Here is a 47417-nt window from a genome sequence, read left to right on the forward strand (position 1 = left end):
GAAGTTTTATCTCCTCCGGAGTCAGCTCCTCTTTCTTACGCTTTTTTTGTTCGATCCCCTCCAGTTCCTCATATTCTTCGTTGGTAAAACCCTGCTTGTTCAAGTCAATATCGCCAGACTTCTGCATCGCCTTGGTGCTGCCGATGATCTTTTTCAAATTGTTGAACTCGGTCAGGTCCCCTCCATCGAGCTTCATGAGTAAGTCGTTGTTGTAGAGATAACCGTCTTCAAAACCGTTACGAACCACACGCTCAACGTAGACTCTCTTCAACTGCTCCAGCATCTGATTGGCATTATAGGGACGCATCTGCGTCCCGTCAACCGAAATAACCGGACAGAAGTTCAGAAATTCCCCCATGATCCGATGACCGTCTTCACCTGTCTTACCCGCCTTCGCAGAAACTTTCGCTGTTTCAGCAATAACTTTCAAGGTTCGGTCAGGAGCAAAATCAAAGACAAAACATTCTGTCTTCATCCGACCATTGATTGTGGCAGGAGTCTGGACTCGGAAAATTGTCTGCATGTAATTGGCAGCAGAAGTATTGAATGAACCAGCCAGCATAAACACTGCTGTCCACGCCGGAACGGAAACCCCGGTGGTCAGTCTGCCGCAGGACAGGGTAATCGTATAGGTTTCATCCGGGTCTTCTCCAATCGCCTTATGAACCATCTGAAGCGCATCTTCGCTTTTGACATCTTCATCGCCATCACCTGCGACATTGACGATCTCAAACTGACTGAAAACCGGATGCTGCTGCAACATGGTACTCAGCGCACGCGCAGATTTCACTCCGGGAATCATCCAGAGAGAATGACGGAAGTTTCTGCGATATTCTTCCGTTGAATATGGGTAGTTGCTGCTTTCATCCGTTTTACAAATCAGATCGAGAAACGATCTGACATCTTGCTGGTGAATAAAGACTCCGTTTTCATCAACTCTGAAGAACTCGTGGAAGTTAAAAGCCAACTCTTCGTCCTGGTATTTACCAAGCATCTTCCCGAGGTCAAAGGTAAAGATATTCAAATGAGGCAGGGAAGCGTAGGGGTTTGGGTCACCTTTATGAAGGATGTCCCAGTCCCGTTTGGCCTTTTGCTCCATGACATAATCCCACGTGTAAATAGCATCACCGGTATGTTCATCAAGCAGATTAAAAGGCGTCCCGGAGAGTTGCAATATCTTAGTATTATCTTTTTCCAGTTCTTTAAGAACGCTCTTACCGAGTTCCGTCTGCGTTCCCTCATGAGCCTCGTCTATAATGACCAGATCCCAGTTGACACCGAAAATCTCATCATTTTTATCAAACTTCCCTCCGACCAGTTCCGACCCTCTCAAATCCTGTAGTGATGCAAAATAAACGTAATGGCCGGCCCTTTGTTGTACCAGACGTTCTACATAGTCAAAGGTATTACCCTTGTTTTTTGAACCATAGAAAAAGTCATCGCGATCATAAAAGATCTTCTTGAAATCGTCAAACCAGCCATCGTTTACCACTGGACGGTGGGTTAAAATCAATGTCCGGACAAAGTTCATGTCCTTAACTACCTGAAGTGCAGATAAGGTTTTCCCGAAACGCATTTTAGCGTTCCAGAGCATCCGGTTGCTTTTCTTGAACTGCTTCTCAGTCTTTGCGATCGCTTCCTTCTGTTCCGGTCGGAACACAATCGGAGATTGTCCTTGAGTTATTTCAGATGCGTTAAGGGATCTGCGTCCCTGCTTGACTGCGGTAATGGCTTTCTTCACCGTTTCCAAATCGGTGATATACCACTCATCTGCTTTTGCTTCGGTGTTGAAGACCTTCTTCTTTATACCGGAACGTTCTAAAACCTCATGTACATCATGGTCCAAAAACGCTTTAATTCTCTTCTCAGAGAAATATAATGTCGATTCTGTATAGAGAAGATCGTAGGCGATCCCGGCTGTCTGGGTGTATTCATTGATACGTTTCTTGGCAGCCTGATTCAGAATATTGCTGTTGGGAGCCGGTTGCAGGGAGGAGGCCTCCTCATAGTTGACCGAGGCCTTGCCTATTTTCAGACACCCTTCGTGAGCGGGATCATTAATACGCATCACATAAATCAGGGTTGGTTCAAAAGAGGATACGTACTTCATGATCGCCTACCTCCTGTAAGACTTATATATTCAATCTTTTTCCCTGCGGACCAATCTTTAATCAGAGAATAAACTCCATTATGTCGTGTGTTATTACCGCTGATACAACCAGGACACTGTGTGATCGTTGTTTCACCAAATAGGTTGATTGATTCTTCATCATGGCAGCTGCCGGGTACAACACCTTTCAACCCATCCATCTGCCAGATGTTCCATGAGACAATATAAGCAATATACCTGATGGATTTCTCCTGGGGCATCCTGCTGAACTTCAAATAATAGTTTTCAAGGAACGTATAAAGCATGGCCTCTCGTGCCAACAGCAAACTGTCTCCCTGCCATTCATAACCGTAGATGCTTTTATAAGCAGCCTGCGCGGCCTTAAGCCATTCACCAGATTGATCAACATTTTCATTTATCACCCGCAACTTGCGGTCGAGCAGACCAATTCTGCTCTCAACTGGAATAAACTCTCCTGTGGTAGTATCGTATCGGCTGGTAATATAAGGAGCTTCACCACAGGTGATTTCCATTCGATTGGCACGGACATAATCTTTCCAGGTCTTGCCTTCGGGAAATGTTATTCTGGTCTTAACTGTTTCCCATGTTTCACCATGTTCAATATTAAACACATTTTCCCGGTTGAACCAGGCTGTATCAATCAGATTGTTTTGAACGTTGCAAATCCATGATGGGGTAAACACTTCTGCCATATCTCGGATACGCGACAACTGTAACTCTTTGTCCTTTTTGACCCGGGGACGAATCACCTGACCGTATTCCCCCGTAATCAAAGACGGTATAATTGGAGCATAATAATTATATGCTTCACCTAGTTCTGCATAGTTGTCAGTTGCCCAAAATATATTTTCTCCTGTAGTATGGTCGCGTAATAATGTTGCCAATACCTCAGGATATTTTTCTCGAAGGTCGTTTTCTGAAATATCAACGATCCTCGTTCTTAGTTGATGTTTTTGTAAGGTCATATTCCTCTCTGACTATCGTCATAATTGCCCTGGATAAAATAGCATAAACGCTTGCTAAGTCAAGAAGTTTCCTCTTAAATTGAACTGCCGAAGTTTAACGAAAGAGTTCTTTTGGCCGTTGGGGCTTGGGAAGAAGGACGGCAAAGCATATACTGCTCTTCTCTAGTTCCCGTCGGCGAGTTCGGAGGGCTGCTGCTGGCGGCGGAATCTGGCCGGGGATTTCTGCTGCAGCCGGCGGAACACCCGGCTGAAATAATAACGGTCCGCAAAGCCGGTCAATTCCGCGATCTCCTCGATGCTCTTCGTGGTGTAGAGCAGGTACCGGCAGGCCGCTTCAATGCGGATTCTTCGGCTGAACTGCTGCGGACTTTCTCCCGTGTCTCGCAGAAAATGGCGCAGAAATGTCCTCAGATCCACTCCACATGCCCGGGCCAGCTCCGGATTCGAACGGGGCGTGGAGAGGTCGCGGCGGATCAGGGTCATCGCCTGCCGGGTCATCGGGCTGCGGCGCGTCTGTTCGGTCATCACCTCCCGCGGCAGCTGCAGCAGCGCTTCGCCGAGAATCGCTCCGGCCGCGGTCTCCCGGCGGAACCGGTTCTTTTCGCCGCTCTTTTCCAGCGCTTCCCACTCCCGCCAGAGCTGTTTCCAGTGCGGGCGGATGGGGGTGGTCAGAATGCCGCAGTCCGCCGGAAAGTGATTGTCCGGCACGCTGAAGTGGATGTAAAACTGCTCAAACGGTTCGCACGCAAAGGTCGAGAAGCGAAAGTAGCCCGGAATGATGTACACCTGATCGCTCTTCAGCTCCAGCTCCGCTCCGCCAACCCGCAGCCAGCCGCCCGGGGTGACGTTCCAGTAACAGCGCCAGAACGGCGTGTTGAGGTTGTCCTGGAGCCACGGGTAGATCTTTTTCTGGTGTCCGGTCAGGTGGATGATCGGGTAGGAACTTGAATCGTATTCCATAGAAAATTCGTCTCGATTGTCGCAAATAGACACATGATTTGTTTTAATATCCATATTTTTTTCCTTTTTGTCAAGTATATTCCTCAAGAAAAACAAGAGGAAGGGGGGATGTATGTCGTTTTCCGATACAAGAAAGTGGAATGCATTCTGGATCGGCTCCGGCGAGACGCTCCATGACTGGCGGGGCGAGGTGCTTCCGGCGCCGTATTTCCGGCAGGAGTTCGATTTCCGGGGCGGTAAGGAGTGCCGGCTCTATCTCTGCGGACTCGGTTATCACGAGCTCCGGCTCAACGGAAAGAAGGTCGGGGACTGCGAACTTGCCCCCGCGCCGACCAACTACGATGCGCACGCAGGATATCTGGTCTACGACGTTTCCTCCTTGCTCAAACCCGGCCGCAACGCCGTCGGTGTGGTTCTCGGCAACGGTCTCTACAACTGCCACACTGCCGAGGCGTGGCACTTTGACAAGGCGACCTGGCGCGACTACCCCAAACTGCTGCTGGAGCTGGTCGTCGACGGCGAAACCATCCTCTCCAGCGACGACTGCTGGCGGGTGAGCTCCTCGGGGCCGGTCACATACGACGGACTTCGCAACGGGGAGCATTACGACGCCCGGCTGGAGTTCCCCGGCTGGGATGCCCCCGGCTTTGACGATTCGGCCTGGCGCAGAGCGGCGATCGTTCCCGGGCCCGGCGGCCTGCTCTTCGAACAGACCGCGCCGCCCTGCCGGGTCTGTGAACTCTTCCCGATGCGCCGCCTCGAGTGCGGCACCTGGGACGCCGGGCAGAACATCGCCGGACGCGCCGAACTGGTCGTCCGGGGGACGCGCGGGAGTACGGTGAAGATCCAGTACGGCGACGTGCTCAACCCCGACGGTTCGCTTTATTGGGATGACATCGCCCGTTTCGTCCAGAGCGGCGACTTCCAGACCGAACGCTACACCTTGAAAGGGGAAGGGGTGGAGAGCTGGCATTCCCGCTTCACCTATCACGGATTCCGCTATGCCGTCGTGGAAATTTCCGGCGAGGCGGAGATTCTCTCGCTCACCGCGCAGGCGATCCACAGCGACCTGCGCGAAATCGGCGGATTCACCTGTTCCCATCCGGATATGAACGCGCTGGAACACTGCACGCGCTGGTCGTTCCTCAACAACTTCGTCGGGATCCCGACCGACTGCCCGCACCGGGAGAAGAACGGCTGGACCAACGACACCCAGCTCGCCTCCGACACCGGGCTCTTCCACTTCGATCTGGCCGAATCCTACCGCGAGTGGCTCGGTACCCTGCGCGACTGCCAGCGCCCGAACGGGCAGCTGCCCGGCATCGCCCCCACCTCCGGCTGGGGGTACAACTGGGGGAGCGGAACGATGTTCGACACCATTCTCATGGGGATTCCGCGCCGCGTCTACCTCTACCGCGGCGACAGTTCGCTCATGCGCGAGAACTACGACGCCTTCAAGCGCAACGTCGAATTTTCCGCAAGCATGGCGAAGGGGGGAATCCTGAAGTTCGGGCTGGGCGACTGGTGCCACTACGATCCCTCCCGCGCGGTGGCGCCGGAGCTGGTGACCACCGGCTGGTACTATTATGACCTCTGCATCCTCGCCGATGCGGCGGAGCTCTTCGGATTCCGCGAGGATGCCGCCCGTTACCGGGAGCGTGCCGCCGGCGTGGCGGAGGCGTTCCGCCGCGCCTTCTCCAACAGGAACGGCTCCTATGCGAACGACGAAAAGACGGCGCTGGCCGTCGCCGTCGGGATGGGGCTCTGTTCGGGCGAGGAGGCGGAGAAAACCGCCGCTCTGCTGAACCGGAAGATGGAGGAGGCGCATTACATCGCCGACTTCGGGATCGTCGGTGCGAAATTTGTCCCGCGGGTGCTGGCCGAACACGGATATGCCGAGTCGGCCTTCCGGATCTTTACGCAGGATCAGTTCCCCGGCTGGTGCCGTTGGGTGCGGAACGGTGAGACCACGCTGCTGGAGGATTTCGCGGGCAATTTCTCGCACTGCCACATCATGTACGGCGATCTCTCCGCCTGGATGATGCAGTATGCCGCCGGGCTGGAGCCGGATTGGAACCGCCCCGGATTCCGCGAAGTGGTGTTGAAGCCATGCGCCATTTCCTCGCTGAACTCGATGTCCGCCTGGTACGACAGCGTCTACGGACGCATTTCGATCGAGTGGGAGCGCACGCGGGAGGGAGTCGTTTATTCCGCCCGGATTCCCGACGGCGTTCCCGGTATTCTGCAACTGCCCGGAGAGAACGGGATCAGCTTTACCAATGCAATTCAAACCGTATGGAAAGGAGAGGCTCGATGAACAGAACCGAACGGATGTATGAGGATGCCTGCGCGATTTACGCCGAACACGGCGTCGATGTGGAAGAGGCGGTGCGCCGGATGAACGCCTGCGTGATCGGAATTCACGCCTGGCAGGGCGACGATGTCACCGGATTTGAAAACACCGGTCACGCGCTGACCGGCGGCTGTCAGGTGACCGGAAACTATCCGGGGCGGGCCCGGACGGCGGAGGAGTTGCGGCAGGATCTGGATGAGGCGTTCACGATGATTCCCGGCCCGTTCAAGGTGGTGCTGCAGGGGCACGAGGTGGACTGTGTGACGCCGGGGTGCGACCGGGACTCCTTCACGGTGGAGAATTTCTCCGGCTGGCGCGACTGGGCGGTTGAGCGGAAGATCGGGCTGGACATTGCGCCGGCGTTCTATTCGCACCCGAAGCTGGATATGGGGCTGTCGCTCTCCCACCCGGATCCGGAGATCCGCGCCTTCTGGATCCGGCACGGACAGGCGTGCCGCAGGATCGGCGAGGCGTTCGCCCGGGCGACCGGCGTGCGTTCGGTCTGCAACTTCTGGGCTCCGGACGGCTTCAAGGACACCCCGGCGGACCGGCTCGCTCCGCGCCGTCGCCTGATGGAGAGTCTCGATGCGATCTTCGCCGATCCGGTCGATGAAGCGCTGGTGCTCGACGCGGTGGAGTCGAAGCTTTTCGGCATCGGCACCGAGAGTTGCACCGTCGGTTCGCACGACTTCTACCTCACCTACGCGGCGCGGCACAACAAGGCGATCTGCCTGGATATGGGCCACTTTCACCCGACCGAGTCGATCGCCGACAAACTCTCGGCGATTCTGGTGCAGCAGGGGCGGATTCTGCTGCACGTCAGCCGCGGCGTCCGCTGGGACAGTGACCATGTGATCGTGCTGAACGACGACCTCCTTTCGCTCGGCCGCGAGATCGCCGCCTGCGGCACCGACCGGATTGAGATCGGGCTGGATTACTTCGACGCCACCATCAACCGGGTCGGAGCGTGGGTGATCGGGGCGCACAACATGCGCAAGGCGCTGCTGCGCGGCTTTCTGGAGCCGACGGCGGAGATTTGCGCCGCGGAATCCCGGCGCGACCTCACCGCCCGGCTGGCGCTTCAGGAGGAGGCGAAGAGCCTGCCGTGGGGTGCGGTCTGGGCGCACTGCCTCGAAGAGTGGGGCATTCCGGCCGTCGGCGGGGTGCTCGACCGGATTTCGGATTACGAAAAGAAGGTGCAGTTCCGCCGCGGCTGACCGCCGAAATTCCGCCTGCTTCCGTCGGCTCGTGCTGCCGGAAGCGTTTTTCTGCCCGGATTCCCTGTACGGTGGAGCGGGGGCGACGGAACTTGCCGCGAACTCCTACTCAAACGTGACGACGGAGGGCAGCCAGAAGAGTTTGTCGGCGTCGGCAGAGTAGAATTCATCCCGGCGGAGCAGCGGAATGATGTCGACGTGCGCATCCAGATAGAGCACGTTCGCCGCATTGGTGTGGACGAAGAAAAGACTGCTCCAGTCGTTCTCGTACCCGTGCGAGCCGGGCGCAAGCCAGGCTGCCCAGTTGCTGAACTTCCGGTTGAACGCCTCCGAATATTTCGCCCGCAGGTTGTCGGCGAGAAACAGCAGGGTCGAACTTCTGGCGATGGAGGAGAGTTTCACCGCCCGGTTCTGGCTGGAGCCGGCGGGCTGGGCCGGATCGGCCAGCAGACCGAGCCCCCAGGAGTTGTGGCCGTAACCGAACCGCTCCGGCGAGGAGGGGCAGACGCCGACTTTCAATTCCGACGCCTGCTGAAACAGCCTCTGCCCGTACCCGACGGCGGGAAGCGCGCAGCCGAGATACTTCCGCAACGCCGCCAGCCAGGTGGCGTCGGCTTCGCCCATATTCAGCGGATTCACCGGTGCCGTCGCCCCCGGAACGATGTAGCCGTCGTAATCGCCGGTGTAGAGATTTCCCGCCTGACCGAGCTGTTTGAGATTGCCGGTGCAGGCGATGGCGTGCGCCTTTTCCCGTGCCCGGTTCAACGCCGGCAACAGCAGTCCGGCCAGAATGGCGATGATCGCGATGACGATCAAGAGTTCGACTAAAGAGAAAAGTCTCCGGTTCATTTGTATGGTATTTGCAGTTGATTGATTCTGAACGGTTTGTTGTTAAACAATCAATATAGCTCCATCTGGAGAAAATGTCAAAAAAACAGCGGAAATCCGGCAGGAAACGGTGGAGGACAGGACAGGAAAAGAAGAAAATCCACCCGGCGCATGGCTCGAGTGGATTTTCTGTTTCAGCGAAAGTAAAGCCGCAGTTTAACTGACGGCGGCCCGCCTTTTCGCGGTTCAGTAGCGGTAGTTTTCCGGCTTGTAGGGCCCTTCCACCGGAACGCCGATGTAGTCGGCCTGCTCCTGGGTGAGGGTGGTGAGCTTCGCGCCGAGTTTGGCGAGATGGAGGCGCGCCACCTCTTCGTCAAGCTTCTTGGCGATCAGATAGACGCCGACTTTCCGGTCCGGATTGCGGGCGATGTCGATCTGCGCAAGCGTCTGGTTGGTGAAGCTGCTCGACATCACGAACGACGGATGCCCCGTCGCACAGCCGAGGTTGACCAGCCGCCCTTCCGCCAGCAGGTAGATCGAATGACCGTCGGGGAAGGTGAACCGGCTCACCGGGCAGGAGCTGCCCTTGATCTCCAGCTTGCGGATTCCGGGATAACGCTCCAGCTCGGCGACTTCAATCTCGTCGTCGAAGTGGCCGATGTTGCAGACGATCGCCTGATCCTTCATCTTCGCCATATGTTCGGCGGTGATGATCCGGCAGTTGCCGGTGGTGGTGACGTAAAGATCCGCTTCGGGCAGGGCGTCCTCAACCGTGCACACCCGGAAGCCCGCCATGCACGCCTGCAGTGCGCAGATCGGGTCGACTTCGCTGACCAGCACCCGCGCCCGTTCGTTGCGCAGCGCTTCCGCACACCCCTTGCCGACGTCGCCGTATCCGCAGACCATCACCGTCTTGCCGGAGAGCAGAACGTCCAGCGCGCGCTTGATGCCGTCGGTCAGGCTGTGGCGGCAGCCGTAGATGTTGTCGAATTTGCTCTTGGTGACCGAGTCGTTGACGTTGACCGCCTGGAAAAGCAGTTCCCCGCGGCTCTCCATTTGAATCAGCCGGTGCACTCCTGTCGTGGTCTCCTCGGAGACGCCGCGCACCGCCGCCGCCACCTTGTGCCAGTGCTGCGGATCCTCCGCCAGCACACGCCGGAGCAGCGCATTGATGATCTGGAGCTCCTGCACGTCGGTCGGCACATCCAGAATCGAAGGATCGTTCTCCGCCGCCACGCCGCGATGGATCAGCAACGTCGCGTCGCCGCCGTCGTCGACGATCTGGTCCGGACCGGAGTTGTCCGGCCAGGTCATCGCCCGGTAGGTGCACTCCCAGTACTCCTCGAGGCTCTCACCCTTCCAGGCGAAGACCGGAACGCCGCCGGCCGCGATGGCCGCCGCCGCGTGATCCTGCGTCGAAAAGATGTTGCAGCTGGCCCAGCGCACGTCCGCGCCGAGCGCCTTCAGCGTCTCGATCAGCACTGCCGTCTGGATGGTCATGTGCAGACTGCCCATGATCTTCACCCCTTTGAGCGGCTGTTCCGGGCCGTACTTGGCGCGGGTCGCCATCAGCCCCGGCATCTCCTGTTCGGCGATCTCGATCTCCTTGCGGCCGAAATCGGCCAGATTGATATCCCTGATCTGGTATTCCATTGAAACTTCACTCCCGAATTATTTGGCGATTTTGCCTTTGATCTCATTCCATGCCGGCTCCGGCAGTTCGGAGCCCACCACCTTGACCACCTCCGACGAGATGAGCGAGCCGTACCAGGCCGCCTCCATGAGCGGCCGCTCCCGGAGCACCCCGTAGAGAAATCCCGCCGCCCAGAGGTCGCCAGCCGCGGTGGTGTCCACCGGCTCCTCCACCAGCTGCGCCGGCACCTTCGCGGTTTCATTGCCGCGCCGGATCAGCGCTCCCCGCCGGCCCAGCTTGATCGCGGCGATGTCGCACCACGAGGCGAGGCGGTCCAGCTGTTCCTCGGTCGTCAATCCGTCGAAGAGGGCGGCGGCCTCCTCCTCGTTGGCGAGCACGATATCCACATAGTTGCGCAGAATATCCGGCAGATCTTCGCGGAAGTCGCGGACCACCTCGAAACTCGCCAGATCCAGCCCGATCCGGCAGCCTGCCGCTTTCGCGCGCCGCATCACCGTCGGCAGCACCGCCGAATAGAACATATATCCTTCGATGTACACCCAGTCGTATGCGGAGAAATCGACCTTCTCCGCTTCGTCAATCCGCAGCAGCAGCGACGCCGCGAGGCTGGAGCGCATCGTGCGCTCCGCATCCGGCGTGATGAGCGAAAGACAGGTGCCGGTCGGCGCTTCGCCGGTGGTGACGAACTCCGCGTCGGAGCCGCCCAGCTCCCGGAACCGCGCCCGGTAGAAGTCGCCGTTGACGTCATCGCCGAGCTTGCCGAACATCGCGACGTCGAGCCCGAGACGGGCCAGCGCGAACACCGTGTTTCCGGCTGAACCGCCCGGCACCCGCCGCGGATTGCCCGGCAGCCGGTCGAGAACCGACTGCTGAAAGTCGGCATCCACCATCAGCATGCCGCCCTTTTCGCCCGGGATCGTTTTGAGAAACGGCTCTTCCACCCGGACTAGAATGTCCAGGAGCGGAGAACCGACGCCCAGCAGTGCCGGGCCTCGTTTGCCGCGCGTCATCTTCACTTCCGCTGGAACTTTTCCGCCGCGGCCTTCAAATCCGCGGTGCGGTCGGTCTGCTCCCACGGGAACTGCGCCCGGCCGAAGTGGCCGTAGGCGGCGGTGTCCTGATAGCACCAGCCCTGGCCCGGATGTTTGAGGCCGAGCTGACGCACGATCTCCGCCGGCTTCAGCGAGAACACCTCGCGGATCACCTTCTCAAGGTCGCCGTCATCGGCCAGAACGCCGGTGCCGTAGGTGTCGACGTTGATGCTCAGCGGTTCCGCCACGCCGATCGCGTAGGCAACCTGCACTTCGCATTTGTCGGCCAGCCCCGCCGCGACGATGTTCTTGGCGATGTAGCGGCACATGTAGGCCGCGGAACGGTCCACCTTCGACGGATCTTTGCCGGAGAAGGCGCCGCCGCCGTGACTGCCGACGCCGCCGTAGGTGTCGACGATGATCTTGCGGCCGGTCAGACCGGTGTCGCCGTGGGGGCCGCCCACTTCAAAGCGTCCGGTCGGGTTGACGTAGTAGCGGATCTCGCCGTTAAGCAGTTCGGCGGGGATCACCCGCTTGACCACTTCGCGCACGAGCGCCTCGAGCCACTCCTCCGGCATATCCGGGGTGTGCTGATGGGAGACCACGATCGTCTCCACCGCCTTCGGCTTGCCGCCGACGTAGCGGATCGACACCTGGCTCTTGGAGTCCGGGCGCAGATAGCGGTATTTCACCGGGTCGCTCTTGCGGAGACGCGCCAGCTCTTCGACGATCTTGTGGGCGTAGTAGATGGTCGCCGGCATCATATCCGGCGTTTCGTTGCTGGCGTAGCCGAACATCATGCCCTGGTCGCCGGCGCCCTGTTCGGTGAAGCGGCCCATCCCCTCGGTCACGCCCTGCGAGATGTCCGGGGACTGCCGGTGGATGCAGATCATCACCTTCGCATCGTCGGCGCAGAAGCCCACCGCGGGGTCGTTGTAGCCGATCTTGCGGATTGCATTCAGCGCGACATCCTGCCAGTTCACTTTGGCCTTGGTGGTGATTTCGCCCGAGATCACCACGAGATTGGTGGTGGTCAGCGTTTCACAAGCGACGCGGCTCTCCGGATCCTGCGCCAGGCAGGCGTCGAGGATTGCGTCGGAAATCTGGTCGCACACTTTATCGGGATGCCCCTCGGAAACCGATTCCGAGGTGAACACGTGCTCTGCACGGATCTTGCTCATTTTCTTCTCTCCTGTTCGGAATTGATCATCAAACTATTCTGAAAATATGGAAAACGCCCGGCGGCTGTCTCCTCAGGGGAAAACCGTCGAGCGAATGGTTCAGGTCGTTATTGCAACCCGCAACGCATGATGGCGTGAAGCATCAGCGCGGAATCCGCATCGGAACCGGAACGCCGCGGCGATTCTGCCGCCAGACGCTCTCGCCGGATCCCTGGACCGCCGGCTTGTCTTCGCCGTAGCTGATCGTCTTCATGCGCTCGTCGGGAATTCCCTTGCCGGCCAGGTAGGCGCGGATCGCGTTCGCCCGGCGCTCGCCCAGCGCGCGGTTGTACTCTTCGGTGCCGCGCTGGTCGCAGTGGCCTTCGATCAGCAGCCCGAGGGTGGGCTTGTCCGACATATAAGCGGCAATCCGGTCGAGGTTGGCCGTTTCGGAGGGAACCAGAAGGTCCGAGTCATAGGCGAAGTAGATGATCGGCATGTTGAGGCGGTTGCCGGAGGGATCGGCCAGAACCCAGCCCTGATCGTCGGCGCCGCCGACATTGCTGGTTGAGTCCACCCACTCGCCGACGCCGGAGCCGGACCCCGGAGCGAACTGCCCGCCGGCACCTGCGCCGAGATCCGCCGCGCTGTAGTAGCCCGGATCATCGATCGCTTCCGGCACGGGGGTGAGATCCTCCGGCGGAACCTCGTTGCTGAACAAACTGCATCCTGCACCGACGAATCCAAGCACCGCCGCGGTGAGGGCGCAACTCATGAAATGTTTCAATACCATGGCCAATCCTCCTTCTCTATAGAAACCAAAATAAAACAGTAGTTTCCGTATCCGGTCATGTTGATTTAAGATAAGCGACAATTGTGAAAAATGCAATCAAAAAGCGGGTAAAACACGATTTTTTTTCAGGAATCTCCGTTTCCCCGCCGCTTCCGCAGGAAAAATCCTTGATATTGACGCCGATGTGCGCTATATTTCTCCTGTCAAATTTCACTCAACCAACTCATTTTGCACGGGAGATTGATGCAATCATGAACATCGACTGGGAGAATCTTGGATTCAAATTCATGCCGACCCGGAGCAACATCCGGTTCCACTACGAGAACGGCAGCTGGGATGAAGGGCGGCTCTGCTCCGACTACAACATCACGGTGTCGGTCGCCGCTAATGTCTTCCACTACGGACAGGCGATCTTCGAGGGCGGCAAGGCGTTCCGCTGCCGCGACGGAAAGGTCCGCATCTTCCGCCCGGAGGAGAACGGAAAGCGGCTCAACAGTTCGGCCCGCCACCTGATGATGCCGGAGTTCCCGGTGGAGAAGTTCGTCGAAGCGGTCAAAACCGTCGTGCGCGACAACGTCGACTACATTCCGCCCTACGGCACCGGCGGCGCGCTCTACATCCGGCCGGTGATGTTCGGCACCACGCCGCAGATCGGCGTCGGGGCCAGCCTCGCCTATGAACTGGTCATCATGGTCGTGCCGGTCGGCGCCTACTACAAGGGCGGAATCAAACCGGTCGACGCGATGATCTCCCGCGACTACGACCGCGCCGCGCCGCACGGCACCGGGCACATCAAGGCGGCCGGAAACTACGCCGCCAGCCTGATCTCGAGCAAGCAGGCAAAGGATCGTCACTGCGCCGTGGCGCTCTTCCTCGATCCGGCGACCCACACCTATGTCGATGAGTTCGGCACCAGCAACTTCCTCGCGATCACGCGGGACGGGCGCTACGTGACCTCTCTCTCGGATTCGATCCTGCCGTCGATCACCAACAATTCGCTGATGACCATCGCCGCCGACCTCGGCATGCCCACGGAACGGCGCCGGATCGCCGCTTCGGAGCTGCCCGATTTCGCGGAGGTCGCCGCCTGCGGTACCGCGGTGGTGCTCACGCCGGTCGGACGCATTCTCGACGGCGACAAGGTGATTGACTATCACCTCACCGAAATCGGTCCGGTGCTGCATAAACTCTACAATGAGATGACCGGCATCCAGCACGGAGAGCTGCCGGATCGTCACAACTGGCTGACGGAGATCTAGTTCAAATGCGCATCTTTCGACAGGCGCAGGAGCTTCAGCAGTTTGCGCTTGAAACCCGCCGCGCGGGGAAGAGCATCGCTCTGGTCCCCACAATGGGATTTCTCCATGCCGGGCACGCGTCGCTGATCGACATCGCCCGCGGCCGCGCTGACGTGGTGATCGTCTCGATTTTCGTGAATCCGACCCAGTTCGGGCCGGGCGAGGATCTCGACAAGTACCCGCGTGACTTCGAACACGACCGGCTCGTCTGCGAAGAGCACGGCGCGGATGTCATCTTCGCTCCGGAACCCGGGGCGATGTATGCGCCGGACGCCTCCACCTGGGTGGAGGAGACGGTGCTGTCGCGTCCGCTCTGCGGCGCCCGGCGGCCGGGGCATTTCCGCGGCGTGGCCACGGTGGTGACGAAGCTTTTCCACCTCGCGCTGCCGGATGTGGCGGTGTTCGGCCGCAAGGACGCCCAGCAGCTGCTGGTCATCAAGCGGATGGTCCGCGACCTCAACTTCCCGATCGAAATCGTCGCCGCGCCGCTGGTGCGCGGGGCGGACGGGCTGGCGCTTTCCTCGCGCAACCGCTATCTTTCGGAGGAGGAACATCAGCGGGCCCTCGTGCTCTCCCGTTCGCTCCGGGCCGCCAAACCGGCGCTGGAGGAGGCGGGGATCTCCGCCGCTCCGGCGATCATCGCCGCGATCCGTCATGAGATCGAGGCGGCCGGCGGGCGCGTGGACTATGTGGAGGCGCTCGATGTCGATACGCTGGCGGAGCCGACGGAGACGACCCGCGAGGTACTGCTCGCCCTGGCCGCCTATTTCGGCTCCACCCGGCTGATCGACAATGAACTTGTACAGGTGAAGAAATGAAAAAACTCCGGTTTGACTCCCCCGGTTTCGAAGAGGAGCTGCGGGCGTTGTATGAGCGCCCCTCCTTTCCCCCTGAAGTCGGGAAACAGGCCGCCGCCATCATCGATGAGGTCCGGGCGGACGGAGACGCCGCGCTGATCCGTTTTGCCGAGAAGTTCGACCACGTCACCCTGACGCCGGACCGCTTCCGGGTCGACGAGGCGGAGATCGAGGAGGCGAAGAAGGCGCTCACTCCGGCACAGCGTCGGGCGATCCGCACGGCGCTCTCTCAGGTGCGCGCCTTCGCGAAACGGACCATGCCGCGCAACTGGCAGGCGGAGGTCCGCCCCGGCGTCACGCTCGGGGAGAAATTTGAACCGCTCGACCGGGTCGGCGTCTACATTCCCGGCGGCACCGCGCCCTTGGTTTCCACGGTGATCCACACCGCCGGAATCGCCTCCGCCGCGGGGGTGAAGGAGATCGTTGCCGTCACTCCGGCCCGGCGGGACGGGACGGTGCATCCGGCAGTTCTCTACGCGATGAAACTTGCCGGCGTGACCGAAATCTACCGCCTCGGCGGCGTCTACGGCGTCGCCGCGCTCGCCTGCGGCACGGAAAGTGTCCGCAAGGTGGAGAAGATCGTCGGCCCCGGCAACGCCTATGTCACCGCCGCAAAGCGGCTGCTCTACGGCGAAGTCGCCATCGATATGGTCGCCGGACCCTCCGAGATTCTGGTGATCGCCGATGAGTCGGCTGATCCGGCCTTCATCGCCGCCGACCTGCTCAGCCAGGCCGAACACGGCAGCGGGCTGGAACAGGCGGTTCTGGTGACGACCTCCGCGCCGCTGATGGAACAGGTGGAGGCGGAGTTTCTCCGCCAGAAGGCCTCTCTGCCGCGGCTGGCGACAGTGGATCGGGTGATGGAGCACGGGCTCTTCCTGATTCTGGCTCCCGACCTGAACCGGGCGGCCGAAATCGCCAGCCGGTACGCGCCGGAGCACCTGGAGATTCAGACCGTGCGGCCGGAACGGCTGGTGAAGCGGATTACCGCCGCAGGGGCGATCTTCCTCGGGCCGTGGACGCCCGAGCCGGTCGGCGACTTCTGCGCCGGACCTTCTCACGTGCTGCCGACTGCGTCGAGCGCACGCTACTTCAACGGGCTGGAGACGCCGGGATTCTTCCGCCGTTCCAGCATCGTCCGCTATTCGGAAAAGGCGCTCCAGCGCGAAGTCTCCGTCATCGAGGCGTTCGCCGGGATGGAGGGGCTGGCCGCGCATGGCCGTTCCGGCACCATCCGGGTCAAGCGTTTCTGAATTCCGTGAATTCTCCGGGAGGCGTTCGCCTCCCTTTTTTTATGCAAAAAAATCGGCGGCCCGATTTCGAGCCGCCGTTTTCCATTCTGCCGTCTGCCGGATTATTCCGCCGGAACGAAGATGACCGTTCCCTTTTTAAGCGTGCCGTCGGCGGGCAGATCCGCATTGAGCTGCTTGAGCGCCGCCGCGGTCGTGTTGTGCTGCTTGGCGAAGTCGTCAAGGGTGATGCCGTCCTGCTCGACTTCAAACGGCATGGAGTTGCCGCTGACCACTTCGGTCTTGACTTCGACCGGAGCCGGAGTCGCCGCCGGAGTCGCCGCCGGCGCCTGGACCGGGGTTTCCACCGCCGCCGGAGCCGGAGTCGTCGCCGGAGCGACCGGAGCGGATTCCGCATTGTTGAGCAGAGCTTCAAGCTCGTTGTTCGCGGCCTGCGACTTGGTCGCCGCCGGGGCGGAAGCCGTCACACTGCCCTTGCCCGGCACCACCAGCTTCTGACCGATCTGGAGGCGGCGCACCTGGGCGTCGGAGAGATTGTTCGCCTTCTGCAGGTCGGCGGTCTTCACCTTGAGCCGCCGGGCGATGCCGCCGAGGGTGTCGCCGGCCTTGACCGTGTAGGTGCCGTCAGCGGCAACCGCGGCAGTCGCGGCGGCAGTGCCTCGGACCGCTTTGCCGCTCCGGCGGGCGCTGTTCTTGCGAACCGGGCGGGACGAGGTCGGGATCACCAGTTTCTGGCCGATCCGGAGCCGCCGGGCGCTCTTGAGATCCATATTGTTCGCCTTCAGCATCGCCGAAAGGCTGACGCCGTGCGCGTTGGCGATCTTGCCGAGGGTGTCGCCGGCCTTGACCGTGTAGGTGCCGCCGGCCGTCGCATTCGAACCGATGCCGCCGGAGGAGGTGACTCCGGTCATCGGCTGGAAGGTCTCCACCGGCGCCGCCGGTTTCTGCGTCGCGGCCGGGGCCGGAGTTTCCGTAACCGCCGGAGTCATCGGCGCCATCGGCGCGGCTTCCATCGGTGCGAGCGATTCCGACCGGGCCGGAACATACCCGCGTTCATCCATCACGACATTGGTGCAGCCGCCGGTGGCAAACAAGCCGCTGAACACCGCAATATGAAGCGCTGCGACACCAACCAGAATCACGAACATATTTTTTTTCACGTCAACTTCCTCCCGGGAAACAGTTTTATGAACAGGAACGCATTGAGAAAACAACACTCTGTCTATAATATATGAACATCCGGCGCAAATGCAAAGTACAATCGGCCGAAAAAAACGATTTTATTTAATTTCCTTTTGCGCCGTCGGCATTGCTCCGGGCCGGAGGGTCGTAACGGAAGACCGTTTCCCCCTCCCGGACCAGGCCGAACTTCTCCCGGGCGACCTTTTCCACCGCCTCGGGAGAGCGCCCGAGCGCGGTGACCTCCGTGGAGAGTTCGGTTCTCTCCTCTTTCCTATCGTTGAGCTCCTCCTTGACCGCGGCGAGCTCCTGCTGCTTCTTCTGGTAATCGCGGTAGACCGGCAGCAGCAGAACCGCCGCCGCCGCAATCACCAGAATCAGCACGAAAAACAGCAGATAGGTGGAAACGGTGGGTTTTTTCTTGATTTCACTCATTGTCCTGACCTTCCCTGAGTTCCGCCGGATCAATTCTCCGCTTTGAGCGTCAGCAGAAATTCGATGTTGCTCCGGACCTTCTTCAGGCGGCCGAGCAGCAGCTCCATCGCCTCCGCCGGAGGAACGCCGTTGATCGCTTTGCGCAGGAGCCAGACCTTGCTGAGCTCATCCGGATGCAGCAGCAGCTCCTCTTTGCGGGTGCCGGACTTCTCGACGTTGATCGCCGGATAGATGCGGCGGTCGGAGACGTTGCGGTCGAGGTGCAGCTCCATGTTGCCGGTGCCCTTGAACTCCTCGAAGATCACGTCGTCCATCCGGCTGCCGGTTTCGATCAGCGCGGTGGCGATGATGGTCAGGCTGCCGTGCCCTTCGATGTTGCGCGCCGCGCCGAAGAACCGCTTGGGCTTGTGCAGCGCGGTGGCGTCAACGCCGCCGGTGAGGATCTTCCCACTGTGGGGCTGAAGCGTGTTGTAGGCGCGGGCGAGGCGGGTGATGCTGTCGAGCAGGATCACCACATCCTGTTTGTATTCGACCATGCGCTTGGCCTTCTCGATCACCATTTCGGCCACCTGAACATGGCGCTCCGGCGGCTCGTCGAAGGTGGAACTCACCACCTCGGCGTCGACGCTGCGTTTCATGTCGGTCACCTCTTCCGGCCGCTCGTCGATCAGCAGGATGATGAGCTTCACCTCCGGATTGTTCGCCCGGATGCTGTTGGCGATCTTCTGCAGCAGAACGGTCTTACCGGTCCGTGGCGGCGCGACGATGAGGCCGCGCTGCCCCTTGCCGATCGGCGTGACCAGATCGACGATCCGGGTCGAAAAATCGGCCGGATCCCGCTCCAGCACCAGCCGCTGGGTCGGGAAGTAGGGGGTCAGACTGTTGAAGGGGATGATCTCCTTCTTGCGTTCCGGCGAGTCGTTGTTGATGCTCTCCACCTTGAGCATGGCGAAGAAGCGTTCCTTCTCGCGCGGCGTCCGGATCTGCCCGGCGACGAAATCGCCGGTTTTGAGCGCGAACCGCTTGATCTGCGACGGGCTCAGATAGATGTCTTCGGGGCAGGGCAGATAGCTGTAACTCGGCGAACGGAGGAAGCCGAATCCGTCCGGCAGCACCTCCAGATAGCCGGAGCCGTACATCTGCCCGGATTTTTCGGCGTTGGCGCGGAGAATTTCGAAAATCAGCGTCGACTTCTCCAGCGCGCCGATCCCCTCGATGCCGAGTTCGGCCCCCATCACCGCCAGTTCCGGCATCGATTTTTCCTGCAGTTCGGAGATGTTGAGCGAGGGGACGATGTGGTCCCGGCGGGGGCCGTTGCCGCCGTTGCCGTTTCCGTTTCCGCCGTTATGATGGCGCGGCGCGGCATTCTCCGGCTCTTCCGCCGGAAGTCCTTCCGGCTTCGGCGCCGCCGCGGCCTCCGGTGCCGGAGACGTCACCGGTTCGGAGAGCTCTTCGATCAGCAGTTCGCGCATCACCTCTTCGGCCGAAGGTTCCGCCGCATTCTCCTCGCTGCGCCGCTCCGGCTGCCGCTCCGCGTTCTGACGGCGGGGCCGGCCCCGCCGGGGGGCCTGCTGCCGCTCGTTCTGGCGGCGTGCCGGTTTTTCCTCGCCGCCGGCGGCCGCCGGGGCGGCGAAATCAAATTCCGCCTCCACCGGTTTGTTCTTGACGCCGGGACGGCGTCCACGGCGGCGGGGCGGGGTGTCGTTTTGACGGATTTCCCGGTCGGCGTCGCCGTCCGGAATCAGATCGCGGGTTTCATCCATTTTCATTTACCTTATATGTTGTGACAATGCAATTGATCGATCAGAAGATTGATTTGGCGGGCCAGCTCTTCGGGCGGACCGTTGTTGATCAGCCCGTAATCGGCCCGTTCCAGTTTGAGATCCGCGGCGAGCTGCCGCGATTCCCGGCGCCGGATCTCCTCTTCGCTGAAGTTCCGCTTGCGGCGGAGCCGTTCCCGGCGGATCTCCGGCGCGCTCCATACGGCGGCCACCGCGTCGAATTTTTCGTCGAACCCCGCCTCGTAGAGCAGCGGAATTTCGATCGCCGCATCGGTGCCGTCGCGGCGGCATTCGGCGATGAAGAGGTCGAGCCGCCCGGCCAGACGCGGATACAGCAGTGCGGTGAGTGCATCGAGTTCGGCCTGATCCTCAAAGACGATCGAGGCGAGTTTCCGGCGGTCCACTTCGCCGGAGGGGAGCAGAATGACCGCTCCCCAGCGTTTTACCAGATCTGCGGCGAGTTCACTGCCGCCGGCATAGAGTTCATGGCAGAGGCGGTCCGCGTCGGCCGTCCGCCAGCCCCGGGCGGAAAAGACGGCAAGAACCGAGCTTTTCCCGCACCCGAAGGCACCGGTGATCCCAAGAATCATACGTAAACTTCTTCTCCCGTCTGCGGTCCGGAGAAAGAAAAACACGGAAGCGCAAAGGGATAAATTTGATTGGAAATAGAGATTATCAGATAGATTTTGCTTTTACTTTAACTTGAAATATTCATTTTGCAAGTTAACTTTAAAGAAAAAACGAAAAAATATCCCCATACAGGGGAGAGAGTGTGTGTCATGCAGCAGAAAATTTTGTCCGGAAAGGTGCTCGCTTCCGGCCGTTATCTTGTTTTGAAGGAGCTGGAGTTTCAGGATGACCGGGGGCGGATCCGCCACTGGGAGAGCGTCGAACGCCGGGGCGGCACGGGGGCCGCGTTCATCATCGCCCGGATTGTTCCGGATGACGAAATCCTGCTGGTGCGCCAGTTCCGCCCGCCGGCCGGGAAGCGGATGCTGGAGTTCCCCGCCGGGCTGATCGACCCCGGCGAAACCGCGGAGGAGACCGCGGTCCGCGAACTGTACGAGGAGACCGGTTACCGCGGCCGGGTGCTCTGCTCCTTTCCTCCCGCCTGCAGTTCGCCCGGCATGACCGGCGAGACGATCAGCATGGTCATGATGGAGGTGGATGGCGACGCATTCCGCGGCGTGAAGGTCGAGGCCCATCCGGAGGACTCCGAATCGATCGAGTGCTTCCGGGTGCCGTTGCGGGAACTGCCGGAGTTTCTCGCCCGGCAGGAGCAGGAGGGCGTCGGCATTGATTCGAAGATCTACACGTTTGTTCAGGGACTCTTGATGAAGTGAAACCAATACTCCGCAGTGCGGGAAGGACGCGTTGGGTGAAATCTTTCCGCGAATGTTGTATTTATTCCGGAGTGGTGTTATATTATCATTCGCCGTGCCTTCAAGGGGAGGCGCGAAACGAGTGGTGGAACGAATCGACACGGCATTGAATTGTATGGATCAGGGGCGGTATCTTTTTTCCGGAGACTCCTATGACACTCCGGCGGATGTTTCAAAATCTCTGCTTTTCCGGGCGCTGCTGGGCAGCCGCTGGTATTTTTACTGGAACAATTTCCTGATTTTCTGCCGGACCGGCCGGTGCGGCAAGCGCGGAAAGCTGACTGCGGAACGTCAGATCTACTACTCCAACAAGAACCTCCGTCTGGTGGAACGGTGCGGCGGCAAAGTGCACATCCGGGGGCTGAACAACCTGCGCGCCCTGGAGGGGCGGCCGGTGGTGCTGATCGGCAACCATATGAGCCTGCTGGAGACGGCGCTGTTTCACTCGGTCATGCGCGGTTTGGTCGATTTCACCTTTGTCATCAAGCAGTCGCTGATGAAGGTGCCGTTTTTCCGCAACATCATGACGTCGCTCGGTGCGATTCCGATCGGGCGGGAGAATCCGCGGGACGATCTGCGGGCGGTGCTCGAAGAGGGGAGCGCTCTGCTCGCCTCCGGGCGTTCGATCGTCATCTTCCCGCAGTCTACGCGCAGTGAGACATTTGATCCGGAGAAGTTCAACTCCATCGGGATCAAGCTCGCCCGGCGCGCCGGCGTGCCGGTGGTGCCGTTCGCGTTGAAGACCGACTTCCTCGGGAACGGGAAGCGGTTCCGGGATCTCGGCCCGGTCCGCCCCGAACGGGAGGTGTGGTTCGAATTCGGCCCCGCCCGCGAAGTCGAAGGGAACGGGCAGGCGCTTCAGCAGGAAATTATTGCATTTATCAGTTCCCGCCTCGACGAGTGGCGGCGGCATGACCGGAAAACAGTTTGATTCAGCGTTACCATCTCAAATAAAACGGGAGAACAGAAAAATGGGGTTTGCGATTCCGGAGAAGATGCTGGCCTGGCGCCTCTACGGCGAAGGGATGGAGAATTTCGGCGACAACGACCAGCCGTGTGAACTGCCGGTGCCGCAGATTCGCGACGACGAGCTTCTGGTCCGGATCGATGCGATCGGCCTCTGTTTCTCCGACGTGAAGCTGATCCGGGCGGGCGAAGCCCATCCCCGGGTCATCTCGAAGGATCTCCGCAAAAATCCGATCATTCCCGGGCACGAGGCGGTGATGACGGTCGTCAAGGTCGGTGCGAAGCTGACCGGGAAGTTTCATGTGGGGCAGCGCTACATCATTCAGGCCGACATCTATGTGAACGGCAAGGGGTTCGCCTACGGATACGCGATCGACGGCGGCATGGCGCAGTACAGCGTGCTCGATCAGCGGGTGCTCAACGGAGACGAGGGGTGCTATCTGTTGCCGATCTCCGATTCGATGCCGTCGGCGGTCGCCGCGCTGCTGGAGCCGTGGACCTGTGTTCAGGCCAGCTATATGATTGAAAACCGCCGCGCTCCGCTCTCCGGCGGACGGGTGCTGATTGCCGCCGGCGACGACACCGTCTATGCGGCGGGCGAACTGCTCCGGGCGGCGAAGCCCGCCGCGGTGACCGGGTTCGGCATCTCCGCCGCCTGCGGTGAGGCGCTGGAGCGGGAGCTTGGCGTCTCGGTTCGCATGGTCGAAGAGCTCGATCTGGATGAGAAGTTCGACGACATTTTCCTCTGCAATTTGACCGGTCCTGCGGCGGAAGCCGCCGCCCGGCTCGCGGACCGCGGCGCGGTCATCAGTTTCATCGGCGACTACACCGGAGTCTCCGGCAGTTTCGATGTGGGCCGGATTCACTACGAGGGATTCTTCTTCCAGGGGGCGCCGGGGAGGGATCTCTCGGCGGCGTACGGTCGCAACGTGCGCAGTACATTGAAGCCCGGCGGCTGCTGCTGGCTGCCCGGCGGCGCCGGCGCGATGGGGCAGATGCACACCCAGCTGGCGGTGGAGAATCCGAACGGACCGAAGCGGATTCTCGTCTCCGACATGGATTCCGCGCGGATCGCCAATGTCGAGCGTCAGCTCGGGGAAGCCATTCAGAGCCGCGGCGTCGAATTCAAGGCGGTCAACCCTTCGGAACTGTCGCCGGAGGAGTTCGACCGGGTGCTCCGGGATTTTGCACCGGAGGGATTTGATGACATCGTCATGCTCGTGCCGGCGGTGCCGGTGCTCTGCCACGCCGCCGGGTATCTCGGCAAGGACGGGTTGATGAATATTTTCGCCGGGATTCCGGCGGGCAAGGAGGGGGTGCTTTCGATCGACGGCATCGTCAACCGCGGCCAGCGCTACATCGGTTCGAGCGGCAGCCGCACCGAACACCTCCGCCATACGCTGACGCTGGCGGAGCAGGGGAAACTCAACCCGGTGACCGCGCTCGCCGCCATCGGCGGAATGAAGGAGCTCAAACACGGTCTGCAGGCGGTGATCGACGCGAAGTTCCCCGGCAAGACGGTGATTCTGCCGAACTGCCCGGATATGCCGCTGGTGCCGGTTTCAGAACTTGCCTCTCTGTCGCCTGCAATCGCCGGCACGCTGAACTGCTGCGGGCATTATTCGGTAGCGACGGAGGCGGAAATCAACGCACAGTACGGGGTTGGCCATTAACCCCTAATACAGGAGTATCTTAACTTGCTGTCGAAAAAAGGGAAATACCTGATCGCCCTGGCGGTGGCGGCTCTGCTCTGTTCTGCGGTGCAGGCGGCGGAGCTGCCGACCTCCAGGCTGAAATTCAGTTCGCTCAAGCGGATCAAGGCGGACAACTGGAACATTGTCGGCCAGAACATCGTGGTCAAGGGGAACGTCTACGTTCCTTTCGGCGACTTCGAAATCTTTGCCGATCAGGCGGTGATCAATGTGGAAAGCAAAGACATCGAGGCCACCGGAAACATTCGCTTTTTTCGCTGGGTCAATGCCGCCGGCAGTGTGGACGCCGCCAAACTGGCGCGGCTGGAAAATGCCCCGAACATTCTGGTCTCCATCAGCGGGATCACCGGCAATGTGTGGGGCGAGAAATCGATCTCCGTCAAAGCCTCCGGCATCAGCGACAACATGCGCGCCGAGCGGCTGGTCGGCAATCTGGAGACCGGCTATTTCCTGTTTGAAAAGGCGCGGTTGAAATTCAAAAGCTTTGTCTGCCGGGCGGAGACCGGCGAGCGCAAGCCGGACGGCGTCATCGTGGTGAAAAATGCCGAGGTGAGCGCCTGCGAATACCTGGAAAACGACAATGCCCATTATTCGATCAGCTGTACCGAGGCCAAACTCACGCCGCATGCCACCGAGTTCTACGGGCTGGACAACATCGAAAAAGATATCGGCGATCATACGATCCTGATCTTCAACGGTTTTGCCCGGGTGTACGGTGTGCCGGTGCTCTGGATGCCGGTCTTCTACAAGCCGAAGGACGAATCGCCGGGGCTGTTTGGTGTGCAGGCGGGCAAGACCGGGTCATGGGGATACTATCTTCTCGCGTACAAAAACTTCGTGTTGTCGGAATATCCGTACGCGTCGGTCAAGCTGATGGCGGACTATTACACCGAACGTGGATTCGGTTACGGGGCGACTTCGGTGATCGCCACGGAGGAGTCGCGGACGGAAATTTTCGCCTACAGTATCTACGACCGCGATGTCTACGCCAATGATAACTACTATCTCTACCGGCTCAAGGTGCCTTCCGCCCGGTATGATTTCCGGATCAGCAATGTGACGCACATCACTCCGCGACTGGATTTCCGCGGTGTGTTTGAGCTGAGCAGCGACCTCTACTTCACGCGGGACTTCTTCGATGGGCGGTATGCGGCAGATCCTCAGCCGGCGACCTATGCGGCGCTGGAGCAGCAGTTCGATCATTTCAGCGCCTCATTCTATATCCGGCCGCGGGTCAACAGCTTCTATACGACGGTGGAGCGGTTGCCCGGATTTCAGCTTTCCGTACCGCGGCAGGAGCTTTTCGGCACCAATTTGTACTATCAGGGTGATTTCTCGATGGATTACCTGAAGATGAACTGGATCGACTTTGACCGCAACTTCGGGCTTGTCAGAGAAGGACCGCCTGTGTCACAAGATTTTCTCGATCGTTCCAAACTGAAGAATTACGAATCGTTCCGGCTCGACAACGTGAATTTCCTCTACTATCCGTTGCGGTTCGACTGGCTGACGATCGTTCCCCGCGCCGGATTCCGGATGACCGCCTATTCGAAGACCTCCAAACGCAAGGTGAGCGAGGATGAGTTGCTGAATCTCTTCCGCGCCGCGGACCCGGAGAGCACCGGGCCGATTCCGGTGGTCAACTACGATGACAACGGGGGCAGCAAAGTCCGGTTTGCCGGAGAACTGGGTGTCGAGGCGTCGACCAAGATTCACAATACCTGGCAGAATGTCAAAAGCACCTGGCTGGTGCTGGACGGCCTGCGGCATGTGATGCAGCCCTACGTGAACTACACCTTCATTCCCAAGCCGACGGTGGACCGGGAGCATCTCTACTACTTTGATGACATCGACCGGATCGATGAACAGCACTTCGTCCGTCTCGGCGTGAACAACCGCCTGCAGACCCGGGCCGGGAATTCGATCCGCGACTATTTCCGGATGGAGAACTATCTGGATATTCACTTCAACAAATCGGACAATCATCAGAATCATCTGGGCGAATTCTGCACGATCCTGACCGCCACTCCCTTCAAAGGATTCTCGGTGAGCACGCTGTTCGCCATCGATGCCGGCGGTAACAACGAGGAGGCGCCGGAGGTGACGCGCCGCGGCCGGCCGGCCGGACACCCGGGAATCAATCTCAAATGGCTCAATCGCTGGAATATTTCGCTGAGCTACTCTCCGGCGGAAGATTACAACTTTACGTTCTCCTACAACTATCATCGCCCCTACAGCACCCGCAGCGCCTATTCGATGGGGTCGACGCTGACGCAGCTGGAAGCCGGCTCGTTTTTCGACAAGACGTTTGACGATTACAGCGAGACGCTGAACTTCGGGATGCGGATTCCGCTGACGCCGGACCGGCGTACGTTCGGCTCCTACCGGATCACCTACGATCTCCAGGAAGGGGCCATCGACAACCACGGGTTCATGATCAGCCGCAACTTCCACTGCTGGGAGCTGGTGATCGGCCTGGAGTTTGAACGCGATGACGATGACAAGACGTTCGACACGTCCTTTACCTGCATGGCGTATCTGACCGGTCTGACTGCACCGCTGCAGGCCGGGCAGAATGCAATTCTAAACGCCGCTGACCGCGAAATCCGTACGCCCGGACCGGTGGGCCAACAGATGGAGTTCTGAAACATGTTCATTGTCACCGGCGGCTCCGGCCTGATCGGGAGCTCTCTGGTCTGGGGGTTGAACCGGGCCGGAATCGACGATATTCTGGTGGTCGATCACCTCGGCAACACGACCGACAAGTGGAAAAATCTCGCGCCGCTCCGTTTCAGCGACTACATGGAGCGGGAGACGTTCCGGGAGATGCTCCGGGCGGGGAAATTTGCCGGCTGCCGCATCGAAGGGGTGCTTCACATGGGTGCCTGCTCCGCGACGACGGAGCGCGATGCCTCCTATCTCATCGACAACAACTTCAAATACACCTGCGAACTGGCGGAGTTCTGCATCGGCGCCGGAATCCGTTTTCTGTACGCATCGAGCTGTGCGACCTACGGCGACGGCAGCCGCGGCTACGTCGATGACGAGTCGAAGATCGAGGAGCTCCGGCCGATGAACATGTACGGCTACTCCAAACAGCTTTTCGACCTCTGGGCGAAGCGGCGCGGATATTTAAAAAGCATCACCGGCTGCAAGTTCTCCAACGTCTACGGGCCGAACGAGCGGCACAAGGGGAACATGCGAAGCGTGGTCTGCCGCGCATTCGAGCAGATCACTGCCACCGGGAAGCTTCAGCTCTTCAAGTCCTACCGGCCGGAGTACGCCGACGGCGAGCAGAAACGGGATTTTCTCTACGTCAAGGATGCGGTCCGCATGGTGTTGAATCTCTTCAACAGCTCTTCCGCCGCGGGTCTCTTCAACATCGGCAGCGGCCGGGCGGAGACCTGGAATGCACTTGCCCGCGCTTCGTTCGCCGCGCTCGGCAGGCCGGTGATGATCGAATACATTGAGATGCCGGAGTCGCTCCGGGACCGCTACCAGTATTACACCCGGGCGGAGATGGGCAAATACCATGCGCTCGGATTCGCCGACGAGGCGACCAGCCTGGAGGAGGCGATCGCCGACTACATGGGGTATATGCAGACCGGCCACTACCTGGGGGATGAATGCGTGGAGTAAAACACCATTCCGCCGGATTTGTCCTCAGCGACGCGGTGAACGCTCTGACAGCGATTGAAACGGAGGGAGTCAGCCTGGACGATGTGCTCGACTCCCGCCTCGCGCATCCGGAGCTGCGCCGCACGGTGAGCAGTCTGCTCTTTCAGTACTTCCGTCGCAAGCGTTTTATCGACACCTGGATTGCCCGGCTGGCCAGCCGGCCGCCGCGGCCGCCGATCCGGCGGGTGCTGGCGGTGGCGCTGACACAGCTCCGGTTCCAGACCGGAATCGCACCGCAGTCGGCGGCGAATATCGCGGTCGATTTTGTCAAGGAGAGCGGACGGTATCCGGAGAGCCGTTTTGTCAATGCGGTTCTCCGGAACGCTCCGGCGTCGATGCCGGTTCTCTCGGATGAACCGGGAGAGGTGCTGCCGCCGCTGTTGCTGCGGCGCTGGAACGCCCGGTTCCGGCCGGATGAACTCGAGGCGCTGACGGAGGCGTTTCTGACGCCGGCGGGATTCACGTTCCGGGCGGAGCGGGAGTTCGTGCCGGGGGAGCTCGCTTCCGCCGGGGTGCCGGCATACGGCAGGTTCCGGTTCTATTTCTCGGACGATCCCGGCCGGGTGCTCGGGTCGGAAGCGCTTCGCGAGGGCAACATCTATATTCAGGACCCCGCCGCATCGCTCGCTCCTTCGCTGCCCGATTTCACCGGCGTGCGCCGCATTCTTGATCTGTGCGCCGCGCCGGGCGGAAAGTCGCTGATGCTGGCCGAACAGATGGAGCCCGGCGCGACGCTGGTCGCCGCCGACCGTTCGGAACGGCGACAGCAGCTGACGGCGGATAATTTCCGCCGCCGCGGACTGGATTTCGCCATTCTGACCGCCGAACCGCATGAAGTTTCCGGCACGTTCGATCTGGTGCTGGCCGATGTTCCGTGCTCGAACACCGGGGTGTTCCGCCGCCGTCCCGATGCGCTCTGGCGGTTCAGCGCCGGGGAGCTGGCCCGGATTCTCCGTTTGCAGGAGGAGATTCTGAATGCCGCCGCCGCCCGGGTCGCACCCGGCGGTCAGCTGGTCTACAGCACCTGCAGCATTGAACTGGAGGAGAACGGGCTTCAGATCGAACGGTTCCTGAGCGGGCACCCCGAATTCCGCAAGGTGACCGCCCGGCAGATTCTTCCTTCGGTTGAGACGGACGGGGCCTACGCCTGTCTGCTCCGCCGCGACTGAACCTCCCGCGCGGGAACTTCCCGCTTCGCCATAAAGCTCCGGAGGTTGACTTTTTTCCCGGATAACGGAGTCAACCGAATGAAAGGAGCTTGTATGGATCTTACCCATCCCGATGTCGCACCGGAGACGCTGACTGCGGTCGGTGAAGCGGCCGGTGTCCCTTATCCGGAAACGGAGGCCGCGGCGGCACAGCGGCGGAAGCTGATTCATGCCGCGGTGGAAAACGCTCTGCTTGCACTGATCCGGAGCCGGTGGCCGCGCCCGGAAGAGGTGACGCTTCGTAAAATCCCGCCCGCGGGCGGTCTCGCCGTCGCCGTGACCGGAATGGAGGCGTTGGACGAACAGGAGCCGGGAATTCTCCGCCTCCGTGCTTCGCTGGCCGGAAGGTCGACGGCGACGGAGCGTTTCCGCTGTGATTTTCTCAAACTGCTGGCCGAGTTCCCGCTTATCGGCGGCGAGGTGACGACCACCGCTGGCTCCTGCATCCGGTTCGGCGTTCTCTCTGCAGGGGAGGGGGGAGCGCTGACCGAGGTGCGCGAGAACGGCATCCCGCAGGTTTCCGGCGCGGCGGAGCTGCTGTTGCGGGTCGACGGGATGAATTCGACATTCACCGAGGCGGAATATCCCGGCGAGGGCGACGATTCCGCTGACGGCCCCGCCCGTTCCGCCTGGGCGGCGCTCGCTCCCGGACTCGTCTGGGCGGCTCTGGCGAAACTTCTGCGCGAGCGGTACGGGCTGAATCCGGAAACAGCTCCGGGCGACCCCTTCCGCGAGTACTGTTCGTTGCAGTTGACGGCGGCGGAACCGCTGGAAGACACGGCGGTTCGCGGGTTCCGATTTGCTCTTGAGGCCGGTTCGGCAACTCCCTCCCAACTGCGGGAGCGTCTCTCCCGACTGGCGGGGGACCTGCCGTTCTGCGAGGAAACGGTGACGCTTCCGGCCGGTTCTTCGATCGTGTTCCGCGTGGTGGCGGGCGGGGCGCTCTCCTGCCGTTCCTTGCGGCAGTGGGGACGAGTCCGGCTCGAGGGCGGGCTGGAACTCCGGGCGGAACTCGAGGTGGCGCAATGTGTGCCGGTCGCCGCCGATTTGCCCGGCGACGACGCTTTGCCGACGCGTCCGGCGTTTGACTTCGGCGCACTGGAGCGCGCAATCGATGAACTGCTTCTGGAGAAGCTGGCCGTCGATACGCAGGTGCGGCTGAATGATTCCGCACAGTTGCTGGCCGGGAAGCCGTGGGGAACCCGGTTCACGCACTATGAAACCGATGATTCCGGGCGGCTGACGACGCTTTTCTTTCAGGTGGAATGGAGCCATTTTGAGCGGGAAAACGCGCTGGAGAGCCTGGCCCGGCTGGAACGGCTTTTCCCGCTCTATGAGTGCCGTCTCGGCGAGGTGACTGCCGCCGCGGTGCTGATGGAGAGCAACCGGACCGTTGCGGAACAGTTTGAACATGCCGATGTGACCAGCGGGGCATTCACGCTCCGGGTCTGTGTGGTGTATTGAGGAGGAAGATATGGGAAGAGAGATTTTCTGTCGCTGGCAGGAGTGCCGTGCCGTCGACGCCGGAACCCGGGAGACGCTCCGGCGCGGCATCGATCCTGAGGCGGTTCTGGCGGCGGTTGCCACGTTTTTTCTGGAGAAGAGCGGCGTGGAAACAACGGAATATTTCCCCGCCGGAGTGCCGCCGCGCCGCCTTGCCGGCTGGGAGCTGCACCACGGCGGACTGCTGGCGTCGGAGGATTGGCGGAGCGTGAAATTCCTCTGCTTCCTTACCGGCGTCGACTGCGACGGGGCACGGTTGCGGCGTGCTGTCGCCGGATTTTTTGCCGCACTGCCGGCCTTCTGGGTGGCCGGCAGCGGCAGTGACCCGGTGATTCTCAGCTCGCTGGTTCCGGCGGAGAATCCGGAATTTGCCGAAACGGCGCGGGCCGGGCGCGAAGTGTGGCAGGTGGCCTGCCCGCTTCATGTTTCGGTTCTGGCCGCACCGGGGGTGACGCTCCGGTGACGGGTTGAAAAACAACGGAGCATATTTCCCGTCGGGAGATGGTGTCCCCGGAATATTGTCGATGCTGGACGGCAATTTTCCGGGGATTTTTCCTGCCGGGTGTTGACAAGCCGGCTGGACGGGTATATATTTCTCCACCGTAATTTTAACCAACCTTCACGGGAACAAATGAAAGAGAAACAGAAAAATACAGTCGGTGAGGACCCTGGACCCCGATGGCGTGAAGCCGTGTCGGGCGGTATTTTTCTGTCCGGCCCGCGCTGCTGACCTCTTCCCGGCGGGAAGCATTCGCCGCAGTGCGCCTGCGGCTTCACGCCTCTGAAAATCGGTGATCCCGGCGTCATTCGTTCCGGTGCGTTTCCGCATCCGGAAAGTGTGAGCAATTTTTTCAGGGATGGATTTGTCATGTTCAGATGTTATGATCTGGTCGACGGGCGTGTCCAGAGCTGTCCGGAGGGGCAGCTCGGGATCATTCAGGTGTACAGCGCGCCGACCGAGGAGGAGAAGCGTTATCTGGTCGAACAGTGCGGCATTGACGAGCACACGCTCGTTTCCGCGCTGGATGAGGATGAGATCTCCCGTGTGGAGTATGAACACAACCACATCGCGGTGATTCTCAAGCGCCCGCGCAACTTTCAGGTGGACCGCACGATGGCATTCAAAGTGTCGTCGATCGGCGCGTTTCTGTTCAAGGACCGCATCATCGTGCTGCAGGCCGAACCGATGCCGCTCTTTGAACACGGCAGAATGCCGTTGCGGGGCAATACGATTCAGGGGGTGCTGCTGCGGCTGCTTCATCACTCCACCCACCATTTTCTGCAGCATCTGCGGATCATCCGCAACATCTCCGACGAGATCGAGAACAAGATCGAGTTCGCGGTGACCAACAAGTCGCTGGTCAACATGTTTTCGCTGTTGAAAAGCCTTACCTACTACGAGAGTGCGACCAGCGCCAACCAGCTGTTGCTGCTCAAGCTTAAAAACGACGCCAACAAGATCGGCTTCAACGAGGAGGAGCTGGATTTTCTCGACGACATCACCGTCGAAAACAAACAGTGCGACAACCTCGCCGGAATCTATGCCGGAATTCTGACCGGCATGTCGGATGCGCGGGTTTCGGTGGTCAGCAACAACCTCGCCGTCATCATGAAGTATCTCGCGGTGATCAACGTGGTGTTCATGCCGCTCACCGTGATCACCGGCCTGGGCGGAATGTCGGAATTCTCGATGATGACCGAGGGAATCTGGTGGCCGCACGCCTACAGTGCGCTGGTGCTGGTGATGGTGGTGGTCGGATACATCACCTATCTGCTGGTCAAACAGATTGGAACCAATGACAACGGCAGGAGGCGCTGATCATGTCGGAGAAGAAAAAACGTTATGTGCTCTCCCGCCGCCGCCGGGAGCGGCTCGAACGGCTCACGCTGCGTTTCGATCTCATCTCTGCCGGACTGGCGGTGGTGATTATCCTTGCGGCCGCGGTTTCCGCCGGGCGGCCGTACGAACTGGGGCTGCCGTATGCGCATGGATTCGCACTCTGGTTTCTGTTGCTGCTCGCCTATATTCCGCTGGAGGTGATCGGGCTGTTCAACTGGCTGTTCGGAGTTCAGGAGAATGCGTTCATGCGATTTCTGGTGCAGGATCATCAGGCGCTCGGCATGGGGCTGTTCAATCTCGTCATGCTGGGGATTGTCTGGGCGCTGGTCCGTTTCTGGCTGGGGCGGCGTTACGGATTTTCCTTTCTGCGCACGACTGGAACTTTTCTGCTGATTCTGCTGGTCTGGGGATGCTTTCAGCTCTTCTGTTTTGTCGCGGTGACGATCTGGTCGCATGGAGGCTTTACGCCGCTGCACCACCATCTGCGGCGGCCGGCGGAGCCGGAAAAGGTGATCCTGGTCGATCAGAAGGCTCCGTGAAAGCCTGCCGTGCCGGAACGGTTTCGAGAATGGAATCTTCTGCAGAATCGATGGATTTTTCGGCAGATTTATGTCCGGCGGGTTGCAATCTCCTTCCCGCTGGATATTTTAATCCTCCGTGTGAAAGGAATCACAGAGAGGATTTTTTATGATTGTCAAAACGATTCATTCGCTGGAGAAGGTGTTTTTCGACCGGTCGCCGGAACCGGCGGCGTGGAATGCGGATGTCGCCGCCCGCGGCGAAGTGTATTCGTTTCAGGTGATGCTGGAGCCGGAAACCATGCCGGAGCGCGGCCTCTATCGGGTCGCGGTACAGAGTGAACTGCCGGTTGAGGTGCGGCAGGTGCAGAGCGTGCCGGTGCGGCAGGCGGTCAATTGCAATCCGGACGACGATTTTCTGCGGAAGGAACCGGGACTCTATCCTGACCTGCTCGAGGAGCTGGACGAGGACCGTTTTCAGCTCTTCTATGGGCGGCAGACGCTGTGGGTGACGGTGCGGGTGCCGGAGGACGCCGTTCCGGAGGAGTACCCCATCCGGTTCGAATTTACCCGGGTGGAGTGGCCGAACCGCTGGAACCCCGCGTTGGTGGCGACGGCGGAGTTCCGGCTGAAGGTGGAAGATTTCGCACTGCCGCCGCAGCAGCTGCTCCGGCTGGAGTGGTTCCACGCCGACTGCCTGGCGGCCTGTTACGGGGTGCCGTGCTGGAGCGAGGAGCACTGGCGGATTGTGGAGGCGTTTCTGCGCAACGCCCTCCGGCACGGCATCAACTGCATCTATACGCCGCTGTGGACGCCGCCGCTGGATACCGGGCTCGGCGGAGAACGCCCCACCTGTCAGCTGCTCGACATCGAATATTCGCCGGAATCCGGTTACCGTTTCGATTTTTCCAGATTGGAGCGTTATCTCGATCTGGGGCTCGCCTGCGGGGCGGAGCGGTTCGCGATGAGCCACTTCTTCACGCAGTGGGGGGCGAAATTCACGCCGAAAATCGTCGTCCGGGAAGGGAAATGCGAAGTCAAGCGGTTCGGCTGGCACGTGAAAGCGACCAACCCCGCCTATCGGGAATTTCTCGCGGCGCTGATGCCGGAGTTGCTCGCCCTGCTGCGCCGGAAGGGGTTGGAAAAGCGCTGCTTCTTCTCCATCTCCGATGAGCCGCAACTGGAACAGCTGGACGATTACCGCGCTGCGGTGGAGCTGGTCAAACCGCTGCTGGAGGGATTCCCGACGCTCGAAGCGCTCTCCTCATTTGAATTTTTCCAGAAAGGACTGGTGGAGAATCCGATTCCGTCGAACGATCACATCGAACCCTTCGTCGGTCATGTGCGGGAGCTCTGGACCTACTACTGTTGCGGGCAGGAGCTCCTGGTGCCGAACCGTTTCATCGCGATGCCGTCGCGGCGGAACCGGATCATGGGAATCCTCGCCTATGTCTATGATCTTACCGGATTTCTGCAGTGGGGATTCAACTTCTATTTCTCACAGTATTCGCGGAAACTGATCGATCCCTTCGCCTCGACCGACAGCGACGGGGCGTTTCCGGCCGGCGATCCCTTCCTGGTCTATCCGGGGAGGGGAGGGAAACCGCTCGATTCCATCCGGCACGAGGTGTTCTATGACGGACTGCAGGATCTGCGGGCCCTGCGGCTGCTGGAGTCGAAGATCGGGCGCGAGGCGGTGCTGGCGCTGATCGGCGAACATCTCACCATGAAGGAGTATCCCCGGCGCGACGAGTGGTTGCGAGGCGTGCGCGAACGTGTCTACCGGGAACTCGCCGCGAAGCGGTAAATTGACTTCTCCACAGCAATATATCCCGGAAACATTCGGGCAATACAGAAAAACCGGTGCGGGGATGACCTGCACCGGTTTTTTCATGATCGCTTCGGATGGAATTACTTGTTGCCGATTCCGAGGCCGCTGCGGATCAGGTAGTCGTAGCTGCGGCGGATGGCTTCGGTCATGTCGATCGAGCAGTAGTCGAGTTCGACCACGATGTTGTCGATCCAGTCCGGCGTGGCGGCCAGCACGGCCGGGATGTCCATTTCGCCTTCGCCGAGCGGACGCAGTTCCACCTTGCGGTCATAGGTGCCGTTGACCATGCGCAGTTCGGACTCCTTCTGGTGGATCAGGCCGTCCTTGATGTGGATGAGCGACATGCGCGGCGCGAAGAGTTTCACCATCTCCGCCGGGTCGTTGGCGCCGAAGTTGCTCGACCAGAAAGCGTCGATCTGGAACTTCACGTTCGGGCAGAGATCAGCGTAGATCTGATATTTGAGCTTGCCGTCGAGCTTTTCGAACTCCCAGTTGTGGTTGTGCTGGAAAAGTTCCAGCCCGGCCGCGGCCAGTTTCTCCTGCATGATGTTGGTCTTTTCGGCGGTCGCCTTGATCGCGTCGAGATCCTTGAAATCCTCCGGACCGTAGCCGCAGACCACCTGCTTGAGGCCGAGTTCGCCGGCCTGATCGATGGATTCGGCGATGTTGTCGATGTTGCACCACGGACGGTGCGAGGAGTACATCTCCAGCCCGAGGTCGGCGATGACCTTGCGGAACTCTTTCGGGGTAAGCTGGAAGAAGCCCGCCGGCTCCACCGCGATGTAGCCGATGTCGGCGACGGTCTTGAGCACCTTCACAAAGTCTTTTTCCGCTTCGTTGCGGAGAGAGTAGAGCTGGACGGCGAGTTTGCGTTTCATTTTTTTCTCCGGGTTGAATTAAGCTATACTTTCCGGCGGGAATTTCCCGCCCGCTTTCCTTACTATAGATCAGGATAGGAAAAACGCAATTGACAGAAACTATCTTTCTTTTGACCGCAGATATGACACCCCGGCCACGGGTGGAAAGAGGGGCCGCCTCTTCCTTTCGCGGCACGAGAGCAGCCGGCGGCGCGACGGACGGGAAATTTATTGAAAAACATCTGTAATTGCTTGTAATTTCGAAAAGTAGGTGATACATTATAGAATTTGTCGGGCTGGAACTGCATCCACGGTGGATCGGTTCCGGCAAAGTATCGTAACAGTAAAAACGTCAACAACAAACAAAACAAGAACACAACAACATGGCAGAAGAAACCAAATTTGCGGACAGCTTCCTGGATCTCTCGAACCTCCCGAGCTCGATGGATGAACTGCTCAAGAACTCCGGAAGCACCAATGCCTTCAACAAGGGCAAGATCGTCGAAGGTACCATTGTCGCAAAACGGCCGGACGGCGCGCTCGTCGATATCGGCTACAAAGCGGAAGGTTTCATCCCCGCTTCTGAATTTCTCAAGTTTGATGAAGCGAACGTCGGCGACAAGATCGACGTCTATCTCGAAGAGATCGAAAACCGGAACAATATGCCGGAGCTGAGCCTGGAGAAGGCCAACTCGATCAAGGCCTGGAACCGGATCACCACCGAATACGGCGAAGGCCATGTTGTCAAGGGTTTCATGCGTCACCGCGTCAAGGGCGGCATCATGGTCGATGTCGAAGGCTTCCCCGCCTTCCTGCCCGGTTCGCAGCTGGATGTCGGCCCGGTGCGCAACATGGAGGACTACATCGGCAAGGAGTTCGACGTCAAGATCATCAAGATCAACCAGGATCGCCGGAACATCGTCGTCTCCCGCCGCGAACTGCTGGAGGAATCCCTCCGCGATCAGCGCAGCAAGCTGCTGGCTGAGATGAAGGTCGACGAGCTGCGCAAGGGCGTGGTCAAGAACATCACCGACTTCGGCGCCTTCATCGATCTGGGCGGCGTCGACGGGCTGCTTCACATCACCGACATCAGCTGGGGCCGCATCTCCCATCCCTCCGAGGTGCTCCAGGTCGGTCAGGAGATCGAAGTGGTCATCATCGGCATCGACAAGGAGAAGGAGCGCGTTTCGCTCGGTCTCAAGCAGAAGACCCGCAATCCGTGGGACGATGTGGTCGCCAAGTATCCGAAGGGCAGCCGCGTCACCGGCAAGGTGGTCAACATCATGCCGTACGGTGCGTTCGTCGAGATTGAAACCGGTGTCGAAGGTCTGATTCACGTCTCCGAGATGAGCTGGACCAAGCGGGTCAGCAAGGCGAGCGATGTGCTCAGCGTCGGCGAAGAGGTCGAGGCGGTCGTGCTCGACATCGATCGCGACAGCCGCAAGATCTCCCTCGGTCTGCGCCAGAAGGAGCGCAATCCGTGGGAAGTGCTGGCCGAGAAGTACCCGGTCGGCCGCCGGATCACCGGCAAGGTCCGCAACATGACCAGCTACGGCGCGTTTGTTGAAATCGAAAATGACATCGACGGCATGATCCACGTCTCCGACATGAGCTGGACCCGCAAGATCAACAATCCGAACGAAGTGCTCAAGCAGGGGCAGGAAGTCGAAGCGGTCATTCTGGACATCAATCCGGAACAGCAGCGCATCTCCCTCGGCCTCAAGCAGGCGGAATCCGATCCGTGGGCGAACATCAACGAGCTCTACAAGGTCGGCGACGTCGTCAAGGGCAAGGTCACCAAGATTGCGGCGTTCGGCGCCTTCGTCGAACTCTCCAACAAGATCGACGGACTCATTCACATTTCGCAGCTCAGCCGCGAGCATGTGGACAAGGTCAAGGATGTGCTCAACGTCGGCGATGAAGTCGAAGCCCGCGTGATCAAGGTCGACACCGACGAGCGTCGGATCGGTCTCTCGATCAAGGCGGTCGGCGAGAACTTCTCGCCTGAGGAGCTCAAGGCGGCCGAAGAGGAGTACACCGCGGCCCTCAAGCCGGGCGAAGACATGGTCGATATGGGCGAAGTCTTCAACAGCGAGGCGATGGCCGGACTGAAGCTCAACTGATCGTTTCCGATCGAATCGAAGCGCGGCGGATGATGATATCCGCCGCGTTTTCTTTTTTTGAGAGAGGTGGGGCAGGAATGGAGTTCAGTTTTTGAACCGCGGCAGGTACTCGGAGGGGGCGCAGCCCATGTGCCGCTTGAACTGGGCGGAGAATTCGTACGGCGAGCTGTAGCCGAGCCGTTCCGCGATGGAGGCGATCGAGAGCCCGGGGTCGCTCAGCAGCGCGCAGGCGGCGTCCAGCCGGCGCCGGATCCGGTAGCGGTGCGGCGAGATTCCCATTTCCGCTTTGAAAAATTTCCGGAAGTTCTCATAGCCGCAACCGTGGCGGCGGCAGAATCCCCGCAGATCGTCATTTCTCCGGAAATCCCCTCCCAGATAGGCACATGCCTGTTCGAGCAGTTTTTTGCGTTCGTCGCCCGATTTCGGAGATTCGCCGGAGAGCAGCAGCTGGGCAAGTTCAAGAATGTCCGGCAGCTGCCGGATCAGTTCGGCATCGGCGGAGTTCCGGAAACTGTCCCGCAATGCCAGAATGCGTTCCAGCATGCCCGGGGTGATCGCGGTGGTCAGCACGGGGTGTTTCCGTTCGGAGACGGCGCAGTTTTCCAGCAGGGCGGCCATGGTTTCGCCCAGTTGAAGAAAGCACTCCACCCAGCCGCTGTCCGGCTCGATCCTCGTCGTGTGCGGCACGCCGGCGAACCGCTGAAAACAGCTGCCCGCATGGAGGGGATACTCTGTGCCCGCGTTGTCGATGTACAGGCCCCGCCCGCGCAGGACCAGCACGATCACGTATTCCGGGTGGGCGCGGTTGATGTAATCGTTGGAACAGCCGGTTTTATCCATTACGCCGATGCCGTACCGTTCCGTCCGGAGCGTGCCGATCGAGCGATAAACGTTGAAGGGGGATGGCATTTTACCAGAAAACATATTCAACTTCCCCAATATGGATATTTCATTATTAAAAAAGGTGTGTTATCTTATACCCAAATCTCCGATGACAACGGAAAGGAATATATCATGAAATTGTTCGATTGCAAGCAGACCCGGCTGTGGGAGAACCCGATGTGTCCGGGAGTCAACCGGATGCGTTCCCGTTCCACGCTCTTCCCGTACGCGACGGAGGCCGAGGCGAAGGCCGGCTCGTGGGAGCCGTTCGACTGCCCGCGGATCATGAACCTCAACGGCGAGTGGAAGTTCCGCTACCTCACCCGCCCCGAACTGGTCGAGGAGGCGTTCACCTCCGAACGCTTCGACGATTCGGGCTGGGACAACATCGCCGTTCCGGGCAACTGGACCATGCAGGGGTACGATCACCCGCACTACACCAACGTCAAAATGCCGTGGCCGGAACAGCCGCCGTTCGTGCCGGAGGAGAACCCGACCGGCGTCTACCGCCGCACTTTCACCATCGGCGGCGACTGGAGCGGCCGCCGTACCATTCTGCATTTCGGCGGCGTCGAGAGCTGCTTCTTCGTCTACGTGAACGGCGTGGAAGTCGGCATGGCCAAGGATTCGCGGACCGATTCCGAATTTGATATCACGAAGTTCGTCCATCCCGGCGAGAATTCGCTGGCGGTGATCGTGCTGCGCTGGTCCGACGGCAGCGTGCTCGAGGATCAGGACCACTGGTGGATGGCCGGCATCTATCGCGACGTCTACCTCTATCATACGGCGAAGGAGTACATTCGCGACGTCTTCGCCAAGACCACGCTGGAGAACGACTACACCGACGGAATGATCGAACTCAAGATCGACGCCGGATTTGCCATGCCGATCCACCCGGAGGGCTATGCCGCGCTGGTCCGGCTCTACGATGCTGCGGGAACGCAGGTTCTGGCGGAACCGGTGAAGGTGGAGTTCTCCATCAACCAGGGTGTGGCGACCGGATGGACCTGGATTCCTGTGAAGAATCCGGCCCAATGGAGTGCCGAGCTGCCGAATCTTTACCGGCTGACCGTCGAGCTGGTCGATCCCGCCGGGAAGACGGTCGAGGCGACCGGCTGCCGGATCGGTTTCCGGTCGGTGGAGCTCTCCGGCGGAAATCTTCTGGTCAACGGCAAGGCGGTGAAGTTCTTCGGCGTCAACCGGCACGATCTGGATCCGCGCCATGGCAAGACCGTTTCGGTCGATCTGATGCGCCGCGATATCGAGCTCATGAAGCAGTTCAATTTCAATGCCATCCGCACCTGCCACTACCCGAATGACCCCCGGCTGCTCGCGCTGTGCGACGAGTACGGGCTCTATGTGATCGACGAGGCGAACATCGAGTGCCACGCCTTCTATGACTATCTGACCGACGATGCCGAATGGCTGCCGGCGATGATGGACCGTGTCACCCGGATGGTTCTCCGCGACAAGAATCACGCCTGCATCATCGAGTGGTCGCTCGGCAACGAGTCCGGCATCGGGTCGAACTTCGGGGCCTGCGCCGGCTGGATCCGCCGCTTCGACTCCTCCCGCCGGGTTCATTACGAGGGTGCGCTGCGCCAGCGCCGCCGCGGGGAACAGCTCTCCTGGGAACAGGCGACGTTCAACACCGACATCACCGATGTGGTCTGTCCGATGTATCCCCGTTTCAGCATGATCGACGAGTGGCTGAAACACGACGATCCGCGTCCGCTCATCATGTGCGAGTACACCCATGCGATGGGGAACAGCAACGGGTCGATCCGCCACTACTTCGAACTCTTCCGCAAGGAGCGCCGGATGCAGGGCGGCTACATCTGGGACTGGGTCGACCAGGGGCTGGAAAAGACCGACGAAAAGGGGCGCAAGTACTGGGCATACGGCGGCGATTTCGGCGACACGCCCAACGATTTCGACTTCTGCATCAACGGCATGATCTGGCCGGACCGGACGCCGCACCCGTCGATGTACGAATTCAAGTATCTGGCCAAGCCCTTCACCATCCGGCCGGTCGAACTCTCCTCCGGGAAGTTTGAGCTGGTCAACTACAACTTCTTCAAGGGGCTGGACGAGTATGAATTCCAGTGGCGGATCGAGGTGGACGGCAAAGTGACCGCCTCCGGCAGACAGCCGATGCCGGAGGTCGCTCCGGAAGGAACGGCGCTCTTCACCGTCGACTGGACTTTGCCGGAGCTTTCGGCGCATCAGGAGGCGTTCATCCTCTTCACGGCAACGTTGAAGAACGGCAGTTGCTATGCGCCGGCCGGATTCGAGGTCGGGCATGAGGAGTTCGCGCTGGAACTGCCGCCGGTGGTCGGCGCGGCGAAGCCGCTGCCCGCGTCTCCGGTAGCCCTGACCGGACGGACCGCTTCGGCGGGGGATTCGGTCATCGAATTCAGCGAGGCGGGGATGCCGCTCTCCTGGAAGTTCCGCGGAACGGAGCTGCTGGCCGCCGCGACGGCGGAGAACCTCTATCGCGGCGCGACCGACAACGACGCGATCCGCTGCAACGTTCATCATGACGGGTACACGGCCGGTTACCGCTGGCTGGAGGTCTACGGACTGGACAAGATTGTCGGCAAGGAGTCCGGCGGCGAATTCCAGGCGGATGGAACCGGGGTTTCGATTCTCTCGTCGGTTGCGTACCAGGCGAAGAACGGCGCGGTGCTGACGGTCCGGCGGAACCTCCGGTTCACGCAGAGCGGCGCGCTGGCGGTCAATCTGGAATTCGGCGTTCCGGCGGAGCTGGACGATCTGCCGCGGCTCGGCTGGTTCCTGACGCTGCCGGCCGGATTTGAGAACTTCCGCTACTACGGCAACGGGCCGCAGGAGAACTACTGCGACCGGAATGCCGGAAGCATCGTTTCGCGCTTCGAAAGCAGTGTCACCGAACAGTATGTGCCGTACATTCTGCCGCAGGAGTGCGGCAACCACACGGCCGTGCGCTGGGCGTCGGTGGACGACGGCCGCAACGGAATGCTGGCGGTGGCGCCGACCCTGATGGAGTGCTCGGCGCACCACTTCACGCCGGCGGACTTCTTCGGCGCGCTGCACACCAACGAGCTGGAACCGCGGGCGGAGACCTTCTTCAACCTCGACCTCGCGCAGCGGGGACTCGGGACCGCGACCTGCGGAGAAGATGCGCTGCCGCGTTACCGGATTCACTCCGGAGTGCACCGGTTCCATCTCTGGCTCATGCCCTTTGCGGCGACGGAGGATCCGGGCGATCTGGCCCGGCGGCTGCTCTGACGGGAGAGCCTCGAAACAAAACGGCGCGGGGAAAATATGCTCCACGCCGTTTTTTTTGCCCGGAGTCGGGGGAGGGGCGAATCCGATTACGCGTCGAGCGAACGGATCATCTCTTTGAGGGTGGCTTCCAGCGTATGACGCGGCTCCCAGCCGGTGGCGGCGCGGAGTTTAGAATTGTCCCCGATGATGACCAGATTGTCGGCCGGGCGGACCCGGGCGGGATCGACCTGAATGTCGACGTCGACGCCGAGAAATCCGGCGATGGTGTCGATGACGGTGCGGAGCCGGGTGCCTCGACCGCTGCAGACGTTGTAGATTTCGCCGGAGCGCCCGGTCCGGAGCAGCCGGTAATAGGCGTCGGCCACGTCGCGCACATCCAGAAAGTCGCGGATGATTTCGATGTTGCCGACGTGGAGAACCCCGCGGCCGTTGTGGCGGGAGAGCTCCACCAGCTGACGGACGAAGGAGGGGACGACGAAGGTGTCGCGCTGCCCGGGGCCGATATGGTTGAAGGAGCGGGTGATGACGATATCCAGCCCGTAACTGTGTGCGTAGAGGCGTGAAAGCAGCTCCTGCGAGACTCTGGCGACGGAGTAGGGGTTGTTGGGGTGGAGTTCATACTCTTCGCGGAGCGGCATTTTTTCCGGCGGATAATTGCCGTACTCCTCGGAGGAGCCGACCGAGAGGAGTCTGGTTTTCAAGCCGAGGCGGTGCAGTGCTTCGACGATGTTGAGAAAGATGTTGGTGTTGTTGATAAAGCTTTCGACCGGCTTCTGCCAGCTGGCGGAGACGGAGCTCACGGAAGCGAGGTGGATGATCCAGTCCGGGGCAAGTTCCGCGAGAAACGCGGCGAGGCTCTCCTTGTCGATGAGGTCGAGCCGCCGGTAGCGGACCCCCATGTTCTCCCACGGGCAGACGGGCGCGACATCGACGCCGAAGAGTTCGGAGTCGGGTTCCCGCTGCAGGAGATGGCGGATCAGATGTTGCGCGACGAATCCGCAGACGCCGGTGATCAGAATTTTTCTCATACGGCAATATAGTTCCGCCGGGCGGCTTTGTCAAGGGGAAAACCGCCCGGCGGGAGCATTGCAGTCGGAATCACGGAAAAGAATTTCCGATTACTCCAACTCCACAACTTTGATATGGTCGATCCACAGGACGTCCGTCCGGCTGTTGCAGGCGATCATCAGGCGAAGCGAACCAGCGAGGGGTGCGGTGAATTCCCGGGAGAATGTTGTCCAGCGGGGAATTTCTGGCGGCAGTTTCACATACATCTGGTCATACCAGCCATTGATGTCGGAACAGCATCCCAGCTTCGGCGCCGAACAGTTTTTCCCTTTCAAGCGGAAATCCGCCCGGTACTTTTTCCCGGGGGTCAGGGCGAGGGGAATGGAGTATTTGCAGACGCCTTTCTCTCCGTCGTGCGTGAGCTGCATGGCGTTGGAGCGGTTTTCCCCGGCTCCGCTGACGACGCGGGAACAGTTCCGGCGGGAGGTGTGGATATGCCGGTAGCCCGTCATTGCCGAATCTTCGAAATTTTCCTCAAATACGATACGGGCGGCGGGCTTTTCCACGGCGGGGGAATCCGGCTCACACCAGGCGTCGGCAAAGGCGTTGAGACGGCGGCCGTCAATCACCGAGCCGGGGAAACGTTCCAGATAGCGTCGGGAGGTGAGGACGTCATGATCGTTGACCGCGACAGCAAATCCGAATCTGCCGCGTTTCGGAACCTCCGCGAAATCGCGGCCCAGTTTCTGCCAGGGAATCGCAAATTCATACAGGAACCGGTTGTTTCTATAGGTGATCGCCAGTTCGCAGTCATCCAGAAGTTTGTAGATGAAACTTCTGTTGTCCCCTTGCGGGACTGGATGCTCCCACCAGGCGCGCGGCCCCTCCGGCGTAAGGGCAAAAAGCAGGGCTTCGATCTTTTTCGGGTCTGTTTCATCCGGATCCGCCGTCAGCAGCAGCTGAACGGAGTCCTCCTGCCAGCAGCGGAAATCACTCCGGGTCTGCGAAAAGGCCTGATCGCGCACTTCGGCTGCAAAATAGAGCTTCTGCGAATCCCAGGCGAGGAAGGTCACGGCGCTGCAATCGTCGGGAGTCCAGCTACCGCCGTAGCTGCCCAGCGTATACTCCTCGCGGTCCAGCCGCAGCGGCAGCGCGTTTTTCCAGTCGTCAAGTTTGCCGTCGATTGCCCCGTCTTTCATTCGTCTCGTCGCCGTGCCGAAATCGACATCGAGACCTTTGACGTCGAAGACTCTGCCGTCGCTCAGAAGAAAACAGGCATCGACCTTGTAATCGGCGCCTGCCAGTTTGCGGGCCTTTTCCGGCGCGAGAGTCACGGCAGTGGCCCATTCGCTCTGCGCGGGGATCTGGATCGGAACAATCGCCAGGGCATCGCCGCCGATTCCGCCGGGAGTGAGTTTGACCTTCCCCCGAACCGTCTTTTTCTCGCGGTTGAAAAATTTCAGCGGCAACTTGCCGGGGCGTTCGTGCAGCAGGGGAATTGTTAGACCGATTGCCGGCGGGCATTCAAAATTATCGAACCGGGTGATTCTGGCCGGTTTCCCGCTGATTTCGGTGGAGACTGCGATGGAGTTCGCCCCGCCCGTGCTCGACGCCGTCAGCGTCAGCTCTCCCCAGCCGGAGCCGCCGGCCGGGACGGTCACCTCCGCCGGCTTGCCCTGCCAGCCGGGCGGCAGCAGAGGGCGGATCGTCACCTTTTGCGGCTGGTCCGAGTAGTTTGAAACCTGAAATTTGGTTTTCACCGGCACGTTGGCCGGGAAGACCAGACGTTCCGTCAGCTTGCCGGAGCCATCCTTCTGGTAGAGATTGGTGAAGACGGCATATTGCACCACTTCACCGCGCTTCGACAGGAACTGCGCGGTTCGCTGCAGCATATCGAGCGCCGAGCGGCATGCGGTCCGGTTGAGCTCGTCGCGACAGAGGGGCAGTTGCAGGGCGAACCGGTCCATCTGCCGCAGAACGTAGCGCAACGCCGGGCGATCGAGAAGCTGCCCGTTTTCCGCCTCGATCTGACGGAGGAAAGGCGCCGGAGCGGCCGGTTGGAATCCGGTTGCATTGTCGGGGAAATTCCAGATCGCCGCAAGATACCAGCAAAGGGCCGAGTGAAGCAGAGCCGCGTCAATGCGGTTGAACCCCGTGCCGTCCGGCAGATGTTCCATCAGGGCGAGCAGCGCCCGGCGCAATCCGGGGGTGTCGGTTGCCTGGATGGAGCGGAACGCCTTGAACGCCGGGCGCGGATTGCGTTGAAGAAAATTCTGGAAACGGGCTGCCAGTTTTTTCACCCGGGCTTCCGCGGCAAGCATGACGACCTCGCGCGGAATGCCGTTGAATGTCGTCGGCGTCCGGGAGATGCGGACCTTTTCCAACGGAACCGGATTCCCGAACAGATCCTGGCAGGAGCTGCCGTTGACGGTGGGGCGCCAGCTCCCTTCCGCGGGAGTCCATTGAATGGCGAATGCATCGCCGAAACGATCGTACACCGCCGTATAGATCCGGCGGGCGGAATCGATGTGAAGTCCGACGAACCGGGCGCCCTGACGGCTGCGGGCGAAATGGTGGAGGGCGACGCCGGCGGGCTGTTGGCCGGTGTTGTAGTCGCGGTTCCAGTTGTAGACCACCTGGGTGAGCAGTTCCGCGGCGTCGGCCAGAATCAGCGAACGGACATACAGTGCGCTCCTGGCCTGCTCCTCCTGCAGCCCGCCGTTGGGCCACCCGAACTCCGTCTGCCGGACCTCCCGGAAGCCACCGGCGGAAAAGACCAGATTGTGAAGCGCATCAAGTTCCCGGAGCGTATTGGTCTGCTCGTAGGAAACCTGTTCGGAACAGGTGGAGTTGTTGGTGTAGGGATGGACCACAAAGACATCCACCGTATCAAAAAGTCTCCTTCCCAGCTGCAGATTGAGCCAGTTGTAGTCAATCTGAGCTGTTCCGGAGATCTCGATTGTGGCGAACGGCTGGCGGGAGCGAATTCCCGAAGCCCCGTGGCGGGCGATTTCCGTGTAAATGAATTTGTCGCCGCCGTTGCCTTCGTTGCTGAGTTCGTGGGTGTCGACCATGCCGCGCGTGGCCTGGGCGAAGGCTTGCAGGTAATGCCCGTAGCCGGAGGCGAATTCGGGGAGGTTGTCCTTCCGGTAAAATGGCGGCGCATGGTAGGTGCAGGCCAGCGTTTCCAGTCTCACATTTGCGGCGGTATGCTGTTGGATCGAAGCGAGAACTTTTGAAAAATCATAGTTCCCCCGACTCGGTTCATTGGTCGCCCATTTGGGGAACTCAAACCGCACCCAGCGCCGCCCCAGCCGCTCCGACTCTTCCGGCGTGGTTCTGTCGACGCAGCCGCCGACCGGACCGTAGCGGAACTCATACCGCCGTTCCGCGTCGGAACGGTAACGATCGCATCCGGTCGTCATGACCTGCGCGATGGCGTGCGGGCGGAACGTGGGGGATTGCGACTGATATCTCACCGTGTAGCTCCCGAATGGAACGGGAAAGGAAACGCTGGTTTCGCCGTTCCCGGCGGCCTGGATCGTTTTCCGGTGCAGAACCTTGCCGGTATAATTGTCGGTTACGGAGAGTTCGCCGCTGCGGCATTCCGGTGCATCCGCTTCGGTGAATTTCAGTACGGCCGGCAGCGAATTTCTGCCGTAGGAGAAGGCCGGCACCTTCAGTTCTGCGCTGTACAGCAGCGGAACTGCGCCGGCGGAAACTGCTATGAAAATTCGATGGAATAAGCGCATCATAGGACGTTTTATTTTGCAAATTGAGCCATTGGAGATGGGAGAAATCCGGTCCGTTCCTGGTTACAGCGCCACGGAACCCAGGCCGAGATTGTAGACGCTCGCGCCTTCCCCCATGAATTTTTCCCGCACATCCGCCGCGGCCGCGGCACGGGCCGAGCCGTCTCCTGCGGCGACGTTGGCACGGTTGTTGTGACGAAGATGCAGATAAAGCTGTGTGCCTCCTCCGGCGGAGATAATATACAGCTGTGTTTGGGTGGCGGGCTTGATCGTATCGCCATAGATGACAAATTTTCCGGGGCGCGGATAACGTTCCACATTGACATAACGGTTTAATTCTGAATCGGGCGCGAAAAATCTTTCATACTCAAGTTCCCGTTCCTCCGGCCAGAGATACCCATGTCCGCCATAGATCTCGGTACCTTTATTGGTATCTTCTATGTCGAAACTGCTCTCTACAGAAGGACAGGTGACGAGCTTGTTGCTGATGCTGTATCCAAGTCTTTTAAATACAAATGGGTATGTTACCGGATACAGATCGCTGTTCCGGGTGATGGACCAGCCGTCGTAATCGCGGGAATACATGGTACTGATTGCTCCGAGCTGTTTTAAATTTCCCAGGCAGGCTGTCGATTTTCCTCTTTCGCGTGCTTTATTCAGGGCCGGCAGCAGCATTGCCGCCAGGATTGCAATGATAGCGATTACGACAAGAAGCTCGATCATGGTAAATAATTTTCTCATGGTATCCTCCCAAAAATAAGGTTAGTCGAGAGCCAATTTCAAAAAGATTGGCTTTTTCCTGTAAATAACTCTTTTTCTCATGTGCCAAGCCCATCTTGACACATCCAGTACGACTTTCAAGAAAAATGCCCGAAGCATTTTCTCCCGGTCTTTCATCGGCCGTCCCAATCCGCTCCAGCGTAGCGTGCTGGTGATGAATCGTGACGGCTTAATCATTTCAACAATCCGCAAAAACTCCTTCATTTTTGCGGTTA

At 60.1% G+C, this 47417-nt stretch carries 35 protein-coding genes and 1 pseudogene; 18 read left to right on the forward strand and 18 right to left on the reverse strand.

What is annotated here, in order from left to right:
* From ACMLHG_RS04305 to ACMLHG_RS04315, 3 genes are all read right to left on the reverse strand, one after another.
* A partial coding sequence (locus ACMLHG_RS04305; RefSeq protein ID WP_417169678.1) for a DEAD/DEAH box helicase occupies positions 1-2110 on the reverse strand: 2110 nt, incomplete at its 3' end.
* The gene (locus tag ACMLHG_RS04310; protein WP_417169679.1) at positions 2107-3096 is read right to left on the reverse strand and encodes a restriction endonuclease subunit M; all 990 of its coding nucleotides are present in this window, start codon (positions 3094-3096) and stop codon (positions 2107-2109) included. The genes ACMLHG_RS04305 and ACMLHG_RS04310, both read right to left, overlap by 4 nt.
* Positions 3097-3258: 162 nt before the next feature.
* Positions 3259-4056 (reverse strand): helix-turn-helix domain-containing protein, encoded by a 798-nt coding sequence (locus ACMLHG_RS04315; protein WP_417169680.1) that lies wholly within the window; start codon positions 4054-4056, stop codon positions 3259-3261.
* A gap of 112 nt (positions 4057-4168) precedes the next feature.
* Between ACMLHG_RS04315 and ACMLHG_RS04320 the strand changes: the two genes are divergently transcribed.
* The gene (locus ACMLHG_RS04320; protein WP_417169681.1) at positions 4169-6373 is read left to right on the forward strand and encodes a family 78 glycoside hydrolase catalytic domain; all 2205 of its coding nucleotides are present in this window, start codon (positions 4169-4171) and stop codon (positions 6371-6373) included.
* Positions 6370-7626: an L-rhamnose isomerase gene (locus ACMLHG_RS04325; RefSeq protein WP_294434045.1), complete on the forward strand. Its 1257-nt coding sequence runs from the start codon at positions 6370-6372 to the stop codon at positions 7624-7626. Before ACMLHG_RS04320 ends, ACMLHG_RS04325 begins: the two co-directional genes overlap by 4 nt.
* 105 nt (positions 7627-7731) lie before the next feature.
* Here the strand turns inward: ACMLHG_RS04325 and ACMLHG_RS04330 are convergent, their stop codons facing one another.
* The 5 genes from ACMLHG_RS04330 to ACMLHG_RS04350 form a co-directional block, all read right to left on the reverse strand.
* A complete protein-coding gene (locus ACMLHG_RS04330) occupies positions 7732-8475 on the reverse strand; it encodes a prepilin-type N-terminal cleavage/methylation domain-containing protein (RefSeq protein WP_417169682.1) in 744 nt (247 codons plus the stop codon).
* Between the two features lie 225 nt (positions 8476-8700).
* Positions 8701-10107: an adenosylhomocysteinase gene (gene ahcY, locus ACMLHG_RS04335; RefSeq protein ID WP_417169683.1), complete on the reverse strand. Its 1407-nt coding sequence runs from the start codon at positions 10105-10107 to the stop codon at positions 8701-8703.
* Positions 10108-10125: 18 nt separating this feature from the next.
* Positions 10126-11118, reverse strand: a complete 993-nt coding sequence (locus tag ACMLHG_RS04340; protein ID WP_294434040.1) for an adenosine kinase — start codon at positions 11116-11118, stop codon at positions 10126-10128.
* Between the two features lie 2 nt (positions 11119-11120).
* Entirely contained in the window at positions 11121-12320 is a 1200-nt protein-coding gene (gene metK / locus ACMLHG_RS04345; protein ID WP_294434037.1) for a methionine adenosyltransferase, read from the reverse strand.
* A gap of 142 nt (positions 12321-12462) precedes the next feature.
* Positions 12463-13092, reverse strand: a complete 630-nt coding sequence (locus ACMLHG_RS04350) for an OmpA family protein (protein ID WP_294434035.1) — start codon at positions 13090-13092, stop codon at positions 12463-12465.
* A gap of 251 nt (positions 13093-13343) precedes the next feature.
* Here ACMLHG_RS04350 and ACMLHG_RS04355 point away from each other — a divergent pair, with 251 nt between their 5' ends.
* From ACMLHG_RS04355 to hisD, 3 genes are read left to right on the forward strand one after another with little or no spacing between them, the layout of a single operon-like run.
* Positions 13344-14351, forward strand: a complete 1008-nt coding sequence (locus ACMLHG_RS04355) for a branched-chain amino acid aminotransferase (protein ID WP_417169684.1) — start codon at positions 13344-13346, stop codon at positions 14349-14351.
* 5 nt (positions 14352-14356) lie between these two features.
* Positions 14357-15208: a pantoate--beta-alanine ligase gene (gene panC / locus ACMLHG_RS04360; protein WP_294434031.1), complete on the forward strand. Its 852-nt coding sequence runs from the start codon at positions 14357-14359 to the stop codon at positions 15206-15208.
* Entirely contained in the window at positions 15205-16500 is a 1296-nt protein-coding gene (hisD, locus tag ACMLHG_RS04365) for a histidinol dehydrogenase (RefSeq protein WP_294434030.1), read from the forward strand. The genes panC and hisD overlap by 4 nt, the downstream gene beginning before the upstream one ends.
* 101 nt (positions 16501-16601) lie before the next feature.
* On the opposite strand, the gene ACMLHG_RS04370 is transcribed toward hisD, so the two are convergent.
* From ACMLHG_RS04370 to coaE, 4 genes are all read right to left on the reverse strand, one after another.
* The gene (locus ACMLHG_RS04370) at positions 16602-17657 is read right to left on the reverse strand and encodes a LysM peptidoglycan-binding domain-containing protein (RefSeq protein WP_295809460.1); all 1056 of its coding nucleotides are present in this window, start codon (positions 17655-17657) and stop codon (positions 16602-16604) included.
* Between the two features lie 124 nt (positions 17658-17781).
* Positions 17782-18111, reverse strand: coding sequence for an FtsB family cell division protein (locus ACMLHG_RS04375; RefSeq protein WP_294434026.1), 330 nt, complete (start codon positions 18109-18111; stop codon positions 17782-17784).
* A gap of 29 nt (positions 18112-18140) precedes the next feature.
* Positions 18141-19874, reverse strand: a complete 1734-nt coding sequence (rho, locus tag ACMLHG_RS04380; protein ID WP_417169685.1) for a transcription termination factor Rho — start codon at positions 19872-19874, stop codon at positions 18141-18143.
* 11 nt (positions 19875-19885) lie between these two features.
* The gene (gene coaE, locus ACMLHG_RS04385; RefSeq protein ID WP_417169686.1) at positions 19886-20482 is read right to left on the reverse strand and encodes a dephospho-CoA kinase; all 597 of its coding nucleotides are present in this window, start codon (positions 20480-20482) and stop codon (positions 19886-19888) included.
* A gap of 189 nt (positions 20483-20671) precedes the next feature.
* Between coaE and ACMLHG_RS04390 the strand changes: the two genes are divergently transcribed.
* From ACMLHG_RS04390 to ACMLHG_RS04440, 11 genes are all read left to right on the forward strand, one after another.
* The gene (locus ACMLHG_RS04390) at positions 20672-21235 is read left to right on the forward strand and encodes an NUDIX domain-containing protein (RefSeq protein WP_294434021.1); all 564 of its coding nucleotides are present in this window, start codon (positions 20672-20674) and stop codon (positions 21233-21235) included.
* A gap of 121 nt (positions 21236-21356) precedes the next feature.
* Positions 21357-22205 (forward strand): lysophospholipid acyltransferase family protein, encoded by an 849-nt coding sequence (locus tag ACMLHG_RS04395; RefSeq protein WP_294434019.1) that lies wholly within the window; start codon positions 21357-21359, stop codon positions 22203-22205.
* Positions 22206-22245: 40 nt separating this feature from the next.
* Positions 22246-23913, forward strand: a complete 1668-nt coding sequence (locus ACMLHG_RS04400; RefSeq protein WP_417169687.1) for an alcohol dehydrogenase catalytic domain-containing protein — start codon at positions 22246-22248, stop codon at positions 23911-23913.
* A 24-nt stretch (positions 23914-23937) separates the two neighbouring features.
* Positions 23938-26598: a putative LPS assembly protein LptD gene (locus ACMLHG_RS04405; protein WP_295809444.1), complete on the forward strand. Its 2661-nt coding sequence runs from the start codon at positions 23938-23940 to the stop codon at positions 26596-26598.
* A 3-nt stretch (positions 26599-26601) separates the two neighbouring features.
* Positions 26602-27591, forward strand: a complete 990-nt coding sequence (gene rfaD / locus ACMLHG_RS04410; protein WP_417169688.1) for an ADP-glyceromanno-heptose 6-epimerase — start codon at positions 26602-26604, stop codon at positions 27589-27591.
* Positions 27579-28799 (forward strand): RsmB/NOP family class I SAM-dependent RNA methyltransferase, encoded by a 1221-nt coding sequence (locus ACMLHG_RS04415; RefSeq protein ID WP_294434011.1) that lies wholly within the window; start codon positions 27579-27581, stop codon positions 28797-28799. The genes rfaD and ACMLHG_RS04415 overlap by 13 nt, the downstream gene beginning before the upstream one ends.
* 78 nt (positions 28800-28877) lie before the next feature.
* Positions 28878-30302, forward strand: a complete 1425-nt coding sequence (locus ACMLHG_RS04420; protein WP_417169689.1) for a hypothetical protein — start codon at positions 28878-28880, stop codon at positions 30300-30302.
* A gap of 10 nt (positions 30303-30312) precedes the next feature.
* Positions 30313-30804 (forward strand): hypothetical protein, encoded by a 492-nt coding sequence (locus ACMLHG_RS04425; RefSeq protein WP_417169690.1) that lies wholly within the window; start codon positions 30313-30315, stop codon positions 30802-30804.
* Positions 30805-31209: 405 nt separating this feature from the next.
* Positions 31210-32160 carry a magnesium transporter CorA family protein gene (locus ACMLHG_RS04430; protein ID WP_295809434.1) on the forward strand — a complete coding sequence of 317 codons (951 nt, stop codon included), beginning with the start codon at positions 31210-31212 and terminating at the stop codon, positions 32158-32160.
* Between the two features lie 2 nt (positions 32161-32162).
* On the forward strand, positions 32163-32720 hold the full coding sequence (locus ACMLHG_RS04435; protein WP_417169691.1) for a hypothetical protein: 558 nt from the start codon (positions 32163-32165) through the stop codon (positions 32718-32720).
* A gap of 148 nt (positions 32721-32868) precedes the next feature.
* Positions 32869-34506, forward strand: coding sequence for a DUF4091 domain-containing protein (locus ACMLHG_RS04440; RefSeq protein ID WP_417169692.1), 1638 nt, complete (start codon positions 32869-32871; stop codon positions 34504-34506).
* Positions 34507-34610: 104 nt separating this feature from the next.
* On the opposite strand, the gene ACMLHG_RS04445 is transcribed toward ACMLHG_RS04440, so the two are convergent.
* The gene (locus tag ACMLHG_RS04445; protein ID WP_295809424.1) at positions 34611-35408 is read right to left on the reverse strand and encodes a sugar phosphate isomerase/epimerase family protein; all 798 of its coding nucleotides are present in this window, start codon (positions 35406-35408) and stop codon (positions 34611-34613) included.
* 332 nt (positions 35409-35740) lie between these two features.
* Here ACMLHG_RS04445 and ACMLHG_RS04450 point away from each other — a divergent pair.
* Positions 35741-37510: pseudogene (locus ACMLHG_RS04450) on the forward strand (30S ribosomal protein S1); the annotation flags it as partial.
* Positions 37511-37594: 84 nt separating this feature from the next.
* On the opposite strand, the gene ACMLHG_RS04455 reads toward ACMLHG_RS04450, so the two are convergent.
* Positions 37595-38434 (reverse strand): AraC family transcriptional regulator, encoded by an 840-nt coding sequence (locus tag ACMLHG_RS04455; RefSeq protein WP_417169693.1) that lies wholly within the window; start codon positions 38432-38434, stop codon positions 37595-37597.
* Between the two features lie 90 nt (positions 38435-38524).
* Here ACMLHG_RS04455 and ACMLHG_RS04460 point away from each other — a divergent pair, with 90 nt between their 5' ends.
* Positions 38525-41662, forward strand: a complete 3138-nt coding sequence (locus ACMLHG_RS04460) for a glycoside hydrolase family 2 TIM barrel-domain containing protein (RefSeq protein WP_417169694.1) — start codon at positions 38525-38527, stop codon at positions 41660-41662.
* Positions 41663-41748: 86 nt separating this feature from the next.
* Here ACMLHG_RS04460 and ACMLHG_RS04465 read toward each other — a convergent pair whose 3' ends face one another.
* The 4 genes from ACMLHG_RS04465 to ACMLHG_RS04480 form a co-directional block, all read right to left on the reverse strand.
* A complete protein-coding gene (locus ACMLHG_RS04465; RefSeq protein ID WP_295809410.1) occupies positions 41749-42690 on the reverse strand; it encodes a GDP-mannose 4,6-dehydratase in 942 nt (313 codons plus the stop codon).
* A gap of 90 nt (positions 42691-42780) precedes the next feature.
* Entirely contained in the window at positions 42781-46425 is a 3645-nt protein-coding gene (locus ACMLHG_RS04470; protein ID WP_417169695.1) for a sugar-binding protein, read from the reverse strand.
* Positions 46426-46485: 60 nt separating this feature from the next.
* Positions 46486-47163 carry a prepilin-type N-terminal cleavage/methylation domain-containing protein gene (locus ACMLHG_RS04475; protein ID WP_417169696.1) on the reverse strand — a complete coding sequence of 226 codons (678 nt, stop codon included), beginning with the start codon at positions 47161-47163 and terminating at the stop codon, positions 46486-46488.
* Between the two features lie 21 nt (positions 47164-47184).
* Positions 47185-47417 (reverse strand): hypothetical protein (locus tag ACMLHG_RS04480; protein ID WP_417169697.1); only part of this gene is annotated, 233 nt, incomplete at its 5' end.

The organism is Victivallis sp., from assembly GCF_048170485.1.
Classification (GTDB): domain Bacteria; phylum Verrucomicrobiota; class Lentisphaeria; order Victivallales; family Victivallaceae; genus Victivallis.

Bases quoted from the DNA above. Each gene is read 5' to 3' on its own strand.
- coaE (WP_417169686.1), bottom strand. From the start codon at position 20,482: ATGATTCTTGGGATCACCGGTGCCTTCGGGTGCGGGAAAAGCTCGGTT.
- hisD (WP_294434030.1), top strand. From the start codon at position 15,205: ATGAAAAAACTCCGGTTTGACTCCCCCGGTTTCGAAGAGGAGCTGCGG.
- ACMLHG_RS04420 (WP_417169689.1), top strand. From the start codon at position 28,878: ATGAAAGGAGCTTGTATGGATCTTACCCATCCCGATGTCGCACCGGAG.
- ACMLHG_RS04340 (WP_294434040.1), bottom strand. From the start codon at position 11,118: ATGACGCGCGGCAAACGAGGCCCGGCACTGCTGGGCGTCGGTTCTCCG.
- ACMLHG_RS04390 (WP_294434021.1), top strand. From the start codon at position 20,672: ATGCAGCAGAAAATTTTGTCCGGAAAGGTGCTCGCTTCCGGCCGTTAT.
- ACMLHG_RS04475 (WP_417169696.1), bottom strand. From the start codon at position 47,163: ATGAGAAAATTATTTACCATGATCGAGCTTCTTGTCGTAATCGCTATC.
- ACMLHG_RS04310 (WP_417169679.1), bottom strand. From the start codon at position 3,096: ATGACCTTACAAAAACATCAACTAAGAACGAGGATCGTTGATATTTCA.
- rho (WP_417169685.1), bottom strand. From the start codon at position 19,874: ATGGATGAAACCCGCGATCTGATTCCGGACGGCGACGCCGACCGGGAA.
- ACMLHG_RS04330 (WP_417169682.1), bottom strand. From the start codon at position 8,475: ATGAACCGGAGACTTTTCTCTTTAGTCGAACTCTTGATCGTCATCGCG.
- ACMLHG_RS04455 (WP_417169693.1), bottom strand. From the start codon at position 38,434: ATGTTTTCTGGTAAAATGCCATCCCCCTTCAACGTTTATCGCTCGATC.
- rfaD (WP_417169688.1), top strand. From the start codon at position 26,602: ATGTTCATTGTCACCGGCGGCTCCGGCCTGATCGGGAGCTCTCTGGTC.
- ACMLHG_RS04315 (WP_417169680.1), bottom strand. From the start codon at position 4,056: ATGGAATACGATTCAAGTTCCTACCCGATCATCCACCTGACCGGACAC.
- ACMLHG_RS04415 (WP_294434011.1), top strand. From the start codon at position 27,579: ATGCGTGGAGTAAAACACCATTCCGCCGGATTTGTCCTCAGCGACGCG.
- ACMLHG_RS04445 (WP_295809424.1), bottom strand. From the start codon at position 35,408: ATGAAACGCAAACTCGCCGTCCAGCTCTACTCTCTCCGCAACGAAGCG.
- ACMLHG_RS04440 (WP_417169692.1), top strand. From the start codon at position 32,869: ATGATTGTCAAAACGATTCATTCGCTGGAGAAGGTGTTTTTCGACCGG.
- ACMLHG_RS04435 (WP_417169691.1), top strand. From the start codon at position 32,163: ATGTCGGAGAAGAAAAAACGTTATGTGCTCTCCCGCCGCCGCCGGGAG.
- metK (WP_294434037.1), bottom strand. From the start codon at position 12,320: ATGAGCAAGATCCGTGCAGAGCACGTGTTCACCTCGGAATCGGTTTCC.
- ACMLHG_RS04375 (WP_294434026.1), bottom strand. From the start codon at position 18,111: ATGAGTGAAATCAAGAAAAAACCCACCGTTTCCACCTATCTGCTGTTT.
- ACMLHG_RS04320 (WP_417169681.1), top strand. From the start codon at position 4,169: ATGTCGTTTTCCGATACAAGAAAGTGGAATGCATTCTGGATCGGCTCC.
- ACMLHG_RS04460 (WP_417169694.1), top strand. From the start codon at position 38,525: ATGAAATTGTTCGATTGCAAGCAGACCCGGCTGTGGGAGAACCCGATG.
- ACMLHG_RS04430 (WP_295809434.1), top strand. From the start codon at position 31,210: ATGTTCAGATGTTATGATCTGGTCGACGGGCGTGTCCAGAGCTGTCCG.
- ACMLHG_RS04350 (WP_294434035.1), bottom strand. From the start codon at position 13,092: ATGGTATTGAAACATTTCATGAGTTGCGCCCTCACCGCGGCGGTGCTT.
- ACMLHG_RS04465 (WP_295809410.1), bottom strand. From the start codon at position 42,690: ATGAGAAAAATTCTGATCACCGGCGTCTGCGGATTCGTCGCGCAACAT.
- ACMLHG_RS04425 (WP_417169690.1), top strand. From the start codon at position 30,313: ATGGGAAGAGAGATTTTCTGTCGCTGGCAGGAGTGCCGTGCCGTCGAC.
- ahcY (WP_417169683.1), bottom strand. From the start codon at position 10,107: ATGGAATACCAGATCAGGGATATCAATCTGGCCGATTTCGGCCGCAAG.
- panC (WP_294434031.1), top strand. From the start codon at position 14,357: ATGCGCATCTTTCGACAGGCGCAGGAGCTTCAGCAGTTTGCGCTTGAA.
- ACMLHG_RS04355 (WP_417169684.1), top strand. From the start codon at position 13,344: ATGAACATCGACTGGGAGAATCTTGGATTCAAATTCATGCCGACCCGG.
- ACMLHG_RS04470 (WP_417169695.1), bottom strand. From the start codon at position 46,425: ATGATGCGCTTATTCCATCGAATTTTCATAGCAGTTTCCGCCGGCGCA.
- ACMLHG_RS04325 (WP_294434045.1), top strand. From the start codon at position 6,370: ATGAACAGAACCGAACGGATGTATGAGGATGCCTGCGCGATTTACGCC.
- ACMLHG_RS04400 (WP_417169687.1), top strand. From the start codon at position 22,246: ATGGGGTTTGCGATTCCGGAGAAGATGCTGGCCTGGCGCCTCTACGGC.